The sequence below is a fragment of the Pseudomonas brassicacearum genome (assembly GCF_000585995.1).
GTDB lineage: Bacteria > Pseudomonadota > Gammaproteobacteria > Pseudomonadales > Pseudomonadaceae > Aquipseudomonas > Aquipseudomonas brassicacearum_A.
In genome coordinates, this window is record NZ_CP007410.1 from 5380055 (window position 1) to 5437725 (window position 57671).

The 57671-nt window shown below is 61.6% G+C and carries 46 protein-coding genes and 1 pseudogene (1 of these 47 cut by a window edge); 21 read left to right on the forward strand and 26 right to left on the reverse strand.

Annotated elements, in window-relative coordinates:
• Positions 1-106 precede the first annotated feature (106 nt).
• Entirely contained in the window at positions 107-1528 is a 1422-nt protein-coding gene (locus CD58_RS23020) for an amino acid permease (RefSeq protein WP_025215300.1), read from the reverse strand.
• 624 nt (positions 1529-2152) lie between these two features.
• Positions 2153-2611 (reverse strand): REP-associated tyrosine transposase, encoded by a 459-nt coding sequence (locus tag CD58_RS23025; protein ID WP_025215301.1) that lies wholly within the window; start codon positions 2609-2611, stop codon positions 2153-2155.
• 387 nt (positions 2612-2998) lie between these two features.
• Here CD58_RS23025 and CD58_RS23030 point away from each other — a divergent pair, with 387 nt between their 5' ends.
• Positions 2999-6106 (forward strand): transglycosylase domain-containing protein, encoded by a 3108-nt coding sequence (locus CD58_RS23030; protein WP_025215302.1) that lies wholly within the window; start codon positions 2999-3001, stop codon positions 6104-6106.
• A 27-nt stretch (positions 6107-6133) separates the two neighbouring features.
• Here the strand turns inward: CD58_RS23030 and CD58_RS23035 are convergent, their stop codons facing one another.
• From CD58_RS23035 to CD58_RS23065, 7 genes are all read right to left on the reverse strand, one after another.
• Complete coding sequence (locus CD58_RS23035) at positions 6134-6628, reverse strand: CS1 type fimbrial major subunit (protein WP_025215303.1); 495 nt, start codon at positions 6626-6628, stop codon at positions 6134-6136.
• 222 nt (positions 6629-6850) lie between these two features.
• Positions 6851-7333, reverse strand: coding sequence for a CS1 type fimbrial major subunit (locus CD58_RS23040; protein WP_025215304.1), 483 nt, complete (start codon positions 7331-7333; stop codon positions 6851-6853).
• Positions 7334-7377: 44 nt separating this feature from the next.
• On the reverse strand, positions 7378-8121 hold the full coding sequence (locus CD58_RS23045; RefSeq protein WP_025215305.1) for a pilus assembly protein: 744 nt from the start codon (positions 8119-8121) through the stop codon (positions 7378-7380).
• 92 nt (positions 8122-8213) lie between these two features.
• Positions 8214-9449 carry a hypothetical protein gene (locus tag CD58_RS23050; protein WP_025215306.1) on the reverse strand — a complete coding sequence of 412 codons (1236 nt, stop codon included), beginning with the start codon at positions 9447-9449 and terminating at the stop codon, positions 8214-8216.
• A 65-nt stretch (positions 9450-9514) separates the two neighbouring features.
• Positions 9515-10783: a hypothetical protein gene (locus CD58_RS23055; protein ID WP_025215307.1), complete on the reverse strand. Its 1269-nt coding sequence runs from the start codon at positions 10781-10783 to the stop codon at positions 9515-9517.
• A gap of 94 nt (positions 10784-10877) precedes the next feature.
• Positions 10878-13412 (reverse strand): CS1-pili formation C-terminal domain-containing protein, encoded by a 2535-nt coding sequence (locus tag CD58_RS23060; protein WP_025215308.1) that lies wholly within the window; start codon positions 13410-13412, stop codon positions 10878-10880.
• 126 nt (positions 13413-13538) lie between these two features.
• Complete coding sequence (locus CD58_RS23065; RefSeq protein ID WP_025215309.1) at positions 13539-14024, reverse strand: CS1 type fimbrial major subunit; 486 nt, start codon at positions 14022-14024, stop codon at positions 13539-13541.
• A 426-nt stretch (positions 14025-14450) separates the two neighbouring features.
• Here CD58_RS23065 and CD58_RS23070 point away from each other — a divergent pair, with 426 nt between their 5' ends.
• From CD58_RS23070 to purT, 4 genes are all read left to right on the forward strand, one after another.
• Positions 14451-15014 carry a PadR family transcriptional regulator gene (locus tag CD58_RS23070; RefSeq protein WP_025215310.1) on the forward strand — a complete coding sequence of 188 codons (564 nt, stop codon included), beginning with the start codon at positions 14451-14453 and terminating at the stop codon, positions 15012-15014.
• A complete protein-coding gene (locus CD58_RS23075; RefSeq protein ID WP_025215311.1) occupies positions 15011-15796 on the forward strand; it encodes a siderophore-interacting protein in 786 nt (261 codons plus the stop codon). Before CD58_RS23070 ends, CD58_RS23075 begins: the two co-directional genes overlap by 4 nt.
• A gap of 237 nt (positions 15797-16033) precedes the next feature.
• Entirely contained in the window at positions 16034-16501 is a 468-nt protein-coding gene (locus CD58_RS23080; RefSeq protein WP_025215312.1) for a preQ0 transporter, read from the forward strand.
• Between the two features lie 102 nt (positions 16502-16603).
• Positions 16604-17785, forward strand: a complete 1182-nt coding sequence (purT, locus tag CD58_RS23085; protein ID WP_025215313.1) for a formate-dependent phosphoribosylglycinamide formyltransferase — start codon at positions 16604-16606, stop codon at positions 17783-17785.
• 254 nt (positions 17786-18039) lie between these two features.
• On the opposite strand, the gene CD58_RS23090 is transcribed toward purT, so the two are convergent.
• Positions 18040-20454 (reverse strand): glucose/quinate/shikimate family membrane-bound PQQ-dependent dehydrogenase, encoded by a 2415-nt coding sequence (locus CD58_RS23090; RefSeq protein ID WP_025215314.1) that lies wholly within the window; start codon positions 20452-20454, stop codon positions 18040-18042.
• Positions 20455-20984: 530 nt separating this feature from the next.
• On the opposite strand from CD58_RS23090, the gene CD58_RS23095 reads away from it, so the two are divergent.
• The gene (locus CD58_RS23095; protein WP_025215315.1) at positions 20985-21215 is read left to right on the forward strand and encodes a VF530 family DNA-binding protein; all 231 of its coding nucleotides are present in this window, start codon (positions 20985-20987) and stop codon (positions 21213-21215) included.
• Between the two features lie 3 nt (positions 21216-21218).
• A complete protein-coding gene (locus CD58_RS23100) occupies positions 21219-21878 on the forward strand; it encodes a Pr6Pr family membrane protein (RefSeq protein WP_025215316.1) in 660 nt (219 codons plus the stop codon).
• 155 nt (positions 21879-22033) lie between these two features.
• Here the strand turns inward: CD58_RS23100 and CD58_RS23105 are convergent, their stop codons facing one another.
• From CD58_RS23105 to CD58_RS23115, 3 genes are read right to left on the reverse strand one after another with little or no spacing between them, the layout of a single operon-like run.
• Positions 22034-22243, reverse strand: a complete 210-nt coding sequence (locus CD58_RS23105; RefSeq protein WP_025215317.1) for a DUF1289 domain-containing protein — start codon at positions 22241-22243, stop codon at positions 22034-22036.
• Positions 22240-22764 carry a gamma carbonic anhydrase family protein gene (locus CD58_RS23110; RefSeq protein ID WP_025215318.1) on the reverse strand — a complete coding sequence of 175 codons (525 nt, stop codon included), beginning with the start codon at positions 22762-22764 and terminating at the stop codon, positions 22240-22242. Before CD58_RS23110 ends, CD58_RS23105 begins: the two co-directional genes overlap by 4 nt.
• 16 nt (positions 22765-22780) lie before the next feature.
• Positions 22781-23380 (reverse strand): CoA pyrophosphatase, encoded by a 600-nt coding sequence (locus CD58_RS23115; RefSeq protein ID WP_025215319.1) that lies wholly within the window; start codon positions 23378-23380, stop codon positions 22781-22783.
• Positions 23381-23525: 145 nt separating this feature from the next.
• On the opposite strand from CD58_RS23115, the gene CD58_RS23120 reads away from it, so the two are divergent.
• From CD58_RS23120 to CD58_RS23130, 3 genes are all read left to right on the forward strand, one after another.
• On the forward strand, positions 23526-24077 hold the full coding sequence (locus CD58_RS23120) for an NUDIX hydrolase (protein WP_025215320.1): 552 nt from the start codon (positions 23526-23528) through the stop codon (positions 24075-24077).
• 40 nt (positions 24078-24117) lie between these two features.
• Entirely contained in the window at positions 24118-24624 is a 507-nt protein-coding gene (locus CD58_RS23125) for a L,D-transpeptidase family protein (RefSeq protein WP_025215321.1), read from the forward strand.
• A gap of 358 nt (positions 24625-24982) precedes the next feature.
• Positions 24983-26068, forward strand: coding sequence for a scabin-related ADP-ribosyltransferase (locus CD58_RS23130; protein ID WP_144238618.1), 1086 nt, complete (start codon positions 24983-24985; stop codon positions 26066-26068).
• Positions 26069-26329: 261 nt separating this feature from the next.
• Here the strand turns inward: CD58_RS23130 and CD58_RS23135 are convergent, their stop codons facing one another.
• Both CD58_RS23135 and CD58_RS23140 read right to left on the reverse strand, forming a co-directional pair.
• Positions 26330-26683 (reverse strand): DUF6124 family protein, encoded by a 354-nt coding sequence (locus CD58_RS23135; RefSeq protein WP_038436714.1) that lies wholly within the window; start codon positions 26681-26683, stop codon positions 26330-26332.
• A 247-nt stretch (positions 26684-26930) separates the two neighbouring features.
• Positions 26931-27383, reverse strand: a complete 453-nt coding sequence (locus CD58_RS23140; RefSeq protein ID WP_025215324.1) for a hypothetical protein — start codon at positions 27381-27383, stop codon at positions 26931-26933.
• Between the two features lie 757 nt (positions 27384-28140).
• On the opposite strand from CD58_RS23140, the pseudogene CD58_RS23145 reads away from it, so the two are divergent.
• From CD58_RS23145 to nagE, 5 genes and pseudogenes are all read left to right on the forward strand, one after another.
• Positions 28141-28871: pseudogene (locus CD58_RS23145) on the forward strand (GntR family transcriptional regulator).
• A 17-nt stretch (positions 28872-28888) separates the two neighbouring features.
• The gene (gene nagA, locus CD58_RS23150) at positions 28889-29995 is read left to right on the forward strand and encodes an N-acetylglucosamine-6-phosphate deacetylase (protein WP_025215325.1); all 1107 of its coding nucleotides are present in this window, start codon (positions 28889-28891) and stop codon (positions 29993-29995) included.
• Positions 29976-30998, forward strand: a complete 1023-nt coding sequence (locus CD58_RS23155) for an SIS domain-containing protein (protein WP_025215326.1) — start codon at positions 29976-29978, stop codon at positions 30996-30998. The genes nagA and CD58_RS23155 overlap by 20 nt, the downstream gene beginning before the upstream one ends.
• A 42-nt stretch (positions 30999-31040) precedes the next feature.
• Positions 31041-33554 carry a phosphoenolpyruvate--protein phosphotransferase gene (ptsP, locus tag CD58_RS23160; protein ID WP_025215327.1) on the forward strand — a complete coding sequence of 838 codons (2514 nt, stop codon included), beginning with the start codon at positions 31041-31043 and terminating at the stop codon, positions 33552-33554.
• Between the two features lie 33 nt (positions 33555-33587).
• Complete coding sequence (gene nagE, locus CD58_RS23165; RefSeq protein ID WP_025215328.1) at positions 33588-35303, forward strand: N-acetylglucosamine-specific PTS transporter subunit IIBC; 1716 nt, start codon at positions 33588-33590, stop codon at positions 35301-35303.
• 331 nt (positions 35304-35634) lie between these two features.
• Here the strand turns inward: nagE and CD58_RS23170 are convergent, their stop codons facing one another.
• The gene (locus CD58_RS23170; RefSeq protein ID WP_025215329.1) at positions 35635-35946 is read right to left on the reverse strand and encodes a YqfO family protein; all 312 of its coding nucleotides are present in this window, start codon (positions 35944-35946) and stop codon (positions 35635-35637) included.
• Between the two features lie 4 nt (positions 35947-35950).
• Positions 35951-39847: a phosphoribosylformylglycinamidine synthase gene (gene purL, locus CD58_RS23175; RefSeq protein ID WP_025215330.1), complete on the reverse strand. Its 3897-nt coding sequence runs from the start codon at positions 39845-39847 to the stop codon at positions 35951-35953.
• Positions 39848-40135: 288 nt separating this feature from the next.
• Here purL and mltF point away from each other — a divergent pair, with 288 nt between their 5' ends.
• Positions 40136-41596, forward strand: coding sequence for a membrane-bound lytic murein transglycosylase MltF (mltF, locus tag CD58_RS23180; RefSeq protein ID WP_025215331.1), 1461 nt, complete (start codon positions 40136-40138; stop codon positions 41594-41596).
• Positions 41597-41805: 209 nt separating this feature from the next.
• On the opposite strand, the gene pdxJ is transcribed toward mltF, so the two are convergent.
• The 8 genes from pdxJ to lptF all read right to left on the reverse strand — a co-directional run bounded on the left by pdxJ (position 41806) and on the right by lptF (position 50351).
• The gene (gene pdxJ / locus CD58_RS23185) at positions 41806-42549 is read right to left on the reverse strand and encodes a pyridoxine 5'-phosphate synthase (RefSeq protein ID WP_025215332.1); all 744 of its coding nucleotides are present in this window, start codon (positions 42547-42549) and stop codon (positions 41806-41808) included.
• A 49-nt stretch (positions 42550-42598) separates the two neighbouring features.
• Positions 42599-43288, reverse strand: a complete 690-nt coding sequence (gene recO / locus CD58_RS23190) for a DNA repair protein RecO (RefSeq protein ID WP_025215333.1) — start codon at positions 43286-43288, stop codon at positions 42599-42601.
• A 203-nt stretch (positions 43289-43491) separates the two neighbouring features.
• Complete coding sequence (gene era, locus CD58_RS23195; protein ID WP_025215334.1) at positions 43492-44394, reverse strand: GTPase Era; 903 nt, start codon at positions 44392-44394, stop codon at positions 43492-43494.
• Positions 44387-45076, reverse strand: a complete 690-nt coding sequence (gene rnc, locus CD58_RS23200) for a ribonuclease III (RefSeq protein WP_025215335.1) — start codon at positions 45074-45076, stop codon at positions 44387-44389. Before rnc ends, era begins: the two co-directional genes overlap by 8 nt.
• Positions 45077-45259: 183 nt before the next feature.
• Positions 45260-46114: a signal peptidase I gene (lepB, locus tag CD58_RS23205; RefSeq protein WP_025215336.1), complete on the reverse strand. Its 855-nt coding sequence runs from the start codon at positions 46112-46114 to the stop codon at positions 45260-45262.
• A gap of 5 nt (positions 46115-46119) precedes the next feature.
• Positions 46120-47919 (reverse strand): translation elongation factor 4, encoded by a 1800-nt coding sequence (lepA, locus tag CD58_RS23210; protein WP_025215337.1) that lies wholly within the window; start codon positions 47917-47919, stop codon positions 46120-46122.
• Between the two features lie 256 nt (positions 47920-48175).
• Positions 48176-49237: an LPS export ABC transporter permease LptG gene (gene lptG / locus CD58_RS23215; protein WP_025215338.1), complete on the reverse strand. Its 1062-nt coding sequence runs from the start codon at positions 49235-49237 to the stop codon at positions 48176-48178.
• Positions 49230-50351, reverse strand: coding sequence for an LPS export ABC transporter permease LptF (gene lptF / locus CD58_RS23220; RefSeq protein ID WP_025215339.1), 1122 nt, complete (start codon positions 50349-50351; stop codon positions 49230-49232). Before lptF ends, lptG begins: the two co-directional genes overlap by 8 nt.
• Positions 50352-50665: 314 nt before the next feature.
• On the opposite strand from lptF, the gene CD58_RS23225 reads away from it, so the two are divergent.
• The 5 genes from CD58_RS23225 to rlmF all read left to right on the forward strand — a co-directional run bounded on the left by CD58_RS23225 (position 50666) and on the right by rlmF (position 57380).
• Positions 50666-52156 carry a leucyl aminopeptidase gene (locus CD58_RS23225; RefSeq protein ID WP_025215340.1) on the forward strand — a complete coding sequence of 497 codons (1491 nt, stop codon included), beginning with the start codon at positions 50666-50668 and terminating at the stop codon, positions 52154-52156.
• A 60-nt stretch (positions 52157-52216) separates the two neighbouring features.
• Entirely contained in the window at positions 52217-52645 is a 429-nt protein-coding gene (locus tag CD58_RS23230) for a DNA polymerase III subunit chi (RefSeq protein WP_025215341.1), read from the forward strand.
• Positions 52646-52652: 7 nt separating this feature from the next.
• On the forward strand, positions 52653-53018 hold the full coding sequence (locus tag CD58_RS23235; protein WP_025215342.1) for a hypothetical protein: 366 nt from the start codon (positions 52653-52655) through the stop codon (positions 53016-53018).
• Positions 53019-53252: 234 nt separating this feature from the next.
• Positions 53253-56099 (forward strand): valine--tRNA ligase, encoded by a 2847-nt coding sequence (locus CD58_RS23240; protein ID WP_025215343.1) that lies wholly within the window; start codon positions 53253-53255, stop codon positions 56097-56099.
• A 255-nt stretch (positions 56100-56354) separates the two neighbouring features.
• A complete protein-coding gene (rlmF, locus tag CD58_RS23245; RefSeq protein WP_025215344.1) occupies positions 56355-57380 on the forward strand; it encodes a 23S rRNA (adenine(1618)-N(6))-methyltransferase RlmF in 1026 nt (341 codons plus the stop codon).
• Between the two features lie 250 nt (positions 57381-57630).
• On the opposite strand, the gene CD58_RS23250 is transcribed toward rlmF, so the two are convergent.
• Positions 57631-57671, reverse strand: the 3' portion of a protein-coding gene (locus CD58_RS23250; RefSeq protein WP_007905514.1) for an HU family DNA-binding protein. 241 nt of this gene lie beyond the right edge of the window; only the last 41 of its 282 coding nucleotides appear in the window; its start codon lies off the right edge, out of view — the gene reads right to left on this strand; the stop codon is at positions 57631-57633.

The following is a 57671-nucleotide window of genomic DNA, read 5'->3' on the forward strand; positions in this document are numbered from 1 at the left end:
CGGTCTACTGTAAGAGTTAACAGGTAGGACCTCGCAGAATCATAATTGGCGCACCAAAAAAAGCCCCGATCATCCGACCGGGGCTCTCTTCTACAACACCGTCAACTTACGAAGCTGAACGCACCGCACCCTGCACATCACCGGTCGGTTGCAACTTGAAGGTATAAAACAGCACCGTCAGCAGCACCAGGAACACCGGGCCTACATAAAGCGCCACGCGGGTGTCCGGGAAGTACGCCATCAGGCCCACCACCAGCACCAGGAATGCCAGCGCCAGGTAGGAACTGACCGGGTACAGCCACATGCGATATTTCAGGGCCGCACGTTCCGAAGCACTCAGGCCTTTACGGAATTTTAGCTGGGCCAGCAGGATCATCACCCAGGTCCAGATCGCGCCGAAGGTGGCGATGGAGGTCACCCAGACGAAGACTTTCTCTGGCACCAGATAGTTGAGCAGCACGCCCAGCAGCAGCGCGGCGATGGACAATAGCAAGGCGCGGCGCGGCACGCCGTTGGCCGAAGTGCTAGCAAAACCGGCCGGGGCCTGGCCATTCTGCGCCAGGCTGTAGAGCATCCGCCCGGTGCTGAAGATGCCGCCGTTGCAGGACGACAGCGCGGCGGTGATCACCACGAAGTTGATGATGCCGGCGGCGGTCTTGATGCCCAGGCGCTCGAAGGTCATCACGAACGGGCTGCCCTGGGTGCCGATCTCGTTCCACGGGTAGATCGACAGGATCACGAACAGCGCGCCGACGTAGAACAGCAGGATCCGCCAGAACACCGAGCCGATGGCGTTGGGGATGGTTTTCTGCGGGTTCTTTGCTTCACCGGCGGTCAGGCCGATCATTTCCACGCCCAAGTAGGCGAACATCACCATTTGCAGGGACATCAACACACCCTGCACGCCGTTGGGCATGAAGCCACCGTGGGTCCAGAGATTGGAAAGGCCCAGCGCCACGCCGTCGTTACCGAACCCGAAGGCGATGATGCCGACGCCGCCGATGACCATGGCGATGATGGTGACGATCTTGATCAGGGCGAACCAGAATTCGAACTCACCGAAGGCCTTGACCGCGATCAGGTTGATCGAGCCCATGCTGACCAAGGCGGCCAGGGCCCAGATCCAGCGGGGTACGTCGGGGAACCAGATGCCCATGTACACCGCCACCGCAGTGATCTCCGCGACGCACGTCACCAGCCACAGGAACCAGTAGTTCCATCCGGTCAGGAAACCGGCCAGTGGGCCGAGGTAGTCCTGGGCATAACGGCTGAACGAGCCGGCCACCGGGTTGTGCACGGCCATCTCGCCGAGGGCGCGCATGATCACCAGGATCGCCAGGCCGCCAATGATGTAGGACAGCATGATCGCCGGGCCGGCCATTTCAATGGCCTTGGCCGAGCCGAGGAACAGCCCGACACCGATGCAGGCGCCAAGCGCCATCAGGCGGATGTGCCGCTCACCGAGCTCACGTTTGAGCGGACCACCCTGAGCGGTCTCGCCATGGGGCAGATGATTGCCGACAGCCATAGGGATACAACCTCGTCTTGTTATTGGATTAACCACCGAGTCTCCAAAGCCGCAGGTCGATAAGCCTGCCACTTTGCCGAAACCGGTCTGCTTCGTGGACAGACCGTCCTGTAGAACAACGCCCTCAGGATCAGCGGGCCGTGCAGTATAAAAAGCCAGGGATAGAGAGATTCACTGTAAAACCAGGAAAATTCAGGGAGAAAGCTCAGTAGAAACCGTGTTTTCGGAGATGCATTATCTGGATGACAGACCTTTCCGAAAGCGCCGCCGAGTATTGCACAGGGAGGGTGCCAGGTCACACGGCGACAGCTCTAGCACAAGGTTTTCAGACATCGACGGCCCTTTGTGATGAGGATTTAGCTGTGGCAAGAAGTACATCTGTTGCAAGGGGTTTACCTGTGGCGAGGGGATTTATCCCCGCTGGGCTGCGCAGCAGCCCCCTACAGCAACCCCGGTATGCCTGGATAATCGAGTTGCCTGTATTGGGGCTGCTTCGCAGCCCAGCGGGGATAAATCCCCTCGCCACAGATAAAACCCTTCACCACAGGTAAATCCCTTGCTACAGCTAATTCTTTTGCCACAGGGAAACCATGTTCCCGGCCCAAACAGCGAGCATGAGGTGCTTCAGTGCCAAGCAGTATCCCAAAGAGGGCAATCGCCAATACATTCCACCAGCCCAGCCCGAAGCGGATTGTCAATGATGTAGTCGGCGGTGGGTCGCAGCTCTTCATTGTCACGAATCGCGCGATCATGAAAGCCGCTTTGCCAAAGCGGGCCAGAGGTTCCAATCATGTTGTTGACGCAATGGGTGCATCGAGCTTTGGTAGCTCCGATGACACGACTCAGATGACCGTCTTGGATTTGCAACAACCAGTGAAAATGATCTGGCATCACCACCCAAGCTAAAGAGTTCACCAGGTCCGAATCATGGGCGCACTTGAATTCTGCAACCAACAATCGTCCAACCATCCAGTTAGCAAAAACAGGACGTCGCTGATGAGTAACGGCCGTCACCAGATAGGCGCGTCCTTGCTCCGAATAACGTCCTCGGCGCAAGCGATGTGAGTTGGGGCGTGGATGCATTCCTTGCTTCCTTTGAGAGGGTTTGGATGCAGCGTAGCCATGCTGTCGCTTGTTCGACGCGGAGAAGGTCGAGCGAATATTCCGAATGTGGCGAGGGGATTTATCCCCGTTGGGCTGCGAAGCAGCCCCAATGCAGGCCACTCGATTATCCAGGCATTCCGGGGTTGCTGTAGGGGGCTGCTTCGCAGCCCAACGGGGATAAATCCCCTCGCCACAGATAAATCCCTCCTCACCACAGATCAATCTCTCCTCGCCACAAAGTCCTAGCCACAAAGGGATGCCACTGGCCATGCCAGACCGATGCCCACAATTTCCCCTCCCCTCACGCCAACCACCGTCTAAGCTTCAAGCAAGTCCGATCAATCTGCGTGAATGGATCAGTCGACTATGGGCGCTTTATGGCAAACCGATCCGAATAAACCTATGGTCCCGACTGAACGTATGGAAGAAGCGCCTTTACCCAAAAAAACTCGCCGCGCACGGCATGGCTGGCGGGCGTTCTGGTTGTTGCTGCTGATTATCGTCGTGGTGGTCGGCCTGGCGGTGGCCAAGGAAATGCGCACGTCGCGATTCCAGGCCCAGGAGATCAGCAAGTACGCCGCCTCCCTGGGTTATTCCGTGCAACCGGGCCCCAGCGATGCCATCGTCTACCCCGGTGCAGGCCCGTTCGACCGGCGGTTGGGCTACAGCGCCCTGGGAGAATTCCTGCCGCGCCTGCTCAAGCGCGACTACGTGATCCAGGCCCAGGCGCGTTTCTCGCCGGCCTTGATGGATTATGTCGAAAGAGGCCTGTTCGTCCCCTACGCGGAAAAGATCCAGGCCGGGTTGACCCTCACCGACTGCCGCGCCGCGCCGGTGTATCAGTTCAAGTACCCGCAGCAGTTATATTCGAGTTTCGATGCGATCCCGCCGGTGGTGGTGCAAAGCTTGCTGTTTATCGAAAACCGCTTTTTGCTCGACCCCAAGCACCCCGAGGCCAACCCGGCGGTGGATTGGCCGCGTTTCGGCATGGCGGCCTGGTCGCAGGTGGCCAAGCTGTTGAGCTTGCCCGGGCAATCCGCCGGGGGCAGCACACTGGCGACGCAACTGGAAAAATACCGCCACTCCCCCGAGGGCCTCACGGTGTCGGGCGCGGAAAAAATCCGCCAGATGATCTCCGCCAGCGTGCGCGCCTACCAGGCCGGCCCGCAAACCCTCGAGGCACGGCAGCGGGTCGTGCGCGACTACCTCAACAGCGTACCGCTCTCCGCCGTGCCGGGGCATGGCGAGGTGCATGGCATGGCTGAAGGCTTGCGGGTCTGGTACGGCGCCGACTTCAACCGGGCCAACGAACGCCTGGCCAGCACCGCGACCGATCCCCAGAGCCTGGCGGACAAAGGCCTGGCCCTGCGGGAAATGCTGTCATTGATGATCGCTCAGCGGCGCCCTTCTCACTTCCTGTCCAAAGGCCGCGACGAACTGGCGCGCCTGACCGACAGCCACGTCCGCCTGTTGGCGCAAAACGGCGTCATCGATGCGCCCCTGGCCGAGGCCACCCTGGCCAGCAAGGTCAGCTACCGCGACTGGGTCCAGGACCCGACCGTGCAGCCCAACGAAACCAACAAAGGCATCAGCGCCGCCCGCAGTCGTCTCGCCAACCTGCTCAATCGTCCGCTGTACGACCTCGATCGCCTGGACCTCTCCGCCACCAGCACCCTGCAAAGCGACTTGCAGGCCCAGGCCACCGAGTACCTCAAGCGTTTGGCCGACCCGGCCTTCGCTGCCGAGATCGGCCTGATGGGCGAACGCTTGCTGACCCCCACCAGCACCACCCAGGTGCGCTACAGCTTCACCCTGCTGGAACTGACCCCCGACGGCTCGCGGGTACGGGTGCAAACCGACAGCACCGACCAGCCTTTCGACATCAACGAAGGCAGCAAACTTGAACTGGGCTCCACCGCCAAGCTGCGAGTCCTCACCACGTACCTGCAGATCATTGCCGAACTGCATGATCGCTATGCCCAGCAGACCCCGGCAGCACTGAAGAAAACCGAAATCGCCGAGCCGGACCGCCTCTCGCGCTGGGCCGTCGACTATCTGATCCAGAACACCGACCGTAGCCTGCCGAAAATGCTCGAAGCCGCGCTGGACCGTACCTATTCCGCCAGCCCCGGCGAGGCGTTCTTCACCGGTGGCGGGCTGCACACCTTTCACAACTTCCGCAACGAGGACAACGGCCGCATCCCGACCTTGCGCGACTCCCTGCGTGAGTCGATCAACCTGCCGTTCATCCGCCTGATGCGCGACCTGGTGCGCTACGCCACCTACGCCGGTCCCAACAACAGCGCCGAGTTGCTCAAGGACGACAAGGACCCGCGCCGCCAGGAATACCTGGCCCAGTTCGCCGACCGCGAAGGCACCTCGTTCCTGCTCAAGTTCTGGAAGAAGTACCAGAAAAAAGACACGGGCCAGCGCCTCGAAACCTTCCTCGACAGCATGCACCCCACGGCGATCCGCCTGGCCGCCGTGCACCGCTACTTCTTTCCCGGCGACAGCCAGGAGAGCTTCAATCTCTTCGTGCGCTCACATCTCAAGTCGGCCAAGAGCGCCGAAAAGCTCACCGATGAACGCCTGGAACGGCTCTACCAAAGCTACGGCCCCGGTGCCTATGACCTGCCAGACCAAGGCTTCATCGCCAAGGTCCACCCGCTGGACCTGTGGCTGATGGGCTACCTGCTGAACAACCCCGACGCCAAGTTCAGCCAGATCGTCAAGGCCAGTGAGTTCGAGCGTCAGGAGGTCTACAGCTGGCTGTTCAAGAGCCGGCACAAGAGCGCCCGCGACAGCCGCATCCGCACCATGCTGGAAATCGAAGCCTTCCTGGACATTCACCAACGCTGGCAGAAAGTCGGCTATCCGTTCGATCACCTGGTGCCGTCGCTGGCCACCGCCATCGGCAGCTCCGGCGACCGCCCCGCCGCACTCGCGGAGCTGGTGGGCACCATTCTCAACGACGGCATCCGCCAACCGGCGTTGCGCGTCGACAGCCTGGATTTCGCCGTCGATACACCCTACGAGACGCGGCTGGTGAGCAACCCGGATAACGGCAAGCGTGTGATGCCGGTGGAAGTGGCCCAGGCCTTGCGCGGCGCGCTGTCCCAGGTGGTGGATGCCGGCACCGCGAAACGGGTGGCCGGCAGTTTCAAACTGGCCGACGGTACACCGCTGGCCATGGGCGGCAAGACCGGTACCGGCGACAACCGCATCGAAGCCGTTGGCTCGGGTGGGCGGGTGATCAGCTCCAAATCGATCAACCGCACCGCCACTTTTGTGTTCTACATCGGCGACAGCCATTTCGGCACCCTCACCGCCTATGTCCCGGGGGTTTCGGCGCAGAACTTCAAATTCACCTCGGCCCTGCCGGTGCAAGTGCTCAAGGGCATGGCGCCGTTTCTCTCGGCCTACTTGCAGCCGGGCAGCCATACCCAGTGCAAGCCGTTGGTGGCACGGCAATGAGTTACAGCAATGCGGGCAGACACAAAATCAGAGGCTAACCCGAGGGACCGCATCGTAAATCACGGTGAATTGGCCGGTGTATAAGCCCGGGTGGCGCTCGACCGACATGCTGTTATAACGGATGACCATCTCGACCTGAGTGCCTGGCGTGGACGAGGCATCGTCCACGACTTCCTGAGGCACGCCATCCAGATAGACGCCGTTGAACGTAACGCTCAGGGGAATGTGATCCCAGCCATTGTTCAGATAGGCCCTGCCCTCTTGAATGTAGGCATGGATCGAGCCGTCGGTGTTCTTTACGTCAAAGGTCTGGCGTACGGTACTCAGGGAGTTATTCGCGGGGTTGTAATGCATGACCTCGTCCCTGCCGAAATCTGGATTGCGGGGCTGTACATGGAACTGCTTGTTCGGAATATTCGCCGTGATATGGATGGATGTTCGTGCATCATCGGCCGCCGACACCCATGAAGGACTCATGGCTGCAACAACCAAGGCTGTAGCGGACATCATTTTTTCTAACATGCTTGATACCTCTTTCTGAGTAATAAAACGAAATGCAGACTCCCCGTGGCGAGGGCGCTTGCTCCCGCTGGGTGGCGAAGCCGCCCTCGCTTTTCCAACCAGCTGAAAACCTCTGACTTGCCATCTTTGCGGCTGCTGCGCAGCCGAGCGGGAGCAAGCTCCCTCGCCACAGGGGAGTCGTCGCCTGACGCCTTCGGGAAGCCTGCCCCACGCCTCCGGTGCTCACGGCGCAACCGCATCGAACACCATGTGCACCGTGCCGTAGTAATCACCCGACCTGTATCCGTCGTCGGGCTTGATCGCGGCGATTTCCAGCGGCACCTGGCGTCCGGGCCGGGCCTCGAGGGCCGTGACGACCTGGGTCGAGTCCAGGGTCAGTTCGACCTCGTTGAACTTGACCCTCAAGTCGATCCGCTCACGGCCATTGGATAAATAAGCCTCCTCGGCCAGGCGCGCACCGATGCCGCCAGTGGTGTTCTTCACCTCATAGGTCGCCCGCAGCGAACTGAGCTCGCCGGTGATGGAGCTGAAAGGCAAGCGCTGCTCACGCTGGACCAGTTGCGGGTCGAGGGGCAGCACAAAAAAATCGACCGTTGGAATGGTCACGTGGAGTTCGAACGTTTCCCGCTCGACCGCTCCCCAGGCCGAAACCCAGGGCAGCATCAGCGCAGTCAACGCAAGAGGGCGTAGCAGTGTCTTGGACATATTGATTACCTGTGGCGTCTGCGACGGTTCGGCGACGGCAACCGTCAACCCTTTATCTCGACGGCTTGGCTCTTGCTGCCCTCGATCAGCGTGAAGCGGTACTCACGCCCCGCCTCCTTGTCGAAGGAAAACGTGCGACCGGCCATGACGTGGTGCTTGGTCGTCGGGCGGCAGTCGCTATCCTTCTTCGCGTCGCAATCCTTGAACTCATCGATCACCACGACGCTGTTGCCGTTGTTGCGCATCAGGTAGCGATTGGCGCTGTCATCGATCACCGTCTCGAAATGGGTGTTCTTGGGCCGCACGAAAAACACCGTGCCGTAGCCCGCCAGGACCTTGACCCCCGCCGCCACCCGCTCCTTCTTGTACGCTTCGCGCTCTTCGGCGCTGACGGCAAACTCATCCTCGGCTTCCGGCACCACCGGCACGAAACGCACCCGGAAATAGCGCTCCTTGTCGCGGTTGCCCATGAACAACAACCGGGTGCCCTGCATGCCGTTGGCCGGCACGATCAGGCGCGCCGGGCTGGCCATCAGGCCATCCTTGGAGGTGGCGCCGACCTGGTTCTCCAGAGGCAATTCCTGGTAGCTGCCGTCCTCGTTGTAGACGATCTCCAGAATGTTGACCTTGACGAATGCCGTGGACGTTCCGCCGTTGAACACCCGCTTCATGTAGGTGCTTTTGTCACCGTCGAGATAGTCGTAGACCACCCCGACACCAATCTGCGGCCCGGCCTGGGCCACGCTGCAAAACAGAAGAAACCCAACCCATGCCAATAGATGCTTCATCACTTCTCTTAACCTCATGTATTAAACGCAACTCACTGCACATTGCTGACTGAACAGGGCTCGCCGAACACCACCGGACGGCACACCGTCGTTCAAACCTCTGAATCCCAGATCACCGTGACGCTGCCGGTATAGGTGTCGGGCGCGCGATCGAGCATCGCCGCGACACTGCTGCTGCGGATATGGAAATGCAGGGTGGCGGGCTTGCGATCGATGTACCGGCCAGGCAGAAATCGAACAGGATTGGAAAAGGCTCCGACAGGCACCGTTTGGCGAATGACCGGTTGCCCGTTGGTATTGGTCAAACCGTCGGGCAGCGTCACGTCGACATCCACCGGGTAGTAGATTTCGGAACCCGGTGCCGTTACACCGCACTCGGTCCCGGCCATGTACCGACACTCAAGCTTCATCGTGAAGGGTGAAGACGTCGAGATCAGGAACTGATGGTCGCGAAGCAGCACAGTCGGTTTGCTGCCGTTGCTCAACCACGCCTTCCAGCCCTCTCGAGGCTCCAATTCCACCCGGTTTCCGCCCGGCGGAATTTCAACCTTGAGGACATGCTCGACATCCAGCGTGAAATTGAGCGTGAGCGCCGAATCATTGGGGATCACGACGTCACCGAAGTCAAAATCCTGGCCCGGCCCGATGCCGAGGGTCAGCGAGCCTCGGTACTGGCCGCCCGTCATTTGCAGAGGATTGGGCGTGCGCAGCTCGTAGGCAAAGCTCAGGCCCTGGTATTCGAACCGTGGAATCAGGTAGCGGGCCGGTTTGGCACAGGCGTCTTCTACCGGTGTCTTCCAGAAGAACCAGGCGTGGGAAAGGGTCGCCCCTTGTCTCACGCAGGGCGTCGGGGCTTGCCACCAGGTCGAGCCGAAAATCATGTTGTAGGCGGTTTCGTCACTCACCCCGCCACCGACAATGTCAGGGGCGTTGGGCGTCAGCCCGATCGCCCCGCCCAGTCCGACGACGCGAAACTCGAGGGTTTCGCTATGGCCTGTACCTGAATGGGTCACTTGTACCGTACGCCAGTTGGCCGGTGCCTTGAGCATCGCACCTTGCCGGACATCTTCATGATTGGCCTGGATCGGCCCCCCTGAGGCACCCGTACCCAATATCAGGCTGAATATCCCGGCCGACTGGCACAGCACGACGAATTGCTCGCAATAACCGCTGTTTCTGGTGGTATTGACGAACTTATTCTCGTGGGGCTTGGCGCTATCGGCTCTGAATTGCGCGGTGATGTCCAGGGTGGCGGCTTCGACAGCCGGCAAGCAGGCCAACCAAACGCCTGTCGCCACGCCGCTCGCCAGTTTCCTTGATAACTTCATTTATGCGACCTCATGCGTCCGAGCAAATCGTGAGGGGGGAAAACATCCATTGGGCAAAAAAGCTTTCAAACTTCCGAATCCCAGATCACGGTGACGTTGCCGCTATACGCCTTGGCGCCGGTGTCCAGCATCGCTTCGACCTGGCTGCGGCCAACTTCGAAGTGCAGGGTTCCCGAGCGGCGATCGACATAGAACCCCGGCTGGAACAGTTCGGTACCACTGCCATCAAGCCTTAGCTGACGACGGTTGACCGGTTGTCCGGCGGCGTCCGTCAAGCCATCGGGCAGGGTCACGCTGACATCCACCGGCACGGCATGGCCGGTGCCGGTTTCGGAGATCGCGCAGGTATTACCGCTGACGTACTGGCATTCGAGCCCCATCTTGAACCGTGAGGAGGCCGAGATATGGAAGCGTTGATCGCGGGACAGTTGGGTCGGCTTTTGCCCCTGGTTCAACCAGGCTTGCCAGCCGCCTTGGGGGACCAATTCGACGCGGTTGCCGCCGGGGGGGATTTCGACCTTGAGGGTGTGTTCGACGTCAAGTTTGAAGTTGAGCGTGATAGCCGAATCGGTGGGGATCATTACATCCCCCATGTCAATGTCCTGTCCCGGACCAACGCTATAGGTCAGCGACCCGGTGTATTGGCCGGACGACATCTTCAATGGGTTGGGTGTGCGCAGTTCGTAAGCGAAGTCCAGATAGGTGTAATTCATGCTGCCGAGAGGGATCAGATAATTGGCCTTTTTTGCACATACGCCCTCCGTTGGCGTCTTCCAGAAAAAGCCATACCCCCTATCGTTAGCCAATCCAACACCGCTGTATCGACATGGCGAGGGCGCATATACCCAATCAAGGCCAGTCCATAACATCTGGTGGGCCCTTAAAACAGTCACGCCTCCACCGACCAATTGGACCACCGTGCTATTGGGGAACGATTGTCTCGACCCAAAGCCGGCCCAGCGCACTTCAACGACTTCTATTTCGCCCGTCCCCGTATGGGTAACTTGTATGGGACGCCAATTGGCGGGCACTTTAAACATCGCACCTTGCCGAGGATTTGCATGACCGGCCTCGATATCGCTGGTCCCATTGGCAGTGAGAGGCAATCGAATACTGAACATACCGCTGATTTCGCACTCTCGTGGTAGCGTGGCGCAATACCCACTCACCGGCGTGGTATTGGTGAACTTGTTCTCCATGGGTTTCGCCGGATCAGGCCGAAAACGCGCACTGATCTCCTGCGTCAATGCACTGGCCGTTGGTGAGCCAGCAACGAGCGAAGCAAACAACAACACCGAAACCACGTTGCGCACGGCTACCGATAAGGGTTTCATCTATACAACCTCATACATCAAAGCGAATCCCTGCAAGTTGGAGAAAGAACCTTCACGCGGGGCGCGCACCCTGCTCCCCGCGACACATCAGGAATCAGGAGCGCTGCCGGTCCTTGCCGGCCTCGCCCAATGAGTTATCCGCCAGGGTGTCCGGCGTGCAGCGCAAATCACCGATCATCAACACATCGCCTTCGCGCTCGGCGTTGTCCGGGTCGAGGCGGAACCGGCAGAACAATTCGCTGCCGTAGCGCACTTCCAGGGTCGGTGAGCTGGCGTTCATTTCCATGGAGAAGAACCCATCCGCCTCGCTGACGCCGCGGCTGGCGTGGTTGATCACGTGATGGCCCCGAAGCGGCTCGCCCTGTTCGTCCACCAGGCGACCGAGCACGGTCACGGTTTTCATCACGTGGACCTTGCGGTAATCCACGCCGCCTTTGTTCAGGTGATAACGGGTACGCGCAGGCTCGATGTTCGCCGCCGGCGGGTGCACGCCATCGAAGTCGAAGGTCACCATGCTGTTCTTGTAGGCGGTGATGGGGATGAAATTGCGGCCCGGGCGCAACGCCGTGCTGCCACCGGTCAAGTCGTCGGCACGCAGGGTGACATCGTCCAGGTCGGTTTCCACGTCGACGATCAGGCCCGCGCCGCGCCCTTGGGGCAGGCCGGTGAAGGCGGTTTTCTGGCCGCCCACGGCCACGGTGCTGCTCAGGTTCAAGCCGCCGGTGAGGTTGTCGTTATAGGACGAACGCTGGACGAAACCGTCGCCATACAGCGAATCGGTCATGAAACTGGCGATGCCGGACAGACCCACGCCATAGGTGTCGGCCAGTGCCGTGGCGGAGACACTTTGCAAGACATGATCCTGCAGGTCCCGGCGATAGGTCAGCGAGGCGTTATGGTCGCGGTCACCCTCCCGTGACGTACGGGTGCCGATGCTGCCCGACCAGTACTCGCCCGGCCCGCCCAACGCGACGCTGATGCTCAGGTCGACGCCGCGGTTGCGTCGGTCGGCGGTACTTGACGTACCGGGACGGTCGAACACCGACAGCCGCCAGTTGGCATCGCTGCCACGCAGCTTGCCACGCTGGGTCCAGCCCAAGTCCAGCCCAGTGCCCTGGACATTGCCTTCGCTGTAGGCCAGCCGTCCATTGATGGAGGTCTTGTTGCTCAAGCGATGGTTGACCGACAGCGAGGAGTTGCTGGTTTGGCCGACGAACACACTGCGCTGGCGGATGCGGGTGCCGTCCGGCCGGGTTTCATAGGTGTTGCGGGTGTCCAGCCAACTGCGGTTGTGACTCGCCACGACGCTGCCCTGGCCATAGCTGTACAGGCCTTGCACGTCCATGCCGGTGCCGTACTGCTGGGTTTGATAGACGTTGGCGTACAGGCTGGTGTTGCTGGCCAGCGTCCAGTCCACCGAGGTGCCCACTTGCAGTTTGTCCTGCACCTGACGCGTAGAGGCGCCGAGGATCACCCGGGGATGCAGCAGGTAGTTGAAGCCCACGCCCGCCGTGGTGAAACCCGAGGGCTGGTCTTCCCAGTTGCTCCAGAGCCTGGTTTCGCGCCCAGCGAACAGGTTGTAGCGCCAGCGGTCCTCGGAATTGCTCCAGTTATTGGGTTTGTAGACCAGCTCTTGGCTGGTGGCGGTGGTTTGCCCGTCCTCGATCAACCGCACTTCCACTTCATAGATGCCGCCGGGCAAGGGCCGAGTGTCCAGGCTCTGCAAGCCGGCGCTGACCGCCTGGGTATTGATCAACAGGCCGTTGCGATAGATCTCCACCGACGCCTGGCGGCTGGCGGTGACATAAATGGGGTAGACGCTGGGTTTGGGATTTTCCATTACCAGGCTGTCGGAGCTGCCGTACATCACTCCAAGTGCGGTGTCCGGGTTGGCACCGAACGAACGGATCTGACGGTTCAAGCCATCGGAGCTGGGTGTGAAATAACCCAGGCGGAAAAAATTCCCTTCCATCTCCCGTTGGGTGTAAAGCTCGTGGACCGCGTGGTACAGCTTGTCGTCCGGGCCGCCAAGACGCGACAGCTGAAGGTCCAGTGACTGGCTCCAGTTGCCCACGCTGGAACTGGCGTTGAGGCCATAACGCCCGCCCGTGTCCTGTTCCTGGCCACCATTGATATTCAGTTGGTTGTTGAAGATCAGGCCGAGGCTGCCGCCTTCCGGCTGATCGTGGTAACGCTTGGTTTCGTTGGCTCGCTCCACATCCCGGGTCAGGATCGACACCAATGAATTTTCAAGACTGTAGTGCACCGCCAGCAGCCCGGACGGGCAGCGGCCTTCGCAGGCGCCCAGCCTCTGTCCTTGCTTGAGATGCTGCTCCCATTGCTCGATCTCGACAGTTTTTATCGCGCTGTCCTGCGTGTCGGTGAGTTCGAGCAGGGTAATACGATCATCCCGCGTCAAGACCACCATGGCTTCACCGAGGTACTGTTGATTGAGTTCAACTCGAACCGCCAAAGGCACATCGAAAAAGTGCGATTCAAACTCAGCCGGCAACCCCTTGGCCTGGGCTAGCAGGCTTCTGGGTGTGGTACCGGGGGCAGTCGGCGCAGCCAATGCACTCGCGCACAGAAATAGCGCGAGGGCACCCGCGATGGGTGTCATCGGAAACATCAACGGATTCTCATAATCAGCGAACGATCAGGGCGTTTCAGGTGCGGGCCGTCCGGCTGGGGAGCGCCGGACGACCTGCGGCAATGCCCGTGCAATGAGGGGAAACTCACCGGGCATCGAGCGGCATCACGGGCGCGGCACGGCGTCGAAGATCACGGTCATGTCGGCGGTGTACAGGCCGTTCTGGGTATCCAGAGGTCGGGCCGGGATGATGGTCATGTCAGCCTGGGTACCTGGAGTCGACGTTGCGTCATCCACCACTTCCTGAGGAAGGGCAGTCAGGGTGACGCCGTTGAACGTGGTGGTCAGGTCGATGGCGTCACGGCCGTTGTACAGCGCTGCAGGGCCACCCTCGATGTAGGCATGGACTGAACCGTTGGTGTTCTTCACGTCGAAGGTCTGGCGCAGGGAAGTCAAGGTGCCGCTGACCGTGTTGTAGCTCATGACTTCGTCTTTACCGAAGTTCGGGTCACGTGGCTGCACATGGAACTGCAGGGTCGGAATGTTCGCGGTGATATGAATCGAGGAGCGAGCATCATCAAGGGCGAACGCCGCCGAAGAACCCAGGGCAGCAGCGACCAGAGCAGTACCGGATACGAATTGTTTGAGCATGTTGTTAACACCTGTTCTTAGCATAAAGAGAAGGGTTGAAAGTTGCAGGCCAACAACCACTTGGCCTGCCCCTTCAACGCCGGGGCATGATCGACTCTCTTTAATTAAAAATAAGCAGGCACTTTCCCATAATGGCGTAGTACCCCGTGCATACAGAACAGAGAAAAAGACGCAGTTTTTTATAAACTTGAAGTTTGACTGTCAGAAACAACCCACATAGCCAGCCTACACGCTATTCAGTCATTACAAATGCATGCAGCCTGTATCTTTGCCATCCCCGGACACAAAGCATTCATGTAAGGTTTTTCCAACCCCAAGTAATACCTTGCGGATAAAGATACATCTTGGCCTTGGAAATTATCAAAGATATATCTTCGGATAAAGATATATCTAACTTCTATCTTATGCAGAATGGAGCGCACGCATATGACAGTCAGCTATTCCCTTCCCAAAAATGACGGTTTCGAACACCCCCCGGCAACCCGTGAACGTGGCAGCCGTGGCCCACGGGTTTTCGCGTCCGGCGATCTGAAACTGCTGTTGCTGGCGCTGATTGCCGAACAGCCTTGCCACGGCTATGACCTGATCCGCCGGATCGGGCACATGTTCGACGGTGCCTACAGTCCCAGCCCCGGCGTGATCTACCCGACCCTGACCTTCCTGGAAATGAGCACGCTAATCACCTGCGGCGTCGAGGACGGAAAAAAATGCTACAGAGTGACCGACGCCGGACGTCTATCCCTTGAAGACCAGGCCGTGGCGCTGGAGGAAGTGCGCAGGCGTATTGAAGCCAGCAAGCGCACGCTGCGCGGACAGGATCGGCCTCCGGAAATCCACGAAGCGGTGTATAACCTGCGGCATGCGCTACAAAAGCATCCTGGCCACTGGAGCCCGGAAGAAATCATGCGGGTATGCGACTTGCTCAACGACACCGCCAAAGCCATTATCGACGGCCCCGACCGTCCACCCGTTTCGGAGTCAACACCATGACTGAAGTCGATCCCAACACCATTCACCGAGTCAACCACGAGGTCAAACGCCGTCGCCTGGAAGTCTTGCGGGTGCAGGACCTGACCCCGCGGATGCGCCGCATCACCGTCGGCGGGCCGGAACTGGCCGGGTTCGTCAGCCTGGGCACGGATGATCACGTAAAGCTGTTTTTCCCCCAGAACGCTGAGGAACGGGCGGCCCTGGAAAGCGTCAACCTCAGCGCCGGCAAGGCCCAGGGCGCGTTACCGGAAATGCGCGACTACACCCCGCGCCGCTATGACCTGGACACCCTGGAGATGGACATCGACTTCGTGCTCCACGGCGACGGCCCTGCCTCGACCTGGGCGTCCCAGGCAGCGCCCGGGCAATACCTCGACATCGGTGGGCCACGGGGCTCGATGATCGTGCCGGACATCTTCGACAGCTACCTGCTGATCGGCGACGAAACCGCCCTCCCCGCCATCGCCCGCCGCCTCGAAGGCCTGGCGCCGAACCGGCGTGCCCTGGTGGTGGTGGAGGTGGAAAACGGTGCCGAACAGCAGATTCTCCAGAGCCCGGCGCAACTGCACGTGATCTGGGTGCTGCGCGAAGGCCGCCAGGACAACCTGTTGACCACCGTGCAACAGCTGGAAGTCCCGACTGGCAAGCTGTACGCCTGGGTCGCCACCGAAAGCAAGGTGTCGCGGCAGATTCGCAAGGTGTTGCTGGACGAGAAAGGCTTGGATCAGGACTTCGTGAAGGCTGTGGGGTATTGGAAGGCGGAGGGGAGCGAGGAGGATTGAGATATTGGCGGCGGCTGAACTACCCTGTCCCTCTGAACAACACAGACCCTGTGGCGAGGGAGCTTGCTCCCGCTGGGCTGCGCAGCAGCCCCCTCTCAAAGACCACTCAATTAACCTGATCCACCGGGTTGCCAAGCTATAGGGGCCGCTTCGCGCCCCAGCGGGAGCAAGCTCCCTCGCCACAGGGAATATCGCTATCCTTCAATATTTGGCACGACATTTCACCAGGTACCTCCCATGCTCTTCCTGATCACCTACATCGCCAGCGTCGTGCTGATCAACTTCGCATTTTCCGCCGCGCCGCACCTGGACATCATCTGGTCGGCCTGGGGCGGGCTGGTGTTCATCCTGCGGGACATGGTGCAAACCCGCTTCGGCCATGGCGCCATCGTGGCGATGCTGGCGGCGCTGGTGTTGTCCTACGTCACCTCGGACCCGACCATCGCGCTGGCCAGCGCCACTGCGTTCGCGGTGTCCGAGTGCATCGACTGGCTGGTGTTCACGATCACCAAACGCCCGTTGCATGATCGGCTGTGGATCAGTTCGGCCCTGAGCATTCCGTTGGACACGTTCATTTTCTTCGGCCTGATCGACGCCCTGACGCCGGGTGTGGTGATCACCGCCCTGGCCTCGAAATTCGCCGGGGTCACGGCCGTCTGGCTGATCATGGCCTGGCGTTTACGCAAGCAAACCGTCGCCATCTGAAGCCAAACCCCGCGGTTCATGTAAAATGCCGCGCTTTCTCCCTATGGGAAGCTCGCCCGGCGCGCGACCCGCGATGATCCGCTCCTGCTTGAGGACCTTCAGATGACCCGTATCGGAACTCCATTGTCGCCCACCGCGACCCGCGTTTTGTTGTGTGGCAGCGGTGAGCTGGGCAAGGAAGTGGTAATCGAACTGCAGCGCCTGGGCGTTGAGGTGATTGCCGTGGATCGCTACGCCAATGCACCGGCCATGCAAGTGGCCCACCGCAGCCATGTGATCAACATGCTCGACGGTGCCGCCCTGCGCGCGGTGATCGAGGCCGAGAAGCCGCACTTCATCGTGCCGGAAATCGAAGCCATCGCCACTGCGACCCTGGTGGAACTGGAAGCCGAAGGCTTCACCGTGATCCCCACCGCTCGCGCCGCGCAGTTGACCATGAACCGTGAAGGCATCCGTCGCCTGGCCGCTGAAGAGCTGGGCCTGCCGACCTCGCCGTACTTCTTCGCCGACACCGTCGAAGACTACCGCAAGGCCGTGGAAACCCTGGGCTTCCCGTGCGTGGTCAAGCCGGTGATGAGTTCCTCGGGCAAGGGCCAGAGCCTGCTGCGCAGTGTTGACGATGTGCAGAAAGCCTGGGACTACGCCCAGGAAGGTGGCCGCGCCGGCAAGGGCCGGGTGATCATCGAAGGTTTTATCGATTTCGATTATGAAATCACCCTGCTCACCGTGCGCCATGTCGGCGGCACAACGTTCTGCGCACCGGTCGGCCACCGTCAGGAAAAAGGCGACTACCAGGAATCCTGGCAGCCCCAGGCCATGAGCCCGGCGGCCCTGGCCGAATCCGAGCGCGTGGCCAAGGCCGTGACCGAGGCCCTGGGTGGCCGTGGCCTGTTTGGCGTCGAACTGTTCATCAAGGGTGATCAGGTGTGGTTCAGCGAAGTCTCGCCACGTCCCCACGACACCGGCCTGGTGACGCTGATTTCCCAGGACCTGTCGCAATTCGCCCTGCACGCCCGCGCCATCCTTGGCCTGCCGATCCCGGCGATCCGCCAGTTCGGCCCATCGGCTTCTGCGGTGATCCTGGTGGAAGGCCAGTCGACCCAGACTGCTTTCGCCAACCTCGGCGCCGCCCTGAGCGAACCGGATACCGCGCTGCGCCTGTTCGGCAAACCGGAAGTCAACGGCCAACGCCGCCTGGGCGTGGCCCTGGCCCGCGACGAATCCATCGAAACCGCCCGCGCCAAGGCGACCCGGGCTTCGCAGGCGGTGAAGATCGAGTTGTAAAACTGGCTGAATGCAAACCCCGTGGCGAGGGAGCTTGCTCCCGCTGGGGCGCGCAGCGGCCCTGAAACCCGGCGACGCGGTGGGTCAGGTTGATTGAGTGAGCTTTGAGAGGGGCTGCTGCGCAGCCCAGCGGGAGCAAGCTCCCTCGCCACAGAAGCTCAAAAGCTCAAAAGCTCAAAGGCCTGTATTCACAGGGCAAATAAAAAAGGCGACACCCGCAAAGGTGTCGCCTTTTTCATGAGCGCCGGTTTTGCTTAATCCGGCAGCTTGTAGGCAATCACGTAGTCACCCTGCTTGGTGCCCAGGGAACCATGGCCGCCGGCGACGACCAGCACGTATTGCTTGCCGTCCTTGCCGGTGTAGGTCATCGGTGTGGTCTGGGCGCCGGCGGGCAGGCGGCCTTCCCACAGTTGCTTGCCGTTTTTCACGTCATAGGCGCGCAGGTACTGGTCGAGGGTGCCGCTCAGGAACGCCAGGCCACTGGCGGTGGTGAAGGGGCCGCCCAGGCTCGGTACGCCCATGCTCAGCGGGATCGGAACCGGTGAGCTGTCACGCACGGTGCCGTTCTTGTGCTTCCACAGGATCTTGTTGTTGGTCAGGTCCACAGCGGCCACATAGCCCCAGGCCGGTGCCTGGCAGGGCAAGCCCATGGGCGAGAGCAACGCTTCGAGGATCACGCCATAGGGCGCGCCTTTGTTCGGCTGCACGCCTTCGGTTTCGCTCTTGCGACCCGGACCGCCGGCCACTTCCGTCGCCGGCACCAATTTCGACTTGAACGCCATGTAGCTCGGGTTGACGAAGGCGATCTGGCGCACCGGATCCACCGAAATGCCGCCCCAGTCGAACACGCCGAAGTTACCCGGGTAGACGATCGAGCCTTGCAGCGACGGCGGCGTGAACATGCCGTCATAGCGCAGCGACTTGAAGTCGATCCGGCAGAGCATCTGGTCGAACGGGGTCACGCCCCACATGTCGCGTTCCTTGAGGACCGGCGGCACGAGGTTCAGGTCAGACATCGGCTGAGTCGGCGAGGTGTGATCGCCTTCCACCGCGCCTTGCGGCACCGGGATTTCCTTGATCGGGATAATCGGCTGGCCGTTGCTGCGGTCGAGCACGTAGATGCTGCCTTGCTTGGTGGAAGCCAACACCGCCGGTTTCACGCCGTCGGCGGTCTTCATGTCCATCAGGGTCGGTTGACCGCCGACGTCCATGTCCCACAGGTCGTGGTGAGTGAACTGGAAGTACCAGCGCACCTTGCCGGTGGCGATGTCCAGCGCGGTCAGGCCGGCAGCGTACTTTTCCGATTCCGGGGTACGCATGCCACCGAACTGGTCGGGGGTCTGGTTGCCCATCGGCAGGTAGAGCATGCCGAGTTTTTCATCGACGCTGAACATGGACCACATGTTCGGCGAGTTGCGGGTGTAGACCTGGCCTTCGGCAATCGGCGTGGTGTCGTCCGGGTTGCCGCTGTCCCAATTCCATACCAGCTTGCCGGTGTGTACGTCGTAGGCACGGATCACACCGCTTGGCTCGTCGGTGGAGACGTTATCGGTGACATGGCCGCCGATCACTACCAGGTTCTGGGTGACGGCGGGTGGCGAGGTGGAGTAGTAGCCACCGGCGGTGAAGCCGCCGATGTTGGCGGTCAGGTCGACCTGGCCTTTGTCACCGAAGTCCTCGCACATCTTGCCGGTGTCGGCGTTGAGGGCGATCAGACGGGTGTCGGCGGTCGGCAGGAAGATCCGGCGCGGGCAGACGGTGCTGGCTGGCGTGGTGCTGGCCGCGCCCGTCGGGCTCTGTTCGGCCGAGGCGTATACCGCATCATCGTGGTAAGTCACGCCACGGCAGGTCATGTGCGCCCAACCCTTGAAGTTCTGCGCTTTTTGCGTAGAAAGCTTCGGATCGAAACGCCAGATTTCCTTGCCGGTCTCCGGTTCCAGGGCAATCACCTGGCTGTGGGGCGTGCACACGTAGAGCATGCCGTTGACCTTCAGCGGGGTGTTTTCAGCGGTAGTCTCGCCGGGATCGTTCGGCCCCGGCAGGTCGCCGGTGCGGAACGTCCAGGCTTCCTTCAGGTTGCTGACGTTTTGCGGGGTGATCTGCGCCAGCGGCGAATAACGGTCGCCATGGGCACTGCGGCCGTAGGAGTTCCAGTCGCCATCCGGCATGGCCGGCGCGGTGTTGGTCATGCCCGGCACGGCGTCGCGGTCCAGTTGACCCTTGATTTCACCCGGGTTGGTGAACTGGCTGGCGAGTGCGGCGACACCGGCGATGACCACGGCGGCGCCCAGTGCGCGGGTTCCCATGGGCGAGGCATCGGCGGTCAGCAACGGACGGCGGAACCACGGCAGCAACAGGACGATGCCCAGGGCGAAGAACATCGCCAGGCGCGGCACCAGTTGCCACCAATCCAGGCCCACTTCCCACAGCGCCCACACGGTGCTGGCGAACAGCACCAGCGCATACAGGCCGAGGGCCGCACGACGGGCCATGATCAGCAGCACGCCGGTCAGCGCCAGGCCGATACCGGCCAACAGGTAGTACAGCGAGCCGCCAAGCGTGCTCAACTTGACTCCCCCGGCCAACAGGGCCAGGCCCATCAATAGAAGCAGAATGCCGAGCAGGCTCGGTAGCAGACGGCTTCGACTCAAAGCACCCTCAGTGCTCATAGTGTGATTCTCCGTGATGTTTTAAGGAGTCCCGCGCAAGTAGTCACTTTAGATGACGGTCTTGAGGGGGCATGGTTCAGTTGAAAAAGGCAAATTCGGTTGACGCAGTCCCTGTGGGAGCGGGCTTGCTCGCGAATGCGGTGGATCAGTCAATACAGGGCTGAAGGTGAAATCGCTTTCGCGAGCAAGCCCGCTCCCACAGGAACTCGTTCGTCATACATGCTCGGACAGCGCTGTCTTTCAGAGTCTGGGTATCGAGCATGGAGATGGCTTTCTTTGATCTTTTAAGGGAGTGAGCTGAACGCAGAGGCTTTGCCACGCCAGAAGAAGCGTTTCAGCAGGCGGCGCAAGGATAATGTCCTGTTACTCATAGAGAAAGCGCTTTTGTTGACATGGATCATTTCGGTTTTGGTAACAGTGTGCCCAGCGCGAGCCTGGCTTTGTATACCGCGATGAAGGCTATGCTTCCACCACAGGGGGCACCTCGGCTAAGGTGCGCGGCTTTCACCCTTTTCGCGCAAAGGCCTCCCATGAACGAACCCAACAACAACCCGCTGCACGGCGTGACGCTGGAGCAGATCCTCAACGCCCTGGTGCAGCACTACGAATGGTCGGGGCTGGCCGAGCGCATCGATATCCGTTGCTTCAAGAGCGACCCGAGCATCAAGTCGAGCCTGACCTTCTTGCGCAAGACGCCATGGGCGCGGGAGAAAGTCGAGCGCCTGTACATCAAGTTGATGCGCACCAAGCGGCCGGACTGAGCCATGGGCACGCATATCGCTCGGCGTCCCGCGCGGCTCGTGGCGGTGGCGGCATTGCTCGGCTGGATGGGCTTGAGCATCCAGCTGTACCTGATTCTGTTGGGCCGCTGGGAACTGGGCGCGAGCCTGCTGGGCGGGCTGGTGAACTTCTGCAGTTTCTTCACGGTGATGACCAACACCCTGGTGGCCGTGGTCCTGACCTGGGAACTGACCCCTCGCCAATCCGCGGCCCGGCGCTGGTTCCTGTTGCCCAGCGTGCGCAGCGGCATCGCGGTGAGCATCGCCGTGGTCAGCCTGGCCTACAACCTGCTGCTGCGCCACCTCTGGCAACCCGAAGGCTGGCAATTCGTGGCCGACGAGTTGCTGCACGACGTGATGCCCTTGCTGTACCTCGCCTATTGGTGGCTGCATGTGCCCAAAGGCACCTTGCGCCTGCGCCACATCGGGCTTTGGGTGATCTACCCCTTGGTGTATTTCGCCTATGTGTTGCTGCGAGGAAATTTATTGGCCGCGTACCCCTACCCTTTCATCGATGTGGCGAACCTGGGTTATCCACAGGTGTTCATCAATGCCGGGGGGATATTGGCGGGGTTTGTCGGGATTGCGCTGGCGGTGGTGGGGGTGGATCGGTGGTTGGGGCGGCGGCCATCTAAAGCCTTGTGAGATGCCTTTGTGGCGAGGGAGCTTGCTCCCGCTGGGCTGCGCAGCAGACCCCTTGGATCTGCCAGACGCACCGAGTAGCCAGTGTGTTATTGGGGCTGCTTCGCAGCCCAGCGGGAGCAAGCTCCCTCGCCACAGGGGGCGTACACAAATAGATATCAGGGCCGAGCAGGCAACATCCACACCAATCCACTGGCCTTGGCCCGCTCATGACACAACGCCAGGACATTGCGTCGTTCCTCGTTGTCCATCCGGCTCCACCGAGTGATTTCCACCACAGTGCGCTGGCAGCCGGTGCAGATGTCGTCATCGTCCAGCGCGCAGACGTTCACGCAGGGCGAGCGAACCGGACGTTCGGGCGTGGTCATGGTTCTTGCTCCGCCAGGTCGCGGGCGTAGCGCTGCGAGTTATGCACATAGTGCGCCGCGCTGGCCTCGAGCATCTTCTTCTGGGCTTCGGTCAATTCCCGCACCACCTTGCCAGGCGAGCCCATCACCAGGGATCCATCGGGGATCTCTTTGTTTTCGCCGATCAGCGAGTTGGCGCCGATGATGCAGTGTTTGCCGATCTTCGCGCCGTTGAGGATCACCGCATTGATGCCGATGAGGCTGTAGTCATCCACCGTGCAGCCGTGGAGCATGGCGTTATGGCCGATGGTCACACCAGTGCCGATGGTCAGCGGATAGCCCATGTCGGTGTGCATCACCGTGCCGTCCTGCACATTGCTGTTCTTGCCGATCAGGATCAATTCGTTGTCACCGCGCAGCACGGCGTTGAACCAGACGTTGGCGCCCTCTTCGAGGCGGACCTTGCCCACCAGCGTGGCATTGGGCGCGACCCAGCTTTGTGGGTGGGTTTCGACACGGGCATCGCCCAGGCGGTATTTCATGAGGATCCTCGGGGCGTCAGGTATTGATGAAGCTCTTGGGCGGTTTGTGCAGGTCGATGCCGGCGTCGAACATCAGGTTGACCAGTTCGACGACCATGATCGCCGTCAGCCCCCAGATCTTGTATTCGCCAAAGCGATAGCTGGGCACGTACCAACTGTGGCCCTGGTAATCGATGCGGTGCGTGTGTTCGCGCGGGTCCTTGCGGAAGAACTCCAGCGGCACGCTGAACACCGCGGCGATCTCGGCATCGTTGGCCTGGTACTCGACGTAATCCGGAATCACTCCGACATACGGCGTGACCTTGATGCCATGCAGGGAGATCAGTGGGCTGAGGGGCCCGATCACTTCCACCAGGCCGGGAGGCAGGCCGATTTCTTCCTCGGCTTCGCGCAGGGCAGTGAAGATCAGGTCCGGGTCTTCCGGGTCGCGACGTCCGCCGGGGAACGCCACTTCGCCGCCATGGGTCGAGAGCCCACTGGCGCGCAGGGTCAAGACCAGTTCCGGTTCGTCACTGCGGGTAATCGGCACCAGCACCGCCGCTTCAGGAAAACGTCGGTCGGTCTCCAGGGTACGCGGGGTATGGTTGCTTACTCGATGCAGTAGCTCGTCCAGCATGAGACTTCTCGATTTATTCGCTACCTTGCATCATGCACCAATCATGCAGGCGGCCCAACCCCCGGACCGCGTCGTGTCGCGAAACGACAACTTGCCGACCCCGCCCATGCACGCCAAGATAGGCGCAGCATTCAGGAATCCAAGCATGAAATTCTGCAGCCAGTGCGGTAACCCGGTGACCCAGCGCATACCCGAAGGCGACTCGCGCCTGCGCTTTGTGTGCGACACCTGCCACACCATCCATTACCAGAACCCCAACATCGTCGCCGGTTGCGTGCCGACCTGGGGCAGCAAAGTCTTGTTGTGTCGGCGCGCCATCGAACCGCGGCGCGGTTACTGGACGCTGCCGGCGGGCTTCATGGAAAACGGCGAAACGGTCGAACAGGCCGCCGTGCGCGAAACCGCCGAAGAAGCCTGCGCCCGGGTGCGAAATTTAAGCATCTATACGCTGATCGACGTACCGCACATCAGCCAAGTGCATGTATTCTTCCGCGCCGAGCTGGTGGACGAAGATTTCGCCGCCGGGCCCGAGAGCCTGGAAGTGAAACTGTTCGACGAAGCGGACATTCCCTGGGATGAGCTGGCGTTCCGCACAGTGGGCCGCACCCTGGAATATTTCTATGCGGACCGCCAAGCCGAGGATTACCCGGTGCGATCCGAATCGATTCCGCCACTGGCTCAGCCTGCCAATACATAAAAACCAATATAGCCGCGACACCTCTAGGGATATCGTTTCAATGCGCTGGTTGCTTGTCCTGTTCTGCTTGTCGTTCACCGCTGTGTCCCAGGCTTCTGCGCTGGGCACCTACAACGGCAAGACCATCGAAAAAGTGTTGGTGCTCAAGTCCGCCCATCAATTGCAATTGATCAACGACGGCAAACCGCTCAAGACCTATCGCATCTCCCTGGGCAAGGGCGCCAAGAAAGGCCCCAAGCTGATCGAAGGCGACAAGCGCACCCCCGAGGGTTTCTACTGGATCGACTGGCGCAAGACCAGCGACCGCTTCTACCTGTCGATGCACATTTCCTACCCCAACATCAGCGACGCCGCCCGCTCCCGCCGCGAAGGCGTGGAACCGGGGGGCATGATCATGATCCACGGCACGCCTGATTCGGAAGAGAATCCTGAACAGCTGTTCCATACCTTGGACTGGACTGATGGCTGCATTGCCATGCGCAATGTGGATATGCGCGAGGTTTGGAATTTGGTGCCGGATGGGACGATGATCGAGATTCGTCCGTAATCATTGCCCAACCCAATACAAATCCTGTGGCGAGGGGATTTATCCCCGCTGGGCTGCGCAGCAGACCCAAGGCAGCCAACTCAATTTGCCTGACACACCGGGTTGTCAGGTTTTAGGGCCGCTTCGCGTCCCAGCGGGGATAAATCCCCTCGCCACAGGGACGGTGTCGATCTCACATCTTGCTACAAGTCCCGGAAGCGGAGCGCAACCGCTTCATCAGCTTTGATCTACCCTCAGGACTGATGCGGTGGCGCGACGCCCCGCAGAATTCATAGTGAGACGTGTCACGTCGAAGCATAGGCAGTCATGACGTATGTGATTCGACAGGGCTTCACCGTTCCAGATGGACATCAAAATCATGACAACTCATAACAGTTTTATACGGACGACCGCGGTTGCGGTGGTGGCGTTGGCGGGTGTTTGGCAGTCGGGTAACGACGCGTGGGGGGCTGGGGCACCTGCGGAGGGTAAAGAGGAGCCGTGGTATCAAGCCTGGCTTCAGGTTACAGCGGATTCGAGCGTGGATATTCACAAAACCATGCCGTTGTTGCGCTGGCGTACCGACATGGACACGCTCTACCGGGGAGATACGACGGGTCAGGGCCTGAGCGCGTTCAAGGATGGGCTGTTGCCCAAAGCCGTAGGCATCCCCGAGGATCAATGGATATATAACTGGATCGTCCACGCGAGCGGAAGCACGGGGACGGTGTTCAGTAGCACAACCCGCAGCCCGATCTGGGCGCAACACTACGCCAGCGAGTGGGTGTACCAGTTCAAAGCCCCCCACGGAATCGATCAGGTGCAATCGGGTGGACCTTTTCCCCGCGAGGAAGAAATCAGCTACCCCGGCGGGGTCAAGGCACAATTTATCGAGAAGGCCTGCAATAAAGACGATCTAACCAATTGCACGGCGAACCCCAACTACCGTGAACCCACCGGTCACGAGACGATGCAGGAAGTCGCTGCGATTTCCATCGACTGGAGCCGGGTGGAGCCCTCAGACAAGCTGCCATGGGTAACGACCAAGCAATCCCTCTGGGCGGTCGGCTCCATAATAATCAACCCCATACAGGGAGCAGATGCTCTTGCCCAAGGATTAAAGGCGCGAAACGCTCTGCCACCCGATTTGAGAAGGGCAACCCGGCCGGAATCATCCCAGGTTGATTCGGTCGTTGTGGCATTTCGCTACTATAGCGATGCCAAACTCTGGGCAACCCAGGACGCGGCAAACGGTGGCTGGGTATACGAGGTCAGGCCAGGCAGCGTGGCGGTGGATTTGTCAGTACCTGCCACTGGCGCTCGTGAAGGCACCTTCGCCTACATCGGCGGAATCAAAGGAGGCCTATTGATGAATGCACGCCGTTTCGAAAAAGGCGTGAGCCAACCGGTCGAGTGCATCGGCATCGAAAAAGAAGCGTGCCGGCTCGAGAACCTTCACCAATAGTTCTCAAGGAATGAATCCCCTCGCCACAAAACACCATTCCCCGTGGCGAGGGAGCTTGCTCCCGCTGGGCTGCGCAGCAGCCCCAAGGCAGGCCACTCAATTTACCTGACACATCGGGGTGTCAGGGTTTGGGGCCGCTTCGCACCCCAGCGGGAGCAAGCTCCCTCGCCACAGGGGTTTGGTGTTGATTGGTATATTTGTGAACGACTCAAATCCACTGTGGGAGCGAGCTTGCTCGCGATGAGGCCGGCCCTTATTGCATCAAGTCCGAAGCTCTACCCGATCCAAGGCCTTGTTCGCCAACAAAGCCCCCAACTCAATCATCTGCACCACCCCCAACGCCACATGCCGCCGCGAGCCTTCCAGGTCGAAGGCAAGGTCGCTGAGCATTGCGTTGGCTGACGCCAGGGTTTCGCTGAGGTTGGCTAACAGGGCTTCGGTATCGACACTGTCCACTACGGTGAACAATTGCGCCGGTGGTTTGGCTTCTGATGCGCTGTCCTCAGGCTTGAGGTAATGGTCCATCGCGCGGTCGGCGGCTTCTTTCAGTCTCTCGGGAGCGTAATCGCCGTAGGGGAAGGTGGAGGCGGGTTTGGGAATGTCAGAATTTTTCAATGGAAGCTCCTTTATCTAATGGAGCCCAGGACAAAACGTCCGGGCCTGTTGCCCTGTGATTTTTCGGACGGTCAAACCCGGTCGCTGAATTGGCAGCGACACCCAAAGGCTAGAGCCCCCACTTCCGAGGGACAACCCTAAAAACATGTCGGAAACTTCGGTGCGTCTGACAGACCAGCCGCCGTATGAGGATCATTCACACAACAAAAACCCGGCCTAAGCCGGGTTTCGATCACAACATTTGGATTCAAACAAATGCTGCGCGCTGCTCAGCCTCATAATGCCGAGTCTGAAAAGGCATGAGGACCTGTACCTTCAAACCGAGACCTTCACTCACCCCCCACGAGAGGGCGAGTTCATCACGACGACTGCGAAGCGTAACAGCGGCTTGTGAAGTCACTTCGTGCTTAGGTGCCGAACGCCAGAATAGCTCAAGCGCCTTGAAGACTTCCGACACCCGGCTATCGGTTACACATGAAAAACGGGTGAATCGCTCGAGCAAATACCCTGCGCGACGAACCTCGACCTCATCAGTGTGCCGACTTAGAAAAGTCTGAGCGACACTCATCAGGTCCGAATTTGAATACCAGACAGCCTTGGCGGCACTCACAAGCGCGGCGTCATCTGCCTGCTTTAATGGGCTTTTGACTAACGTCTCTAGAGCAAATAGGAGACTTGGTCTGTTAGCAGGCATCTCCATTTGTATTCCCAAGAATTTTAAAAACTGAGCGAAGGGCTGCCAAGCAGGCTGAGAGTGCGGAACGCTATCTTCCGGCCATGCCGAGGCATGCCCTTGCAGCTGCCATAAGGACAAAAAATCAAAAGACTAGAACCAGCACCTCCTAAGGACAACCCTAAAAACATGTCGGAAACTTCGGTGCGTCTGACAGACCGCAGTTTCTGTGGCGAGGGGATTTATCCCCGCTGGGCTGCGCAGCAGACCCAAGGCAGTTAACTCAATTTGCCTGACACACCGGGTTGTCAGGTTTTGGGCCGCTTCGCGCCCCAGCGGGGATAAATCCCCTCGCCACAAGACACCATTCCCGCTGGGCTGCGCAGCAGACCCAAAGCAGTTAACTCAATTTGCCTGACGAACCGGGTTGTCAGGTTTTGGGGGCGCTTCGCGCCCCAGCGGGAGCAAGCTCCCTCGCCACAACGGCCCGTTAGCCCCAGTCTCGGGTGACCGCCCGTCAGCATCGAAAAATAAAATAAAAAAATCTCACCCTCAGAAATTGCCTACAGATGAATACCAGTTCACACCGTAGGCGTTGTCGCAGGCGGCGATCTTTGCTGTTGACCCCCACTCGCTAATACCACTTCAATCCCACCCCACCAAAACCCTCCAACAACCCCACTAAACTCAGGTCAAGCGGCGTTGACATGGTATTCAAGTGGTATTAGCTTCCCCCCTCACTTACCGGGCGACAAACAACTCAATAACCGCATCGGATACCCACATGAACGACATCCTGGCCCTGCGCCCCGACGACACCCAGCCCACGCCGCTGTACCTGCAATTGGCGCGTAACCTGGAGACGGCGATTCATGCCGGCCAGTGGAAAGCCGAGCAGGCGATGCCGTCCGAGCGCAGTTTGAGCGAGCAACTGGGCATTTCCCGGGTCACCGCGCGCAAGGCGTTGGAGGTGCTGTTCGAACAAGGGCTGATCCGCCGTAACCAGGGTTCCGGCACGTTCATCACCCCGCGTCTGGAACAGCCGCTGTCACGCCTCAGCGGCTTCAGCGAGATGCTGCGGCTCAAGGGGTTTGTGCCCGGGTCCCAATGGCTGGAACGGGACATCACCCCGCCGACCCACGAAGAATTGATCCGCCTGGGCCTGTCGCCCACCGACAAAGTCGCGCGGCTCAAGCGCTTGCGCAAGGCCGACGACACGGTCATGGCCATCGAGATGAGCACCCTGCCCGCCTCGATCATTCCCAAGCCACAGGCAGTGGGCGATTCGCTCTACGCGTTTCTCGACAGTATCGGCAAGCCGGTGGTGCGCGCCCTGCAACACATCCAGGCCATCAACGCCTCGGACGAATTCGCCGCCCTGGTGGGCATCGCCCCCGGTACCGCGATGTTGCTGATGACCCGGGTTGGCTACCTGGAAGACAACACCCCATCGAAGTCACCGACACCTACTGCCGCAACGACTACTACGACTTTGTCGCAGAGCTGCGGCGCTAGACGACTAGAGAGTCCCCATGTCCGAAGACAATATCCTCACCGCCAATGGCTGGGTTCGCGGCCGCCTGATCCATGCGCACGGCAAGGTCGTGTCCATCGAAGGCCAGCCCTGCGATCCGGCCAGCAATAACCTGCCCTACCTGCTGCCCGGTTTCATCGACCTGCACGTCCACGGCGGTGGCGGCAAGGACATCATGCAAGGCGCCTCGGCGTTCGAAACCATCGCCCGCACCCACGTGCGTTTCGGCACCACCGCGCTGCTGGCCACCACCATGACCGCGCCCAGCGAAGAAATCACCAGCGTGCTGCAGGCCCTCGGCGAGTTCTGTGAACAACGCCCGAACGGCAGCGCCCGGGTCCTGGGCGTGCATTTGGAAGGGCCTTACATCAACCCCGGCAAACTCGGTGCGCAACCGAATTTCGCCCACACCGCGCTGATGGCCGAGGTGGAGAGCTACCTGGCCCTGGCGCCGATCCGGGTGATTACCATCGCCCCGGAAATCGCCGGTCACGATGCCCTGATCCGCGCCCTCAGCGCCCGCGGCGTGCGCATGCAGATCGGCCATACCCTGGGCAGCTACGAAGAAGGCGTCGCGGCGTTGGCCGCCGGGGCCAGCAGTTTCACTCATTTGTATAACGCCATGAGCCCGTTGCATCACCGCGAGCCAGGCATCGTCGGCGCGGCCCTGGCCCACGCTCAATATGCCGAGCTGATCCCGGACTTGCTCCACGTGCATCCCGGCGCCATGCGCGTGGCCTTGCGCTCGATTCCGTGCCTGTACTGCGTCACCGACTCCACCGCTGCCGCCGGCATGCCCGATGGCGAATACAAGCTGGGCAGCCACACCGTGACCAAGTGCCTGGGCGGCGTGCGCCTGGCCGATGGCACCCTGGCCGGCAGCACCCTGACCATGGACCAGGCCCTGCGCAACCTGGTGAAAATCGGCCTGCCCCTCGCTGAAGCCTCCCAGCGCCTGTCGCAATTCCCCGCCGATTACCTCGGCCTGCCCGAGCGCGGCCGCTTGCAACCCGGCGCCTGGGCCGACTGCGTGCGCCTTGACCGTTCCCTGACCCTGACCGACGTGATGGTCGAAGGAGAAGCCATTGACTTCCAAAATGCTTGAAGAGGCCCTGGCCTCGTGGGAAGCCGTCGAGCGCCAGTTGCAGCAACTGGACCCGGCCCTCGAGGAAATCGCCGGACGCCTGCGCCGTCAGCCACCGCAAGTGGCGATGACCGTCGCCCGTGGCAGTTCCGACCACGCCGCCAGCTATTTCGCCTACCTGACCATGCAGCAATTGGGCATCCCGGTGGCCTCGTTGCCGATGTCGGTGGTGACCATGCAACAGGCGCCGCTGAAGGTCAGCGGCCAGGTGGCATTCGCGTTTTCCCAATCGGGCCAGAGCCCGGACCTGGTGAACAGCCTGCGCCTGTTGCGCAAGCGCGGCGCCTTGAGCGTGGCCCTGGTCAACGCCAGCGATTCGCCCCTGGAAGCGGCGTGTGAATTCAGCGTGCCGCTGTGTGCGGGCGTCGAAAGCAGTGTCGCCGCGACCAAGAGTTTCATTGCCACCCTCAGCGCCAGTGCGCGGCTGGTGGCGCACTGGAAGGACGACGCCGAGTTGCTCGAAGCCGGCAGCGCCCTGCCCGAAGGTTTGCAAGAGGCCGCCCGCCAGGATTGGCGCGGCGCCGTCGAAGCCCTGCGCGACTGCCAGCGACTGATGGTGATCGGCCGTGGCGCCGGGTTCGCCATCGCCCAGGAAGCGGCGCTCAAGTTCAAGGAAACCTCGGCGATCCAGGCCGAAGCCTTCAGCAGCGCCGAGGTTCGTCATGGGCCGATGGCGCTGATCAATGAAAACTACCCGCTGCTGGTGTTCGCCCCTCGCGGTGCCGAGCAGGCGGGCGTGTTGAGCCTGGCCGCCGACATGCGCCAGCGCGGCGCCCGGGTGTTGCTGGCGGCGCCGGATGACATCGCCGAACGCGACCTGACACTGACCCGCGCCGAACACCCGTCCCTGGACCCAATCCTGGCGATCCAGAGCTTTTATGGGATGGCCGCGAGTCTGGCCGTGGCCCGAGGCCTGGACCCGGACCAGCCACGGCATCTGAGCAAGGTCACCCGTACGCACTGAACCGACGGTTTTCTTTTCTAGAGAGTCTGATGAGAGCGCCCCATGCACAACAACAATAAAGAGCTGACCCTCAGCGCCCCGCTCAGCGGCCCGGTGCTCACCCTCGCCAATGTCCCGGACGCGGTGTTCGCCAGCGGCGCCATGGGCGACGGAATCGCCATCGACCCGCTGAACGATACCCTCTACGCGCCTTGCGACGGTGAAGTGATTCACGTCGCCCGCACTGGCCACGCCGTGACCCTACGGGCCGACAACGGCGCCGAACTGCTGCTGCACCTGGGCCTGGACACGGTCGAGCTGCAGGGCGACGGGTTTTCCATGCTGGTCAAGGAAGGCGCGCGGGTCAGCAATGGCCAGCCGCTGCTGCGTTACGACGTGGATAAAGTGGCACTGCGCTGCAAGAGCCTGGTCAGCCTGTTGGTCATCACCAATGGCGAACTCTTCCAGGCGCGGCCCATCACCCTCAAGGGGGTGAAGGTCGGCGAACCGCTGCTGCATATCCTCGCCAAGGCCCCTGGCGAAACTCGACACGATGACCAGGCCATCGGCAGCGAAGTGTTCGGCCAGGTCCGTATCGCCCATCGCGGCGGTCTGCATGCCCGGCCGGCGGCGCTGATTCGCCAGACCGCCCAGGGATTCAAGAGCCGCTCGCAGCTGCATTTCCAAGGCAAATCGGCGTCCTGCGACAGCGTGATGGGGATGATGGGCCTGGCCATTACCGAACAAGCGCAAGTGCACGTCAGTTGCCAGGGCAGCGATGCCGAGGCGGCACTGCAAGCCTTGCTGGCGATTTTATCCACAGCCCTGGCGGAAGAAGCCCATGCCCTGGCGCCGACGCTCAAGCCGCAACACCGTAGCGCCGAAGACGGTGTGCTGCACGGCGTGTGTGCCGCCCCCGGCCTGGTGACCGGGCCGCTGGTTCGGTTGAATGGCATTCAACTACCCCAGGACGCTGGCGGCCATGACGTCGAAGAACAGCGACAACGCCTGGACAATGCCTTGGCCCAAGTCAGTGGCGAAATCCGCCTCACCCTGGAAAACGCCAAGGCCCGACGCCACCGCGACGAAGAAGCAATCTTCAGCGCTCATCTGGCACTGCTGGAAGACCCGGTGTTGCTGGATGCCGCCCACCTCTTTATCGAACAAGGCAGTGCCGCGACCCACGCCTGGAGCCGCTCCATCGACGCTCAATGCCAGGTGCTGCAACAGCTGGGCAGCACGCTGCTGGCCGAGCGCGCCAACGATTTGCGCGACCTGCGCCAACGGGTCCTGCGGGTGTTACTGGGTGAGGCCTGGCAATTCGACGTCGCGGCAGGCGCCATCGTCGCCGCCCAGGAACTGACCCCGTCGGACCTGCTGCAACTCAGCGCCCAAGGCGTGGCCGGCGTGTGCATGGTCGAGGGCGGCGCAACCTCCCATGTCGCCATCCTCGCCCGAGGCAAAGGCTTGCCGTGCCTGGTGGCGCTGGGTGACGCGCTGCTTGTCCAGGCGCCGGGACAAGTGGTGGTGCTGGACGCCGACGACGGCCGCCTCGAACTCGCGCCAACGGCCGAGCGCCTGGCCCAGGTGCATCAGGAACAGGCCCGGCAAACCACCCGCCGCGCCCAACAACAAGCCCTCGCCCACACCCCGGCGCACACCCTTGACGGCGTCACCGTGGAAGTGGCGGCCAACGTTGCCTCCAGCGGTGATGCAACCCAAGCCTTGGCGAACGGTGCCGACGGCGTTGGCTTGCTGCGCACTGAATTTCTGTTCGTCGACCGTCACACCGCACCCGACGAAGAGGAACAACGCCAGGCCTATCAAGCCGTGCTTGAGGCCATGGGCGACAAACCGGTGATCATCCGCACCATGGACGTGGGCGGCGACAAACAATTGGATTACCTGCCGCTGCCGACCGAAGCCAACCCGGTCCTGGGCCTGCGCGGCATTCGCCTGGCCCTGGTGCGGCCGGAGCTGCTGGATCAGCAATTGCGGGCCTTGCTGCAAACCCGTCCGCTGCAGCGTTGCCGGATCCTCTTGCCCATGGTCACCGAGGTCGATGAGCTGCTGCACATCCGCCACCGCCTCGATGCCCTCGGCGCCGAACTGGGTTTGAGCGAACGCCCGCAACTGGGGGTGATGATCGAAGTACCGGCCGCCGCGTTGCTGGCCGAACAGCTGGCCGAGCACGCGGACTTCCTGTCCATCGGCACCAACGACCTGTCGCAATACACCCTGGCCATGGACCGCGACCACGCCGGCCTCGCCGCCCGGGTCGATGCCCTGCATCCGGCGCTGCTGCGGTTGATTGCCCAGACCTGCATCGGCGCAGCGAAACATGGCCGCTGGGTTGGCGTGTGCGGCGCCCTGGCCTCCGATCCGCTGGCGACACCGGTACTGATCGGGCTGGGGGTCCGCGAACTGTCGGTCAGCCCACCGCAGATCGGCGCGATCAAGGACCGCGTGCGGCACCTCGATGCCGCCCAGTGCGCCCGCCTCAGCGGCGAGCTGCTGAACCTGGGCAGTGCCGCCGCCGTGCGCCAGGCCTGTCATCAACACTGGCCCCTGGGCTGAGCCACGTCGAAGAACAATAAAGGGAGAGACGCCATGTACCAGCATTTCATCGAAGGACTGCAACGCCTCGGCCGGGCACTGATGCTGCCCATCGCGATCCTGCCCATCGCCGGCCTGTTGCTGCGCCTGGGCGACACCGACCTGTTGAACATCGCCATCATCCACGATGCCGGCCAGGCGATTTTTGCCAACCTGCCGCTGATCTTCTCCATCGGCATCGCCGTGGGCTTCGCCCGGGACAACAACGGTACGGCGGGGTTGGCCGGGGCCATCGGTTATCTGGTGATGATCGCCACCTTGAAGGTACTCGATGCCAGCATCAACATGGGCATGCTCGCCGGGATCATCAGTGGCCTCATGGCCGGCGCGCTGTACAACCGTTTCAAAGACATCAAGCTGCCGGAATACCTGGCGTTCTTCGGTGGGCGGCGCTTCGTGCCGATTGTCACCGGCTTCAGCGCCGTGGGCCTGGGGGTGGTGTTCGGCCTGATCTGGCCGCCGATCCAGCAGGGCATCAACAGTTTTGGTGCCTTGCTGATGGAAAGCGGCAGTTTCGGTGCCTTCGTGTTCGGCGTGTTCAACCGGCTGCTGATCGTCACCGGCCTGCACCACATCCTCAATAACATGGCCTGGTTCATCTTCGGCAGCTTCACCGATCCGCAAACCGGCGCGGTGGTCACCGGCGACCTGACCCGCTACTTTGCCGGCGATCCGAATGGCGGCCAGTTCATGACCGGCATGTTCCCGGTGATGCTCTTCGGCCTACCCGCTGCGTGCCTGGCGATGTACCGCAATGCCCTGCCCCAGCGGCGCAAAGTCATGGGCGGGATCCTGCTGTCCATGGCGCTGACTTCGTTTCTCACGGGGGTCACCGAACCGATTGAGTTCGCCTTCATGTTCCTCGCGCCGCTGCTGTTCCTGTTGCATGCCTTGCTCACCGGGCTGTCGATGGCGATCACCGATTGGCTGAACATCCGCCTGGGCTTTACCTTCTCCGGCGGCTTCATCGACATGGTGCTCGGCTGGGGCAAGTCGAATAACGGCTGGCTGGTGGTGCCGGTGGGACTGGTCTATGCCGTGATCTATTACACGGTGTTCGACTTCTGCATCCGCCGCTTCGACCTGAAAACCCCAGGGCGGGAAGAAGTGCCCGCCGGTGATAAACCGGTCATTGCCCAGAACCAACGGGCCGGGGCCTACATCGAAGCACTCGGCGGCGCCGGCAACCTGATCACCGTCGGCGCCTGCACCACACGGCTGCGGTTGGACATGGTGGACCGCAACAAAGCCTCCGATGCGCAGCTCAAGGCCCTGGGCGCCATGGCCGTGGTACGGCCCGGTAATGGCGGGAGTCTGCAGGTGGTGGTGGGGCCGATGGCCGACAGCATCGCCGATGAAATTCGCCAGGCACTGCCCTCCTCCGACCGCCCTACCCCTGCGCCGGTGGCCACGGCGGTTGAACCGGTCACAGCGACCAGCGTGTCCGGGGCCGAAGCGCAACAGTGGCTGGATGCGCTGGGTGGCGGCGGCAATGTGTTGCAGCTCGATTGCGTGGCGATGAGCCGGTTGCGGGTGCGCCTGGCCGATGGCCAAGGGTTGTCGGAAAGCAGGCTCAGGGCGCTGGGATGCCAGGGGGTCAGCCCGTTGGAAGGGGGTGTCTGGCACCTGTTGCTGGGGGAGAAAGCGCCGGGGTTGTGGCAGGTGTTGGAAGGGATGGTGCTGAATCGCAAGACAGGGATGAAAGCTTAGATTTTCATTGTCTGATCTGGCCTCTTCGCGAGCAAGCCCGCTCCCACAGTGGATTTGTGCAGTTCACGAAACCTGTGATCCACACCACTCTCAGGAAGAACACAATCCCCTGTGGCGAGGGAGCTTGCTCCCGCTGGGGTGCGAAGCAGCCCCAAATAACTCCCTCGCAACTCGGTGTGCCTGGCAGATCCAGGGGGCTGCTGCGCAGCCCAGCGGGAGCAAGCTCCCTCGCCACAGGGTTCCGTGTACACCGGTGAATCGGCTTCAAAAAGCGCCCAATAAAAAACCCGCTGATTCAATCAGCGGGTTTTTCATTTCAACGGCCAGAGGATCAAAAATCCTCCAACCGCCACACTTCATACGCCGGCGTTTCGTAGGGATGGCTCTGTTTCAGCGCCTCCACCACTCCGCGAATCAGCTCATCGGCAACGACAAGCTCCACTTTCCATTCCTCGACCTGTTCGACCTGCCCCGCCTCGCCAATGAACGGCTGGCTGCCGTCCAACGGGCGAAACTGGCCCTGGCCCAACACCTGCCAGGCGCAGTGTTCGTAGTCGCCGATTCGCCCACCACCGGCAGCGAATACGGCGCTCTTGACCACGTCCACATGGCTGGCCGGGACGAAGAAGCAGAGCTTGTACACGGCCTTAGTTCACCCAGACGCGCGCGTTGCGGAACATGCGCATCCATGGCGCGTCTTCGTTCCAGTCGTCCGAACGCCACGAGTTCTGCACCGCGCGGAACACCCGCTCCGGGTGCGGCATCATGATCGTGACGCGGCCGTCGCGGCTGGTCAGGCCGGTGATCCCGCGCGGCGAGCCGTTCGGGTTGGCCGGGTAGGTTTCGGTGACTTTGCCATGGTTGTCGACAAACCGCAGCGACACACAACCGGACAGGTCGGCTTCGAGCAGCGCTTCTTCGCTTTCGAACTCCGCATGACCTTCGCCGTGGGCGATGGCGATCGGCATGCGCGAACCGGCCATGCCCTGCAGGAAGATCGAGTTCGATTCCTGCACCTGGACCATCGCCACGCGCGCTTCGAACTGCTCGGAACGGTTACGCACGAAGTGCGGCCAGAACTCGCTGCCCGGGATCAGCTCGTGCAGGTTGGACATCATCTGGCAACCGTTGCACACGCCGAGGGTGAAGCTGTCGGTACGCTCGAAGAAGCCCTGGAACGCGTCGCGGGCGCGGCTGTTGAACAACGCCGACTTGGCCCAGCCTTCACCGGCACCCAGCACGTCGCCGTAGGAGAAACCGCCACACGCCACCATGCCCTTGAAGTCGTTCAGGTCGACACGGCCGGCCAGGATGTCGCTCATGTGCACGTCGATCGCGCTGAAACCGGCACGGTCGAACGCCGCCGCCATTTCCACCTGACCGTTGACGCCCTGCTCGCGCAGTACCGCCACTTGTGGGCGAATGCCTTTCTTGATGTAGGGCGCGGCCACGTCGTGGTTGACGTCGTAGCTCAGCTTGGCGCTCAGGCCCGGGTTGTCTTCTTCCAGCAGCGCGTCGAACTCCTGCTCGGCGCACTCGACGTTGTCCCGCAGGCGCTGGATCTGGTAGCTGGTTTCAGCCCACTGGCGCTGCAACAGGCGGCGCTGGCCTTCGAAGACGGTGTCGCCGTTGAAGGTGATATTGATGTGGGCGTTGTTGATCGGCTGGCCGATCACCGAGACGCAATCGGCCAGGCCCGCCGCGCTGAACTGGGCGAGGATGTCCGGGGTGGCGTCCTGGCGAACCTGGATCACCGCGCCCAGTTCTTCGTTGAACAGGATGGCCGGGATTTCGGCCGTGGATTCGGCAACGCTGTCGAGGGTCAGGCTCAGGCCGCAGTGACCGGCGAAGGCCATTTCCACCACGGTGGTCAGCAGGCCGCCATCGGAACGGTCGTGGTAAGCCAGCAGGTGACCGTCGGCGTTGAGGCCCTGGATGACGGCGAAGAACGCTTTCAGGTCTTCGGCATCATCGACATCCGGCGCTTGCGAGCCGAGCTTGCCGTGCACCTGGGCCAGGATCGAGGCGCCCATGCGGTTCTGGCCACGACCCAGGTCGATCAGGATCAGGTCGGTGGTGCCCTTGTCCATGCGCAGTTGCGGGGTCAGGGTCTGGCGGATGTCGGTGACTGGAGCAAAACCGGTCACGATCAGCGACAGCGGCGAGGTCACGCTCTTGTCCACGCCTTCGTCGTTCCAGCGCGTGGCCATGGACATGGAGTCCTTGCCCACCGGAATGGTGATGCCCAGCTCCGGGCAGAGCTCCATGCCGACGGCCTTGACGGTGTCGTACAAGCGGGCGTCTTCACCCGGGTGACCGGCGGCAGACATCCAGTTGGCCGACAGCTTGATGTCGGAAATCTTGCCAATGCGCGAAGCCGCGATGTTGGTCAGGGTCTCGCCGATCGCCATGCGGCCCGACGCCGGGGCGTCCAGCAGCGCCAGCGGCGTGCGCTCGCCCATGGCCATGGCTTCGCCGGTGTAGACGTCGAAGCTGGTGGCGGTCACGGCCACGTCAGCCACCGGCACCTGCCATGGGCCGACCATCTGGTCACGGGCCACAAGGCCGGTGATGGTGCGGTCGCCGATGGTGATCAGGAAGCTTTTGCTGGCCACGGCCGGGTGATGCAGGACGCGCTCGATGGAGTCGGCGATGTCGAGGGTGGACGGATCGAAATCATCGCCCAGCTCGGCTTCACGAACCGCCGAACGGTGCATGCGCGGGGCCTTGCCCAGCAGCACTTCCAACGGCATATCCACTGGGCTGTTGCCGAAGTGGCTGTCGGTGACGGTCAGTTGCGGCTCGGCGGTGGCTTCGCCGACCACGGCGAACGGGCAGCGCTCGCGTTCGCAAATAGCCTGGAAACGCTCGAAGTCGGCCGGGCCGACCGCCAGGACGTAACGCTCCTGGGATTCGTTGCTCCAGATTTCGTGCGGGGCCATGCCCGGCTCATCGTTTGGAATGTTGCGCAGTTCGAAGCGGCCACCGCGGCCACCGTCGTTGACCAGTTCCGGGAAGGCGTTGGACAGGCCACCCGCGCCGACGTCGTGGATAAAGCTGATGGGGTTGTGTTCACCCAGCTGCCAGCAACGGTCGATGACTTCCTGGCAACGGCGTTCCATTTCCGGGTTTTCCCGCTGGACCGAAGCGAAGTCCAGGTCCGCCGAGCTGGTGCCGGTGGCCATGGAGGAGGCAGCGCCACCGCCCAGGCCGATCAGCATGGCCGGGCCACCGAGGACGATCAGCTTGGAGCCGACCAGGATCTCGCCTTTCTGCACGTGGTCGGCGCGGATGTTGCCCATGCCGCCGGCGAGCATGATCGGCTTGTGGTAGCCGCGAACTTCCTCACCGCGAGGGGTGGTGATGGACTGTTCGAAGGTACGGAAGTAACCGGTCAGGGCCGGACGGCCGAATTCGTTGTTGAACGCCGCGCCACCCAGGGGACCTTCGATCATGATGTCGAGGGCGTTGACGATGCGCTCAGGCTTGCCGTACGGCTTTTCCCACGGCTGTTCGAAGCCCGGGATCTGCAGGTTCGACACGGTGAAGCCGGTCAGGCCGGCCTTGGGCTTGGCGCCGCGCCCGGTGGCGCCTTCGTCGCGGATCTCGCCACCGGAACCGGTAGACGCGCCCGGGAACGGGGCGATGGCGGTCGGGTGGTTGTGGGTCTCGACCTTCATGAGGATGTGCACCGGCTCCTGGACCGCACCGTACTGGCGGGTCTCAGGGTTCGGGTAGAAACGACCGGCAACGTTGCCGACGATTACCGCGGCGTTGTCCTTGTAGGCCGAGAGCACACCTTCGTTGTGCATCTGGTAGGTGTTCTTGATCATGCCGAACAGGCTTTTTTCCTGGCTCTGGCCATCAATGTCCCAACTGGCGTTGAAGATCTTGTGGCGGCAGTGCTCGGAGTTGGCCTGGGCGAACATCATCAATTCGATGTCGTGCGGGTTGCGCTTCAAGCCCTGGAAGGCGGCGACCAGGTAATCGATCTCGTCTTCGGCCAGGGCCAGGCCCAGTTCGGCGTTGGCTTTTTCCAGCGCGGCACGGCCACCGCCCAGCACGTCGATGGCGGTCAGTGGCTTGGGTTCGGCATGGCTGAACAGGCCGGCAGCCTGCTCCAGGTTGCCCAGCACGACCTGGGTCATGCGGTCGTGCAGGCCGTCGGCGATCAGTTGGGCCTCGGCCTCGCTGAACTCACCGGCGACATAAAAGGCAATGCCGCGCTCCAGACGCTGGATTTTCGCCAGGCCGCAGTTGCGGGCGATGTCGCTGGCCTTGCTCGACCACGGCGAAATGGTGCCGAAACGCGGCAGCACCAGGAACAGACGACCGGTCGGCTCCTGGACGGGAACACTGGGACCGTACTTCAGAAGGCGCGCGAGCACCTGCTGTTCGTCGCCGGTCAAACCGCCGGTGACTTCGGCGAAGTGAGCGAATTCAGCATACAAGCCACTGACAGCCGGGACCTTCTGGCTCAGTTGCTCAAGGAGTTTGCTGTGGCGAAAGGCAGAAAGGGCAGGAGCGCCGCGCAGGATCAACATCTTCGGGACAGCCTCGGGAAGGGGGTGTGCTTTGAGGCCGTGCATTCTAGCCTAAACCGCTGGCGACGGCACCCGAAACGGCACGCGCGATGCGGGCCGAATGTCGGTCTTTGCGCCAACGGCCCTGTCGGGAGCTCATTCCGGGGATCGCGGCGAGATATTTTTCATCGGTACAAAACCCGCCGCACGCCGGCCCGCCTGTGTCGCGGACATGTTTTGCAACGGCTAGCAGACTGGCCTTTTGCTGTCGAGATATGGCGGCAGGGGCCGTTTGCGTATACTGCGCAGATGTTTTCCCCAACGGCTTTGCGTCCGCGGTATGCCAAATGGCTGATCGCAACCGGACTCTTCCTGGTGCTCAGTGGTTGTGTTGAGAAACCCAACACACTGGAGCGCGTAAAGGAGGATGGCGTGCTGCGGGTGATCACCCGAAACAGCCCCGCCACCTACTTTGAGGATCGCAACGGTGAAACCGGCTTCGAATACGAGCTGGTGAAGCGCTTCGCCGACGATTTGGGGGTGGAGCTGAAAATCGAGACCGCCGACAACCTCGACGACCTGTTCAGCCAGATCGGCAAGCCCAACGGCCCGGTGTTGGCGGCTGCCGGCCTGGTCAGCAGCGAGCAGCGCAAGAAACAGGTGCGGTTTTCCCACGCCTACCTGGAAGTTACCCCGCAAATCATCTACCGCAACGGTCAGTCCCGCCCCACCGACGCAGCCGCGCTGGCCGGCAAGAAGATCATGGTGCTCAAGGGCAGCACCCACGCCGAACAACTGGCGCAACTGAAACAGCAATATCCAGGCATTGAATACGAAGAATCCGACGCGGTTGAAGTGGTCGATCTGCTGCGCATGGTCGACGAGGGCCAGATCGACCTGACCCTGGTCGACTCCAACGAAGTGGCGATGAACCAGGTGTACTTCCCCAACGTGCGCGTGGCCTTCGACCTGGGCGACGCCCGCAGCCAGAGCTGGGCCGTGGGCCCCGGCGAAGACAACAGCCTGCTCAACGAAATCAACAGCTACCTCGACAAGGTGCAGAAGAACGGCACCCTGCAACGCCTCAAGGACCGTTATTACGGACACGTCGATGTCCTCGGCTACATGGGCGCCACCACCTTCGCCCAGCATTTGCAGCAACGGCTGCCCAAATACGAACAACACTTCAAGGCCTACGCCAAGAAAGAGAAAGTCGACTGGCGCCTGCTGGCCGCGATCGGCTATCAGGAATCGCTGTGGCAACCGGCGGTGACCTCCAAGACCGGCGTGCGCGGCCTGATGATGCTGACCCAGAACACCGCCCAGGCCATGGGCGTATCCAACCGCCTGGATCCGAAGCAGAGCATCATGGGTGGCGCCAAGTACCTGGCCTACATGAAGGACCAACTGGACGAGAGCATCGAGGAGCCGGACCGCACCTGGTTCGCCCTCGCCGCCTATAACGTGGGCAGCGGCCACCTGGACGACGCCCGCAAACTGGCGGCCAAGGAAGGGTTGAACCCGAACAAGTGGCTGGACGTGAAGAAGATCCTGCCGCGCCTGTCCCAGAAACAGTGGTACAGCAAGACCCGCTACGGCTACGCCCGGGGCGGCGAGCCGGTGCATTTCGTGGCGAACATCCGTCGCTACTACGACATCCTGACCTGGGTCACGCAGCCGCAGCTCGAAGGCAACCAGGTGGCCGAGGGCAACCTGCACGTGCCGGGTGTCGACAAGAGCAAGCCGAACCAGGAAACACCGCCGCTCTGATGGCTGTACACCATCCGATGCTGTGATGAACCTGTGGCGAGGGAGCTTGCTCCCGCTGGGGCGCGAAGCGGCCCTAATAACTCCCTGACAACCCGGTGGGTCTGACTGATCCAGGGGACTGCTGCGCAGCCCAGCGGGAGCAAGCTCCCTCGCCACAATGGTTCAGGCAAGCCTTAGGTGAGCAGCCACATTGGGTCCTGTGGCTGCGGTCAGGACTTCGCGGCAGCCAGGATCAGCGCCTTCATCTCCGCCACCGCCGACTTGAACCCGACGAACAGCGCATGGGCCACCAGTGCATGGCCGATGTTCAGTTCGTTGATGCCCTTGATGGCCGCGACGGCTTCGACGTTGTGGTAGTGCAGGCCATGGCCGGCATTGACGATCAGGCCCTGGGCCAGGCCGAAGGCGACGCCGTCGGCCACTCGTTGCAACTCATCAGCGACGTCCGTGGGCGTTTCGGCATCGGCATAGCGACCGGTGTGCAGTTCGATGGCCGGCGCGCCGACACGCTTGGCGGCGGCGATCTGCCGCTCGTCGGCGTCGATGAACAGCGACACTTCAGCACCGGTTTTTGATAGCCGCTCCACCGCCAAGCTGATCCGTTCTTCCTGCCCGGCCACGTCCAGGCCGCCTTCGGTAGTCAATTCCTGGCGCGTCTCGGGCACCAGGCAAATATGCGCCGGGCGAATGTGCTCGGCGAACGCCATCATTTCTTCGGTCACGCCCATTTCGAAGTTCATGCGGGTTTGCAGCACGTCCTTGAGCAGCAGCACGTCGCGCTCCTGGATGTGGCGACGGTCTTCACGCAAATGCACGGTGATGCCGTCGGCGCCCGCCTCTTCGGCGTCCAGTGCGGCCTTGACCGGATCCGGGTAGCGCGTTCCGCGGGCCTGGCGCAGGGTGGCAACATGGTCGATGTTCACGCCGAGAAGAATGCGATTGCTGGTGCTCACGAAAAGGCTCCTGAATGGACAAATAGTCGGCCCACAGCATACGGGTTGATCAGGGCTTGCGAAACAGCTCGCGGCTGACCAGCGGTCGACCACCCAGATGAACCGCCAGGGCCTGGCGCATCAGGCGCTTGGCTGCCGACAGCGCGCCCGGCGCACTCCAGTCGGCCTCGGCCATGGCCAGCAGCTCGGCGCCGTTGAACAGCCCGGGTTGCAGCAGGTAGACCTGCTCCAGGCCGGCATCCACCTGCAAGCGGTACAGACCGTCGGCGGCGATGGGTTCACCGTGCAGGTCGGTGTTCAGGGCAAAACCATAGCCGAGGTCGTCCAGCAGCCGCCATTCGAACGAACGCAGCAGCGGCTCCAGCGGACGACCTTCGGCCAGGGCCGACAGCGTGGCGGCGTAGTGATCGAAGACGGAGGGATGGGGATCTTCGGCGGGCAGCAGGCGGATCAGCAATTCATTGAGGTACAAGCCGCTGAACAACGCCTCGCCGTTGAGCCATGCCGCCACGCCATTGCTTTCCATGCGCCCGACATTCTTCAACTCGCCCCGCCCGCGGAACTCGATTTCCAGCGGCACGAACGGCCGCGCCAGCGTCCCCGCCTTGCCCCGAGCCCCGCGCAACACCGCCCGCAAACGCCCTTGCGGCGTGAGGAAGTCCACCAGGGCGCTGCTTTCGCGATAGGCGCGGCTGTGGAGGACGTAGGCGGGTTGGGCGATGGGTTGGGTTGGGGACATCAGGGGCCTGAATATCAGAAGATATCGACTATAGAAGAGAGCCTTGTGGCGAGGGAGCTTGCTCCCGCTGGGCTGCGAAGCAGCCCCAGGTTCAGCGACTTCGTTCAGTCAGACACACCGCATTGCCTGATTTTACGACTGCTTCGCAGCCGAGCGGGAGCAAGCTCCCTCGCCACAAAAGCCCGCCCACCATGATCTTGGGATTACAGGTCGCCGTAACCCAACGACCGCAGCGCGCGCTCGTCATCGGACCAGCCGCCCTTCACCTTGACCCACAGGTTGAGCATGATCTTGGAGTCGAACAGCAGCTCCATGTCCTTGCGCGCCTCGGTGCCGATGCGCTTGATGCGCTCGCCCTTGTCGCCAATGATGATTTTCTTCTGGCCGTCACGTTCGACGAGGATCAAGGCATGGATGTGCAGGGTCTTGCCCTGCTGCTTGAACTCTTCGATTTCCACGGTGATCTGGTACGGCAGCTCGGCGCCCATCTGGCGCATGATTTTCTCGCGCACCAGCTCGGCGGCGAGGAAACGGCTGCTGCGGTCGGTGATCTGGTCTTCGGGGAAGAAGTGATCGTTTTCCGGCAGGTGCTCGGCAATCACTCGCTCCAGCGCGTCGAGGTTGTGACCGTGCTGGGCGGAGATCGGCATGATCTGGGCGTTCGGCAACTGTTCCTGCAACCAGGACAGGTGCGGCATCAGCTCAGCCTTGTCTTCGATGCGGTCGGTCTTGTTCAGTGCCACGATCAGCGGACCGGTGACGTACTGGACACGCTCGAGGACCATCTGGTCTTCGTCGGTCCACTTGGTGCGATCGACCACGAAGATCACCACGTCGACGTCTTTCAACGCCGCCGAAGCGGTCTTGTTCATGTAGCGGTTAAGGGCCTTTTCGCCGCCCTTGTGCATGCCCGGGGTGTCGACGTAGATCGCCTGGACGGCGCCTTCGGTCTTGATGCCCAGCATGTTGTGGCGAGTGGTCTGGGGCTTGCGCGAGGTGATCGCGAGCTTCTGGCCCAGGATGTGATTCAGCAGCGTGGACTTGCCCACGTTCGGCCGGCCGACAATGGCGACATAGCCGCAGCGGGTGACGGTTGTATCAGTCATTGCCATTCTCCACGCCCAAGGCAATCAGTGCTGCGGCGGCCGCTACCTGTTCGGCAATACGACGACTCACACCCTGGCCCCGGCTTTTTTCATTCAATAAGACCACTTCGCATTCAACGAAGAAGGTTCGGCAATGCGGCTCACCCTGGATATCCACGACTTCGTAGCGTGGCAGCTCGCAACTGCGTGATTGCAGGAATTCCTGCAACCGGGTTTTCGGATCCTTGTTGGTGTCCACCAGCGTCAGGCTGTCGATCTCGGAGGTCAACCAGGCCAGCACGCGCTCGCGCGCCATCTGCATGCCGGCGTCCAGGTAGATCGCGCCGATCAACGCTTCCAGGGCATCGGCCAGAATCGACTCGCGCCGGAAACCGCCGCTCTTCAATTCACCGGAGCCCAGGCGCAGGTAGTCGCCCAAGTCGAAACCACGGGCCAACACGGCCAGGGTCTCACCTTTTACCAATCGCGCGCGAAGACGCGACAACTGGCCTTCGCGGGCCAACGGGAAACGCTCGAACAGCGCCTCGCCAGCCACGAAGTTGAGGATGGCATCACCGAGGAATTCCAGGCGTTCGTTGTTGCGCCCGGCAAAACTGCGGTGAGTGAGGGCCAGGACCATCAGTTCCTGGTCCTTGAAGGTGTAACCGAGCTGACGCTCGAGACGGCTGAGAGAAGCGCTCACGGTTTACCCACGCTGAGTTCGTGGCTGGTTTCCACCGCCACGGCGGCAAAGCGCCGTTGGCTTGGGACAATTAACGCTGTGTTCAAAAATGACGTCCTGACTATCGTTGGCTTCATGCCTTCGGGCGCCTAGTGCAGGCTCCAGAAATGCATTCGGCGCTGTGTTCAACAGCGCCGTGTGTGATTACTTGATCAGGCCAACCCGCGAGAAATTCGGCAGGTGGCTGAGTTTGGGTTCCGGCCAGCTCATCCAGACGGCGAAGGCCTTGCCGACGATATTCCGGTCGGGGACCATGCCCAGCATGTCCTTGGGAATGTTTGGATCATCCCAGTAACGGCTGTCGTTGGAGTTGTCGCGGTTGTCGCCCATCATGAAATAGTGCCCGGCGGGCACGGTCCACGAACGGTCCGGCGTCGCGCGGTAGCGGCTCATTTCCTTGCGGATCAAGTGCTCGGCTTCGCCGAGTTTTTCCTGGTAGAGCTCAGCGCTGCCCAGCGTGCCCGGCTCGGAGCCGATCAGTTGTTCGGCCACCGATTCGCCATTGACGAACAGGCGCTTGTCGGCAGTGTAGCGAACCTTGTCGCCCGGCAGGCCGACCACACGCTTGATGTAGTTGACGTTCGGGTCGCTCGGGAAGCGGAACACCATGACATCGCCGCGTTGCGGGTCACCGATCTCGATGACCTTTTTGTCGATCACCGGCAGGCGGATCCCGTAGGAGAACTTGTTCACCAGGATGAAATCGCCCACGTCCAGGGTCGGCTTCATCGAGCCGGACGGGATCTGGAAGGGTTCCACCAGGAACGAGCGCAGCACCAGCACGATGAACAGCACCGGGAAGAACGACTTGCCGTACTCGACCAGCAGCGGTTCCTTGTTGAGCTTTTCGACCACCACACCATCAGGCTGGCTGACGCTGCCCTGATAGGAGGCGATGGCCGCCCGGCGCCGAGGCGCCAGGAACAACAGATCAAGCAACGCCAACAGACCGCAGACGAACACGGCGATAACCAGCAACAGCGGGAAATTTAGCGACATAGGACCTAACTATCCAACCTGAGCACCGCAAGGAAGGCTTCCTGTGGAATTTCCACGTTACCGACCTGCTTCATGCGTTTTTTACCGGCCTTTTGCTTTTCCAACAGCTTGCGCTTACGGCTGACGTCGCCGCCGTAGCATTTGGCCAATACGTTCTTTCTGAGCGCCTTGACGGTTGTACGCGCCACAATCTGCCCGCCAATGGCGGCCTGGATTGCCACGTCGAACATCTGCCGCGGAATCAGTTCCTTCATCTTCTCGGTCAACGCGCGACCTTTGTAGTGCGCGTTGTCACGGTGCACGATCAATGCCAGGGCATCGACCTTCTCACCGTTGATCAGCACATCCAGCTTCACCAGGTTAGCCGATTGGTAACGATCGAAATGATAGTCCAGCGAAGCATAGCCGCGACTGGTGGATTTCAGGCGATCGAAGAAATCCAATACCACTTCGTTCATCGGCAGGTCGTAGGTCACTTGGACCTGCGTGCCGAGGAACAGCATGTCGTGCTGCACGCCACGCTTCTCGATGCACAGGGTAATGACGTTGCCCAGGTGTTCCTGCGGCACAAGGATGTTGGCCCGCACGATCGGCTCGCGCATGTCCTCGATGGCCGACAGGTCCGGTAGCTTGGACGGGTTGTCGACGTAGATGGTTTCGCCGTTCTTGAGCAGCAGCTCAAAGATTACGGTCGGCGCCGTGGTGATCAGGTCCAGGTCGTACTCGCGCTCCAGGCGCTCCTGGATGATTTCCATGTGGAGCATGCCCAGGAACCCGCAACGGAAACCGAAGCCCAGGGCGTCGGAGCTTTCCGGGGTGTATTGCAGGGACGAGTCGTTCAGCGTCAGCTTTTGCAGGGCTTCGCGGAAGTCTTCGAAGTCGTCGGAGCTGACCGGGAACAGGCCGGCGTAGACCTGGGGCTGGATACGTTTGAAACCTGGCAGCACATCGACGTCGGGGGTGGAGCTCAAGGTCAGGGTGTCACCGACCGGCGCCCCGTGGATGTCCTTGATGCCGGCAATGATGAAGCCCACTTCACCGGCCTTCAGGTCAACGGTGGCGGAGTGTTTCGGATTGAATACACCGACGCTGTCCACCAGGTGGATCTTGCCGGTGGATTTGACCAGGATCTTGTCGCCCTTCTTCACGCGGCCATGGCGCACGCGAACCAGGGAAACCACGCCCAGGTAATTGTCGAACCAGGAATCGATGATCAACGCTTGCAGCGGATCTTCGATGTTACCGGTCGGCGCGGGAATGGTCTGCACCAGGCGCTCGAGCACTTCGTCCACGCCCAGGCCGGTCTTGGCGCTGCAGGTGACCGCGTCGGTGGCGTCGATGCCGATGATCTTCTCGATTTCTTCCTTCACGCGGTCCGGATCGGCCTGGGGCAGGTCGATCTTGTTCAACACCGGCATGACTTCCAGACCCTGCTCGATGGCCGTGTAGCAGTTGGCAACCGACTGGGCCTCGACACCCTGACCGGCATCGACTACCAGCAACGCACCTTCACAGGCCGCCAGCGACCGGCTGACTTCATAGGTGAAGTCGACGTGGCCCGGGGTATCGATGAAGTTCAGCTGATAGGTAACGCCGTCGCGAGCCTTGTAATAGAGGGTAACGCTGTGGGCCTTGATGGTGATCCCGCGTTCACGCTCCAGGTCCATGGAGTCCAGGACCTGGGCTTCCATTTCACGCTCGGCCAGGCCGCCGCACATCTGGATGAAGCGATCGGCCAGCGTCGACTTGCCATGGTCAATGTGGGCGATGATGGAGAAATTGCGGATATGACTCAAATCACTCACGGATCAACACTCAAAAAGGCTGCAGGCATGGCCCGCCGAAAAATAGCCGGGAATTGTACCTGATACAGCGCGCAAGCGTCACGTTCGCCTGTCGATGAGCTTCTGTGGCGAGGGAGCTTGCTCCCGCTGGGCTGCGAAGCGGCCCTCGATTTATCCGACACGGCGATATGTCAGGCAGGCTGTAGGGGACTGCTACGCAGTCCAGCGGGAGCAAGCTCCCTCGCCACAGAAGCCTGCTCGCCACATTGAATTGAGGTCAACCCGCCCGGCGCAGCAGCCAGATCCCGGCCAATGCGCAGACAGCCGCGGGGACCAGCACTGCAAACAGCGGAGAGAAACCGAACACCAGGCTCGATGGCCCGAGCAAATCCTGGGCAATGCGGAATGTGAAGCCCACCAGCACGCCGGTAAACACCCTCTGGCCAAGGGTCACCGAACGCAACGGGCCGAAGATGAAGGAAATCGCCATCAGCACCAGGGCGGCAGTGACCAGCGGTTGCAACACCTTGACCCAAAAAGCCAACCAGTAGCGGCCGTTGTTCAGGCCCTGGTCCGCCAGGTAGTGGATGTAGCCCCACAAACCGGTAATCGACAGGGACTCCGGCGCCATCACTACGGTGCTGAGCAGTTGCGGGCTGATCGACACCTCCCAACGTTCTTCCGGGGCGGCGACCACCTCGGTGCGCTTGTCATGGAACAGGGTGGTGGTGACATCGCTCAGCTGCCAGTGATCGTCGGCGAATTTGGCGCGCTTGGCGAAGCTCGACGACAGCATGTGCCGCTGATCGTCGAAGCGATAACGGGTCACGCCGTACAGAATACCGTTGGGCTGGACCGAGTTGATGTGGATGAACTCATCGCCCTGGCGGTGCCACAGGCCGTGCTTGGCGCTTTGTGCATCACCGCCGCCCTGGGCCAGGGAACGGTTGGCCTGGGCGGTATTTTCAGTGGCCGGGGCGATGTATTCGCCGATCAGCACACCCACCAGCATCAGCACCAGCATCGGCTTCATCACCGCCCAGACGATCCGACCAATGGACACGCCAGCGGCGCGCATGATGGTCAGTTCGCTGTTGCTGGCCAGGCTGCCCAGGCCGATCAGGCAACCGATCAGCGCGGCCATCGGCAGCATGTCGTACAAACGCCGCGGCGCTGTCAGCAGCACGTAGCTCAGGACGTCCGCCAGGGTATAGGTGTCGGTGACGTCGCTCATTTCATCGATGAAGGCAAACAGGGTCGCCAGGCCAAGAATGATCCCCAGCACGGCAAGAATCGCCATGAACACGCTGCTGCCGATGTAGCGATCGAGTTTAACCACGGGCCACCTCCAGCGCGCTGCGACGACTGGCCAGCTTCAGGCGTAGCGGCTCCCAGTAGAGCAACCCCAGGCCGATGGCCAGGAAGATCGAATGCACCCACCACAAGCCGAGGGCCGGCGGGATCTTGCCTTTCTCCAACGCACTGCGGGCGGAAATCAGGATGGTCAGGTAAGCCATATACAGAAGAATCGCCGGCAGCAGCTTGAGGAAACGGCCCTGGCGCGGATTGACCCGCGACAGCGGGACCGCCATGAGGGTCACGATAAATACCAGCAGCGGCAGCGACAGGCGCCATTGCAGCTCGGTGCGGGCTCGGATGTCGTTGCTACCCAGCAGGCTGGCGGTGGGCATCGCGTCGCGGTCGGTGACTTCGTCGCTGACCTCGGGCTTGGGCAGCAACACGCCATAGGTGTCGTACTTGATGGCCCGGTAATCGGCCTGCCCCGGCTTGCCATCATAGCGATAGCCGTTTTCCAGGATCAGGTAGCGGTTGCCGTCGGGGTTGATTTCCTGCCGGCCCTTCTCGGCCACCAGTACAGAGATACCGCGATCCTTTTTAGTATCGGAAGACAGGTTCTTTTGGGTAATGAAGACGCCCCCCAGGTCGACCCGGTCGTCCGAGAGCTGTTCGGTATAGGTGACGCGCGTACCGTCACGTAGCGCCTGGAAACGCCCCGGCACCAGGGTATCGAATTCGGTCATGGCGTCCTGCTGGTTGATCAGCAGCTGGAACTGGTTGGCGCCCTGGGGCGACAGGCTCAGGCTCAGCCAGGCCACCACCAACGCCACCAATGTGGCCGGGAACAGCGTGATACGAAACAGCCGCTGCTGGCTCATGCCGGTGGCCGACAGCACGGTCATTTCACTGTCGAGGTACAAGCGGCCGTAGGCCAGCAAAATACCCAGGAACAACCCCAGTGGCAGGATCAGTTGCAGGAAGCCCGGCAGGCGGAACCCCATGATCAGGAACAGGGAGCCCGGGTCCAAGGCGCCGGAGGCCGCCTGGGCGAGGTATTTGATGAAGCGCCCGCTCATGATGATGACCAGCAGCACGGCGCTGACGGCGCTTAGGGTCAACAGGACTTCGCGGGAGAGATAACGAAAGACGATCAAACCAGACACTCCAAGGTTGTCAGGCTAAGGCGGCCAAACAAGCAAACGTATCGAGCCGGCCCGCCAAGGCGAACCGCCGAAAAAAGAGCCGCATTATCCTGTGATTGTGGGCGCCTGTCACTGCGCACGCTTTAAACCGGTGCTTAAAGCCGCAAAGTTAGCGTTGCCGAGGGTTGTCAGGCTCGGGCGCCGGGGTTCAAACTGCGGCCTTTGTCGCCGGCAAACACCGGCGCTTCTTTTATATAGAAGAAGCTCGCTCAGCGCGCCATTGTCTCGGCGCCTGGCATCTTGACCATTCACTCAGGGATCCGCACATGGAACTGGTTGTAAAAAGCGTCAGCCCAGAAACGTTGAAAACCGCCACGCTGGTGGTTGCCGTTGGTGAAGACCGCAAGCTCGGCGTCGTCGCCACCCAACTCGATGCCCTCTGCGACGGCGCCATCAGCGCCGTGCTCAAGCGTGGCGACCTGGCCGGCAAAGTTGGCCAGAGCCTGTTGCTGCACAACCTGCCCAACCTCAAGGCCGACCGCGTGCTGCTGGTGGGTGTGGGCAAGGACGCCGAACTCGGCGACCGTCCGTTCCGTAAAATCATCGCGGGCGTGCTCGGCACCCTCAAAAGCCTGGGTGGCGCCGATGCCGCCCTGGCTCTGGACGAATTGGTCATCAAGGGCCGCGACAGCTACGGCAAGAACCGCCTGCTGGCCGAAACCCTGGTGGACGGCGAATACCAGTTCGACCGTTTCAAGAGCCAGAAGGCCGAACGCCGCGCCCTGAAAAAAATCACCCTGTTGACCATCAAGGCCGCCCAGGCTGAAGTGCAGCGCGCCGTGACTCACGCCACCGCAATTGCCAACGGCATGGCCTTCACCCGCGATCTGGGCAACCTGCCGCCGAACATCTGCCATCCGACGTACATGGGTGAGCAGGCCAAGGCCTTGGGCAAAGAATTCAAGGGCCTGAAGGTCGAAGTCTTCGACGAAAAGAAAATCAAAGACCTCGGCATGGGTTCGTTCTACGCCGTCGGCCAGGGCAGCGCCCAGCCACCCCGCCTGATCGTCATGCAATACAACGGTGGCAAGAAATCCGAGAAACCCTACGCGCTGGTGGGCAAAGGCATTACGTTCGACACCGGTGGCATCAGCCTCAAGCCGGGTGCAGGCATGGATGAAATGAAGTACGACATGGGCGGCGCCGCGAGCGTGTTCGGCACCCTGCGTGCCGTGCTCGAGTTGCAACTGCCGATCAACCTGGTGTGCATCCTGGCCTGCGCCGAGAACATGCCCAGTGGTACCGCCTCGCGTCCGGGTGACATCGTTACCACCATGAGCGGGCAGACCGTGGAAATCCTCAACACCGACGCCGAAGGCCGCCTGGTGCTGTGTGACGCCCTTACCTACTCCGAGCGTTTCAAGCCACAAGCGGTGATCGACATCGCCACCCTGACCGGCGCGTGCGTCGTCGCCCTGGGCGCCCACACCTCGGGCCTGCTGGGCAACAACGACGAACTGATCGGCCAACTGCTCAACGCCGGCCAGCAAGCCGACGACCGCGCCTGGCAATTGCCGCTGTTCGATGAATACCAGGAACAACTGGACAGCCCGTTCGCCGACATCGCCAACATCGGCGGTCCGAAAGCCGGGACCATCACGGCGGCGTGCTTCCTGTCGCGCTTCACCAAGAACCTGAACTGGGCGCACCTGGACATCGCCGGCACGGCCTGGACCAGCGGCGGCAAGGACAAGGGCGCCACCGGCCGTCCGGTTCCCCTGCTGACCCAGTACCTGCTGGACCGCGCCAAGGCCTGACACCGATGACCGTCGTTGCCGCCACCTTCGGGGGGCGTCATCGGCGGCTCAGGAACTGCAATGACCAAAGTCGATTTCTACATCCTGCCCAGCGCCGATCCATCGGCGCGGCTGGATTTTGCCTGCAAACTCACCGAAAAGGCCTGGCGCATGGGCCATCGCATCTACCTGCATTGCAGCGATGCCGCCCAGCGCGATGACCTCGATGCACGCCTGTGGGCCTTCAAGGGCGAAAGCTTCGTGCCCCATGGCCCGGCCGAAAGCGAACCCGAAGGGCTGATCGTGCTTGGGCTGGGGGATGACTGCGGTCAGCACCAGGACCTGCTGGTCAACCTTGATCTGAAAGTGCCAGCTTTCGCCCAGCGCTTCGCCCGCGTGGCGGAAGTGGTGGTGGAAGACCCGGTCATCCGACAAGCCGCGCGGGAGAGTTTTCGTTTCTACCGCGAACAGGGCTATCCTCTGCAAGACCACCGTTTACAGCGACTCTGAGCCTACGATGGACACACCAAAACCACCGCAAAAACCCGCGCACCTGCTGGATGACCTCGAGTCGATCCGCCAGCTGCTCGGCGACGACAACCTGCAACCACCGCTGTTGACCGATACGGTGGAGCACGACCTCGTGCACGACGAACAGATCCCACTGTTGTTCGAGCCGATCAACGGCCAGCCCGAACCCAAGCCCGCTGCCAAGCCCGAAACCAAAGGCCCCGACGCTCTGCTGCACCTGGACCGCGAATTGCGCGCCGCCGCGCAGCTGATCATGCAGGACGTCATCGACGACTTCGCCCCGCACATCGAGACCGAGATCAAGCGTCGGCTGGATGCACGGATGGAGCGGTTGCTCAGTCAGTACGAGTAACAGCACTCCCCCGCTTCTGTGGCGAGGGAGCTTGCTCCCGCTGGGGCGCGAAGCGGCCCCAAACCAGCAGACCTTTTGCGACTGCTTCGCAGCCGAGCGGGAGCAAGCTCCCTCGCCACAATGTTTATCGGCCGGAATACGAGCAATCACCGCCGCCCCGACTCGCCCTGCGCCCCACGCCCCGCTATACTTCCCGGCTTTTCCTGAATAAATGCCAATAGGGTCCCGCCGCGCATGGATAAGACCTACCAGCCGCACGCCATTGAAACTTCCTGGTACAACACCTGGGAGTCCGAGAATTATTTCGCTCCGCAAGGCGCGGGCGATTCCTACACCATCATGATCCCGCCGCCGAACGTCACCGGCAGCCTGCACATGGGCCACGGTTTCAACAACGCGATCATGGACGCCCTGATCCGTTTCCGCCGCATGCAAGGCCGTAACACCCTGTGGCAACCGGGTACCGACCACGCCGGTATCGCTACGCAGATGCTGGTAGAGCGCCGCCTCGAAGCCCAGGGCCAGAGTCGCCATGACCTGGGCCGTGAAAAATTCCTGGAAAAAGTCTGGGAATGGAAAGACGAGTCCGGTGGCAACATCAGCCGCCAGATCCGTCGCCTCGGCTCGTCGGTGGACTGGAGTCGCGAGCGCTTCACCATGGACGACGGTCTTTCGGAAGCAGTGAAAGAAGCCTTCGTGCGCCTGCATGAAGACGGACTGATCTATCGCGGCAAGCGCCTGGTCAACTGGGACACCAAGCTGCACACGGCGATTTCCGACCTCGAAGTGGAAAACCATGACGAGAAGGGTTTCCTGTGGAACCTGAAGTACCCATTGGCCGACGGCGCCAAGACCGCCGAAGGCAAGGACTACCTGATCGTCGCCACCACGCGCCCGGAAACCATGCTCGGTGACGCCGCCGTGGCGGTGAACCCGAACGATGAGCGCTACCAGGCCCTGATTGGCAAGTTCGTGGAACTGCCTTTGGTTGGCCGGCGCATCCCGATCATCGGCGACGATTACTGCGACCCTGAGTTCGGCACCGGCTGCGTGAAGATCACCCCGGCCCACGATTTCAACGACTACGAAGTCGGCAAGCGCCACAATCTGCCGCTGCTGAACATTTTCGACAAAAACGCCAACGTGTTGCCGGCGGCCCAGGTGTTCAACCTCGACGGCACGCTGAACGAAAGTGTCGACGGCACGCTGCCGGCCGCATACGCCGGCCTCGACCGCTTCGAGGCACGCAAGCAGATCGTCGCGGCATTCGACGCCGCCGGCCTGTTGGTCAGCGTCGACGATCACGCCCTGAAAGTCCCGAAAGGCGACCGCTCCGGCACCATCATCGAACCATGGCTGACCGACCAGTGGTACGTGTCCACCAAGCCCCTGGCCGAGCCGGCGATTGCCGCGGTGGAAGACGGTCGCATCCAGTTCGTGCCCAAGCAATACGAAAACATGTACTTCTCGTGGATGCGCGACATCCAGGATTGGTGCATCAGCCGTCAGCTGTGGTGGGGCCATCGCATCCCGGCCTGGTACGACGAGTCGGGCAAGGTCTACGTCGGCCGCGATGAAGCCGAAGTCCGCGCCAAGCACAACCTCGGCCCAGACGTGGCGTTGCAGCAGGACAACGACGTACTCGACACCTGGTTCAGTTCGGGCCTGTGGACCTTCTCCACCCTGGGCTGGCCGCAACAGACCGAGTTCCTGAAGAAATTCCACTCCACCGACGTGCTGGTCACCGGTTTCGACATCATTTTCTTCTGGGTCGCCCGGATGATCATGATGACCATGCACCTGATGAAGAACGAAGACGGCACCCCGCAAGTACCGTTCAAGACCGTCTACGTCCACGGTCTGGTGCGCGACGGCCAGGGCCAGAAGATGTCCAAGTCCAAGGGCAACGTCCTGGACCCGCTGGACATCATCGACGGCATCGACCTGGAAGCCCTGGTGCAAAAGCGCACGTCCGGCCTGATGCAGCCAAAACTGGCGAAGAAGATCGAGAAGGCCACCCGCGAAGAATTCGCCGACGGCATCGCCAGCTACGGCACCGACGCCCTGCGCTTCACTTTCTGCTCGCTGGCGTCCACCGGTCGTGACATCAAGTTCGACATGGGCCGCGTCGAGGGCTACCGCAACTTCTGCAACAAGATCTGGAACGCTGCGCGCTACGTGCTGGACAAAGGCGAAGACTGCGGCCAGAACGGCGAAGCCTTCGAGCTGACCCTGGCCGATCGCTGGATCATTTCGCAGTTGCAGCGCACCGAGGCCGAAGTGACCCGCCAGCTCGATCAGTTCCGTTTCGACCTGGCCGCACAAGCCTTGTACGAGTTCATCTGGAACCAGTATTGCGACTGGTACCTGGAACTGTCCAAGCCGGTGCTGTGGGACGAAAACGCACCGGTCGAACGCCAGCGCGGCACCCGTCGCACCCTGGTGCGCGTGTTGGAAGTGGCCCTGCGCCTGGCGCATCCGTTCATGCCGTTCATCACCGAGGAAATCTGGCAGCGCGTCGCACCGCTGGCAGGCGCCCAAGGCAAGACGATCATGCTGCAACCTTGGCCGGTGGCCAATGAAACCCGCATCGATCCGGCGGCCGAAGACGACATCGAATGGCTCAAGACCTTCATGCTGGGCCTGCGTAACATCCGCGCCGAAATGAACATCGGTCCGGGCAAGCCACTGGCCCTGTTCCTGAAGAACGCCAGCGCCGAAGACCTGCGCCGCCTCAACGAAAACGAGGCGCTGCTCAAGAAGCTGGCGAAGCTCGAATCCGTGACGGTGCTGGCCGCCGGCGAAGAAGCGCCACTGTCGGCCACCGCCCTGGTCGGCGAGATGGAAGTGCTGGTGCCGATGGCCGGCCTGATCGACAAAGCGGCGGAGCTGGCGCGCCTGGATAAGGAAATCCAGCGTCTGAAGGGTGAAGTGCAGCGGGTCGGCGGCAAGCTGTCCAACGCCGGTTTCGTCGACAAGGCCCCGGCCGAAGTCATCGAGAAGGAACGGGCCAAACTGGCCGAGGCCGAGCAGGCCTTGGGCAAGCTGGCCGAGCAGCATGCGCGGATCTCCAGTCTGTAACAGTGGTCCGCAATAAAAAAGGAGGTCCTGATGGACCTCCTTTTTTATGCCTGTCACTTTCTTACGAGCGCTGCCCCCCCCTTGTGGGAGCGAGCTTGCTCGCGATAGCGGTGGGTCAGCTTGCATCAATGCTGGATGTGTCGCTGCCATCGCGAGCAAGCTCGCTCCCACATTTAATCGGCGCAAGCCTCAAGACCAGGCTGGATGTGGGACAATACCCGCCACTTTTTGAGCCATCCCCGAATCGACCCGCCCATGACCGCCCCCCGCACACCCAGACCTGCACGCCAGAAGCCCAAACCCGCCACCGAGGCCAAAGCCGTGGCGCCGCGGGAGAAGGCTAGCCTGCACCCCCGCAACCGCCACCAGGGCCGCTACGACTTCCCGGCGTTGATCAAGTCCACGCCTGAATTGGCCAAGTTCGTGATCATCAACCCGTATGGCAAGGAAAGCATCGACTTCGCCAGCCCCGATGCGGTGCGGGTGTTCAACCGGGCGCTGCTCAAATCCTTCTATGGCATCGCCCATTGGGACATTCCGGCCGACTACCTGTGCCCCCCAGTGCCCGGTCGCGCGGACTATGTGCACTTCCTCGCCGATTTGCTCGCCAGTCATAACGAAGGCGAGATCCCTCGGGGTGCGGCAGTGAAGGTGCTGGACATCGGCACGGGCGCCAACTGCGTCTATCCGCTGATCGGCTACAGCGACTACCGCTGGCACTTCCTCGGCTCGGAGATCGATCCGACGGCCATCGCCTCGGCCAAGGCCATTGTCCAGTCCAACGGGCTGAACAAGGCTATCCAGCTTCGCCAGCAAGCCAACCGCAAGCAGATCTTGCTGGGCTTGCTGGAGGACGCCGAGCGGTTCGACCTGACGATGTGCAATCCACCGTTCCACGCGTCCCTGGAGGAAGCCACCAAGGGCAGCCAGCGCAAATGGCGGGCGCTGGGCAAGGCCGATCCGAAACGCAAACTGCCGGTGCTGAACTTCGGCGGCCAGGCAGCCGAACTCTGGTGCGAAGGTGGGGAAGCCCGGTTCGTCACACAGCTGATCAGCGAAAGCGCTCAACTGGCCCGGCAAGTGCTGTGGTTCAGCACGCTGGTGTCGAAGGCTTCGAACCTGCCAGCCATTCAGGCCGCGTTGAAAAAAGCCGGTGCACTGCACAGCCAGGTGGTGGAAATGTCCCAGGGCCAGAAGCAGAGCCGCTTCGTGGCCTGGACCTTCCAAACCGAGGCGCAGCAACAGGCCTGGCGTCAGGCGCGCTGGGTCCGCAAGGACTGAAGGCGACCTCCTGTGGCGAGGGAGCTTGCTCCCGCTGGGCTGCGCAGCAGCCCCAAGCCCTGACACTTCGGTGAATCAGGCAGACCAGGCTCAGCCTGCTTTGGGGGGCTGCGCAACCCAGCGGGAGCAAGCTCCCTCGCCACAAAAGCCGCACTGTGAGGAATTATTCCCGCACCATAGGACACTTTTTCCAAGGCAACAAAAAACCGTGCCCGGATCGCTCCGCGGCACGGTTTTTTTTGCAACGATCTTACTTGTTGACCGCGTCGGTCAGGCCTTTGGCCACAACCA

What these genes read in the sequence shown, in the direction of transcription:
- nagE (WP_025215328.1), top strand. Translation starts at nt 33,588, where the DNA reads ATGTACCAGCATTTCATCGAAGGACTGCAACGCCTCGGCCGGGCACTG.
- mltF (WP_025215331.1), top strand. Translation starts at nt 40,136, where the DNA reads ATGTTTTCCCCAACGGCTTTGCGTCCGCGGTATGCCAAATGGCTGATC.
- purT (WP_025215313.1), top strand. Translation starts at nt 16,604, where the DNA reads ATGACCCGTATCGGAACTCCATTGTCGCCCACCGCGACCCGCGTTTTG.
- CD58_RS23020 (WP_025215300.1), bottom strand. Translation starts at nt 1,528, where the DNA reads ATGGCTGTCGGCAATCATCTGCCCCATGGCGAGACCGCTCAGGGTGGT.
- CD58_RS23045 (WP_025215305.1), bottom strand. Translation starts at nt 8,121, where the DNA reads ATGAAGCATCTATTGGCATGGGTTGGGTTTCTTCTGTTTTGCAGCGTG.
- lepB (WP_025215336.1), bottom strand. Translation starts at nt 46,114, where the DNA reads ATGTCGCTAAATTTCCCGCTGTTGCTGGTTATCGCCGTGTTCGTCTGC.
- CD58_RS23140 (WP_025215324.1), bottom strand. Translation starts at nt 27,383, where the DNA reads ATGGAGATGCCTGCTAACAGACCAAGTCTCCTATTTGCTCTAGAGACG.
- CD58_RS23120 (WP_025215320.1), top strand. Translation starts at nt 23,526, where the DNA reads ATGAAATTCTGCAGCCAGTGCGGTAACCCGGTGACCCAGCGCATACCC.
- recO (WP_025215333.1), bottom strand. Translation starts at nt 43,288, where the DNA reads ATGTCCCCAACCCAACCCATCGCCCAACCCGCCTACGTCCTCCACAGC.
- CD58_RS23035 (WP_025215303.1), bottom strand. Translation starts at nt 6,628, where the DNA reads ATGTTAGAAAAAATGATGTCCGCTACAGCCTTGGTTGTTGCAGCCATG.
- CD58_RS23025 (WP_025215301.1), bottom strand. Translation starts at nt 2,611, where the DNA reads ATGCATCCACGCCCCAACTCACATCGCTTGCGCCGAGGACGTTATTCG.
- CD58_RS23075 (WP_025215311.1), top strand. Translation starts at nt 15,011, where the DNA reads ATGACTGAAGTCGATCCCAACACCATTCACCGAGTCAACCACGAGGTC.
- CD58_RS23130 (WP_144238618.1), top strand. Translation starts at nt 24,983, where the DNA reads ATGACAACTCATAACAGTTTTATACGGACGACCGCGGTTGCGGTGGTG.
- CD58_RS23070 (WP_025215310.1), top strand. Translation starts at nt 14,451, where the DNA reads ATGACAGTCAGCTATTCCCTTCCCAAAAATGACGGTTTCGAACACCCC.
- ptsP (WP_025215327.1), top strand. Translation starts at nt 31,041, where the DNA reads ATGCACAACAACAATAAAGAGCTGACCCTCAGCGCCCCGCTCAGCGGC.
- CD58_RS23115 (WP_025215319.1), bottom strand. Translation starts at nt 23,380, where the DNA reads ATGCTGGACGAGCTACTGCATCGAGTAAGCAACCATACCCCGCGTACC.
- CD58_RS23225 (WP_025215340.1), top strand. Translation starts at nt 50,666, where the DNA reads ATGGAACTGGTTGTAAAAAGCGTCAGCCCAGAAACGTTGAAAACCGCC.
- CD58_RS23110 (WP_025215318.1), bottom strand. Translation starts at nt 22,764, where the DNA reads ATGAAATACCGCCTGGGCGATGCCCGTGTCGAAACCCACCCACAAAGC.
- rlmF (WP_025215344.1), top strand. Translation starts at nt 56,355, where the DNA reads ATGACCGCCCCCCGCACACCCAGACCTGCACGCCAGAAGCCCAAACCC.
- CD58_RS23080 (WP_025215312.1), top strand. Translation starts at nt 16,034, where the DNA reads ATGCTCTTCCTGATCACCTACATCGCCAGCGTCGTGCTGATCAACTTC.
- CD58_RS23240 (WP_025215343.1), top strand. Translation starts at nt 53,253, where the DNA reads ATGGATAAGACCTACCAGCCGCACGCCATTGAAACTTCCTGGTACAAC.
- era (WP_025215334.1), bottom strand. Translation starts at nt 44,394, where the DNA reads ATGACTGATACAACCGTCACCCGCTGCGGCTATGTCGCCATTGTCGGC.
- CD58_RS23105 (WP_025215317.1), bottom strand. Translation starts at nt 22,243, where the DNA reads ATGACCACGCCCGAACGTCCGGTTCGCTCGCCCTGCGTGAACGTCTGC.
- CD58_RS23040 (WP_025215304.1), bottom strand. Translation starts at nt 7,333, where the DNA reads ATGTCCAAGACACTGCTACGCCCTCTTGCGTTGACTGCGCTGATGCTG.
- CD58_RS23090 (WP_025215314.1), bottom strand. Translation starts at nt 20,454, where the DNA reads ATGAGCACTGAGGGTGCTTTGAGTCGAAGCCGTCTGCTACCGAGCCTG.
- CD58_RS23050 (WP_025215306.1), bottom strand. Translation starts at nt 9,449, where the DNA reads ATGAAGTTATCAAGGAAACTGGCGAGCGGCGTGGCGACAGGCGTTTGG.
- CD58_RS23235 (WP_025215342.1), top strand. Translation starts at nt 52,653, where the DNA reads ATGGACACACCAAAACCACCGCAAAAACCCGCGCACCTGCTGGATGAC.
- CD58_RS23230 (WP_025215341.1), top strand. Translation starts at nt 52,217, where the DNA reads ATGACCAAAGTCGATTTCTACATCCTGCCCAGCGCCGATCCATCGGCG.
- CD58_RS23030 (WP_025215302.1), top strand. Translation starts at nt 2,999, where the DNA reads ATGGGCGCTTTATGGCAAACCGATCCGAATAAACCTATGGTCCCGACT.
- purL (WP_025215330.1), bottom strand. Translation starts at nt 39,847, where the DNA reads ATGTTGATCCTGCGCGGCGCTCCTGCCCTTTCTGCCTTTCGCCACAGC.
- CD58_RS23095 (WP_025215315.1), top strand. Translation starts at nt 20,985, where the DNA reads ATGAACGAACCCAACAACAACCCGCTGCACGGCGTGACGCTGGAGCAG.
- CD58_RS23060 (WP_025215308.1), bottom strand. Translation starts at nt 13,412, where the DNA reads ATGTTTCCGATGACACCCATCGCGGGTGCCCTCGCGCTATTTCTGTGC.
- nagA (WP_025215325.1), top strand. Translation starts at nt 28,889, where the DNA reads ATGTCCGAAGACAATATCCTCACCGCCAATGGCTGGGTTCGCGGCCGC.
- CD58_RS23125 (WP_025215321.1), top strand. Translation starts at nt 24,118, where the DNA reads ATGCGCTGGTTGCTTGTCCTGTTCTGCTTGTCGTTCACCGCTGTGTCC.
- CD58_RS23055 (WP_025215307.1), bottom strand. Translation starts at nt 10,783, where the DNA reads ATGAAACCCTTATCGGTAGCCGTGCGCAACGTGGTTTCGGTGTTGTTG.
- CD58_RS23065 (WP_025215309.1), bottom strand. Translation starts at nt 14,024, where the DNA reads ATGCTCAAACAATTCGTATCCGGTACTGCTCTGGTCGCTGCTGCCCTG.
- CD58_RS23100 (WP_025215316.1), top strand. Translation starts at nt 21,219, where the DNA reads ATGGGCACGCATATCGCTCGGCGTCCCGCGCGGCTCGTGGCGGTGGCG.